The sequence below is a fragment of the Mycolicibacterium vinylchloridicum genome (assembly GCF_013404075.1).
GTDB classification, from domain to species: Bacteria; Actinomycetota; Actinomycetes; order Mycobacteriales; family Mycobacteriaceae; genus Mycobacterium; species Mycobacterium vinylchloridicum.
The window spans coordinates 57,672-115,004 of record NZ_JACBJQ010000014.1 but is presented as its reverse complement, the minus strand read 5'-3'; the positions used below and the strand labels follow the sequence as shown (position 1 = coordinate 115,004).

The window sequence follows — 57,333 nt, the reverse complement described above, 5'->3', positions numbered from 1 at the left end:
CACTGCTCGGCCGCACGGTGCCAGAAGTGCGGCTCCAGCAGGTCGGCATGGTCGTCCCAGGCCTGCGCCGGGGTGTCGGCGAACAGCGATGTCCGCATGTGGATTTGGGTCTCGACAACGCGCGTGACGTTGGCTGCGCCCAACGCGATCTGGTTCTGCACCCCCGGAGACTAGTCCAGGGGGACATCCAGCGTCGCCAGATAGCGCAATGCCAGCAGATAGCCCTGCACGCCGAGCCCGACGATCACGCCAGTGGCCACCGCGCTCAGATATGAGTGGTGCCGAAACTCTTCTCGCGCATGCACATTGGAGATGTGGACCTCGATCAGCGGAGCCTTCAGCTCGGCGCAGGCGTCCCGCAGCACGATCGAGGTGTGGGTCAGCGCTCCGGCATTGAGGATCACCGGGTCGCCGGCGTCGGCGGCGGCGTGCAGCCAGTCGATCAACTGCGCTTCACTGTTGCTCTGGCGCACCACCGCGGAGAGGCCGAGCTCGGTGGCCTGCGACTCGATCAGCATGACGAGGTCGTCATAGGTGGTGCTGCCGTACACCTCGGGCTCGCGGCGACCGAGCCGATCGAGGTTGGGGCCGTTGAGAACCAGGACGGTTGTCATTGCTTGGCCACCTCCGCGTAGGCCGCCGCCAGCAGCGCCGGGTCAGGACCTTCCAGCCGGCCGGGCTTGGCCAGCCCGTCGAGCACCACGAACCGCAGCACACCGGAGCGCGTCTTCTTGTCCCCGGCCATGATCTCGACGAGTTCGGGCAGCACGTCCGGCTCGTAGCTGACCGGCAAGCCGAGCAGTTCGAGCACGTCGCGGTGCCGCTTGGCGGTGGCATCGTCGAGCCGGCCGGCCAGCCGGCCCAGCTCCGCGGCGAACACCAGCCCCACCGAGACGGCAGCACCGTGACGCCACCGGTAGCGTTCCCGGCGCTCGATGGCGTGCGCCAACGTGTGTCCGTAGTTGAGGATCTCGCGCAGCGCCGACTCCTTCTCGTCGGCGGCCACCACCTCCGCCTTGACGGCGATCGCGCGCCGGATCAGCTCCGGCAGCACCGAACCGGCCGGGTCGACCGCGGCCTGCGGATCGGCTTCGATGAGGTCCAGGATCTTCGGGTCGGCGATGAATCCGGCCTTGACGATCTCGGCCATGCCGGCGACAAGCTCGTTGCGCGGCAACGTTTCCAGCATCGCGAGGTCGACAAGCACACCGGCCGGCTGATGGAACGCGCCGACCAGGTTCTTGCCGGCCTCGGTGTTGATCCCGGTCTTGCCACCGACGGCGGCGTCGACCATGGCCAGCAGTGTGGTCGGCACGTGCACGATGTCGACGCCGCGCAGCCAGGTCGCCGCGGCGAATCCGGCCACATCCGTCGCCGCCCCGCCACCGAGGCTGACCAACGCGTCGGTGCGGCCAATCCCGATGCGGCCCAGCACCTCCCAGATGAAGCCGAGGACGGCCAGGTCTTTGCCCGCCTCGGCGTCGGGAATCTCGATCCGGTGGGCGTCCACACCCCGCTCGGTCAGGTGCGCCCGGATGGCTTCGGCGGTCTGGGCCAGCACCGGCTGGTGCAGGATCGCCACCTTGTGCCTGCCGCCGAGGAGCTCACCGAGCTCGCCGAGCAGGCCGGTGCCCACGATCACCGGATAGGGCGGATCGACGGCGACCTCGATGGTCACCGGCGGTGTGGGCTCTGTCATTTGCGGACTCCGGCGCGTCGAGCGGCCAGCGCCGCCGGGGTGGCGGGCGTGACCGGGGTGGATTCGGACGGTTCATCCGGCGGTGGCGGACTGGACCGCTTTTCGGTCGCGGACTGCGAGCGGCGCCACGGCGGTCTGCGTCGGCGTGGCGGTTGCGGGTTCTCCAGCCGCGAAATGATATGGCGCACAACGGCACCGGGGTTACGTCGGTTTGTGTTCACCCGGATCGTGGCAACCCGCCGGTAGATCGGCACCCGCTGATTCATCAGCGCCCGGTACTTCTCGGCGTGATCGGGGCCGGCGAGCAGCGGACGGACGGTGTTGCCGCTCGTGCGGCGCACGCCCTCGGCGGCACTGATTTCCAGGAAGATCACGGTCTGCCCGGCCAGCGCGTCACGCACACCGGGGGTCGTGACCGCGCCGCCGCCCAGCGACAGCACGCCGTCGTGGGTCTTCAGCGCATCGCGGATGACCTCTTCCTCGATGCGGCGGAATTCCGCCTCACCGTCGTTCGCGAAGATGTCGGCGATGGTGCGGCCGGTCTTCTCCTCGATGGCGGCGTCGGTGTCGAGCATCCCCACCCCCATCGCCTTGGCCAGCCGCCGCCCGATGGTGGACTTCCCGGAGCCGGGCAACCCGATCAGCACGGCCTTCGGCGCCATCGCGCTACCCCGACACCCGCACTGGCGAATCGGACGGCATACGCTCGGCGACTGCCTGAAGGTAGGAGTCGACATTGCGGCGGGTCTCCGACAGCGAGTCACCACCGAATTTCTGCAGGGCGGCGCGGGCCAGCACCAGCGCGACCATCGTCTCGACGACGACGGCCGCGGCGGGCACCGCGCACACATCGGAGCGCTGGTGGATGGCGACTGCCTCGTCGCCGGTGGCCATGTCGACGGTGGCCAGTGCGCGCGGCACGGTCGAGATCGGCTTCATCGCCGCCCGCACGCGCAGCGGCAGCCCGTTGGTCATGCCGCCCTCCAGGCCGCCGGCCCGGTTGGTGGCGCGGACCACGCCGTCGGGGCCGGGGTACATCTCGTCGTGGGCCTGGCTGCCGCGCCGGCGCGCGGTTTCGAAGCCGTCGCCGATTTCGACACCCTTGATGGCCTGGATGCCCATCACCGCGGCGGCGAGCTGACTGTCGAGCCGGTTGTCACCGCTGGTGAACGAGCCCAGGCCGATCGGCAGGCCGTGGACGACGACTTCGACGACGCCGCCCAGGGTGTCGCCGTCGCGTTTGGCGGCCTCGATCTGTTCGATCATGTCGGCCTCGGCGGCCTTGTCGAAGGCACGCACCGGGCTCTCGTCGATGCGGGCCAGATCGCCGGCGGCCGGCGGCAGCCCGTCGTAGGGCGCCGATGCCCCGATGGAGATGACGTGCGAGAGCACCTCGACGCCGAGCGCCTGACGGAGGAAGGACCGGGCCACGGTGCCCGCCGCGACCCGCGCGGCGGTCTCGCGGGCGCTGGCCCGCTCCAGGACCGGGCGGGCGTCGTCGAAGCCGTATTTGAGCATCCCCGCGAAATCAGCGTGACCGGGCCGGGGCCGGGTCAGCGGCGCATTGCGGGCCACGTCGAGGTCTTCGGCGGCCACCGGGTCGGACGCCATGACGGTCTCCCATTTGGGCCACTCGGTGTTGCCGATCTCGATGGCGATCGGGCCACCCAGAGTGGAGCCGTGCCGGACCCCGGCCAGCACGGTGACCTGGTCTTGCTCGAACTTCATCCGGGCGCCGCGGCCATAGCCCAGACGCCGGCGAGCGAGCTGCTCGGCGATGTCTGAGGAGGTGACCTGCACACCGGCGACCATGCCTTCGACCACGGCTACCAGCGCGCGGCCGTGGGATTCACCGGCGGTCGTCCATCGCAACACGCGTCCCATCTTCCCACGCCGGTCACGGCAGACCCAATTTGCTTTCGCGACGGTGCCGCCTCAGAACACCGCTAGCGCCGCGGCGGCCAGGCTCGCCAGACACATCGACGGGCCGTGCGGCACCGTCGTGGTCCGATCGGACACCGCGATCACGACGGCCAGCAATGCCGTCAGCACCGGCGCACCCAGTGCCGCCAGCAGCCAGACATCGGGCCCGAAGGCACCCGTCAGCCCGCCCACCCCGAGCGCCAGCTTGACATCACCGGCACCCAATCCGGCCGGAAACACCAGGTGCACAACGAGATACAGCCCTGCCAGGCCGAGCGCTCCGGCCAGCGCGGGCATCCCGTGACCGCACCAGGCCGCGACCGCAAGGACCGCGACCGCGCCCGGCAGCGTCAGCGCATTGGGCAGCCGACGGTGGCGCACGTCGAACACGGTCAGCGTGGCCGTCCACAGCAGCACGACCCCGACCACGAACAAGCGCACCGGCGGACGTTAACCCAGCGCGGCCGCCATCTGCTCCCGCGGCGCCGGCCGGCCTGTGAATTGTTCGACCTGACTGAACGCCTGGTGCAGCAGCATCTGCACACCGCTGATCACCTCGCCACCGGCCTCGCCCACGGCGGCGGCCAGCGGGGTGGGCCACGGGTCGTAGATGGCGTCGAGCAGCACCGGGACACCGGCGAACACGTCCGCGTGAGCGGCCGCGGCCTCGGCGGGGATCGTGCTGACCAGGACATCGGCGGTGGCCACGACCTCGGGCAGACGCGGATCGCCCAGGGCGCAGAACGCGGTGGTGACGTCGATGGCCGGACCGAGATTCACCAACCGGGCCGCCTTGTCGTGGCTGCGGGCGACCACGGTGATCTCGATCGCCCCGATATCGGCCAGCGCGACGACGGCCGCGGGTGCGGTGCCCCCCGACCCCAGCACGATCGCATGGCGCAGGTGCCGCACGTGCGCCAGCGCGCCGGCGACCCCGTCGATATCGGTGTTGTCGGCGCGCCAGCCGCGCTCGGTGCGGACGAGGGTGTTGGCCGAGCCGACCAGTTCGGCGCGCTCGGTGCGCTCGTCGGCGAACTGCAGCGCGGCGAACTTGCCCGGCATGGTGACTGAGACGCCGACCCACTCCGGGCCCAATCCCCTTACCAGCGAAGGTAATTCGTCGGCAGTGCACTCGATGCGGTCATAGGTCCAGTCGGTGAGGCCCAGTGCACGGTAGGCGGCCAGGTGCAGCAGCGGCGATTTGGAATGTGCGACCGGTGAACCGAGAACGGCCGCCTTACGCGCAGCCACTAGCGTGCCGAGTCGAGCACGCCGTTGCGCTTGGCCAGTTCGATGTTCGCCAGGTGCTGCTGGTAGTCGCGGGTGAACAGGGTAGTGCCGTCTTTGTCCACGGTCACGAAGTACAACCAGTCCCCCGGTTCGGGCCGCTCGGCCGCTGCCAGTGCCTCGTCACCGGGTGAGCAGATCGGCGTCGCGGGCAACCCCTCCATTGCGTAGGTGTTCCACGGCGTCACCTGGGCCCGGTCGGCGTCGGTGGTGGCGACTTCCTGGCGATCCAGGGCGTAGTTGACCGTCGAATCGAATTCCAGCTTCTGCGGCACCGCCAGCCGGTTATAGATCACCCGTGCGACCTTTGCGAAGTCGTGCGGCTTGGCCTCGCGCTGAACCAGCGATCCGACGACCAGGATCTGGTACGGCGACATATTCATCGCTGTCGCGGTGTCCAGCAGGCCGCCGGCGACGTAGTGGTCGACGCTCTGGCCGACCAGCTTGGCCAGGATCTCCTGCGGCGTTGCCGACGGGTCGACGTTCCAGGTGCCCGGGGCGACCAGCCCTTCCAGGCGGCGATGGTTCTTGCCGAGCGAGGTCACCGGTTGCGTCGCCCATTGCGGGACGTTCAGCTGCTCGGGCGGTGCCTGCTCAGCCGCCTTGCGCAGATCCTCGGCCGCCACGCATTTCTGGCCGCCGTTCATCGGCACGCACGTGGCCTTCGAGATCAAGGCGAAGATGCCGTCGGTCACCCTGCCCGTGCCGACCTCGGCGACGTCGTCGAGCTGACGGCCCTCGGGGATGACCAGCTTGCCCACCCGGTTGTGCGGGTCGGCCAGGCGCTGCACGGCCGCCGACGCCGCCATCTCGGTGCGCACCGAGTAGAACCCCGGCTGGATGGCCGCGATCGCGGCGTTGTCCTTCGCCGCGTCGACGAATCCCTTGACGTTGGAGACGACGTTCTTGTCGCGCAGTGTCTGCCCGATCTGGGTGGTGGAGTCGCCCTCGTGGACCTGGATCACCACGTCGTCCTTGCCCTCGCCGGCATACTCTCCGGAGCTGCCACTGAACAGCTTGCCGCCCAGGTACACGGCGGCCACCACCACGATGATCAGCAGCGACACCGCAGCGGCGCCGATCATCCTGCGGCGGTTACGGTTTCGCCGCGCCCGAACCCGTTCGAGGCGACTCATCTTTCGCCTCGGCGGACCGACCGCCACCGGGCCCGAGCGGTCGTCGTAATCGTCACGCATCGCCGCTCCCGGTGCCGGCCGCAGCATTGCGGCGCTGATCGAGCCAACCTTGCAGAATCCCGACCGCGGCAGCCTGGTCGATCACTGAGCGCGCAGCCTTGGCGCGCACGCCTGCCTCGCGCAGCGACCGCTGCGCCACCACCGTCGTCAACCTTTCATCGGCCAACCGCACCGGCACCGGGGCGATCCGCCCGGCGAGCGCGTCGGCCACGTCGACCGCGTCCTGTGCCGACGTCCCGGCGCGGTCGGCGAGCGTGCGCGGCAACCCGACGATCACTTCGACGATGTCGAGCTCGGAGACCAGCGCGGTCAGCCGGCGCAGATGCTTGCCGGTGCGCTCGCGCCGCACTGTTTCCACCGGGGTCGCCAAGATTCCGTCGGGGTCGCTGACCGCCACCCCGATCCGCACAGTTCCCACGTCTATGCCGAGCCGACGGCCCCGCCCGGGATCATCTGCGCCGGGCCGGTCGGGCACACGGTTCTGTGCGGAGAGCACGGAGGCTAGCTCCGCGCGATCTCTGCGCGAACCGCCCCCAGTGCCGCATCGATTCCGGCCGCGTTCTTACCGGACCCCTGAGCCAGGTCGGCCTTGCCGCCGCCCCGCCCGTCGACGGCCGAGGCGATCTGCTTGATCAGTTCGTTGGCGCTGAAGCCGGCGTCCTGCGCGGCCGGATTGGTAGCGACCACGAACGGCACGCTGCCGTCGTCACCTTCGGAGATGAGCACCACGACTCCGGGCTCGGAACCGAGCTTGCCGCGGATGTCGCCGACCAGGGAGCGCAGATCACCGGCGGTCATCCCGGCTGACATCCGTTGCGCCACAAGACGAACCTTACCCACCTGCTCGGCGCCGGCGGCGGCGTTCGCCCCGGCCGCCTTCGCGGTGGCCAGTCGGATCCTGTCGAGTTCCTTCTCGGCGGACTTGAGCTTCTCGACGAGGGTCGCGACGCGGGCCGGCACCTCTTCGGACGGCACCTTCAGCGACGAGGCGAGCCCGGCCATCAGCGCACGTTCCTTGGCCAGGTGGCGGAACGAATCCAGACCGACGTAGGCCTCGACGCGGCGTACTCCAGAACCGACCGACGACTCACCCAGGATGGTGACCGGTCCGATCTGGGCCGAGTTGTGCACGTGCGTGCCGCCGCACAGTTCCAGCGAGAACGGGCCGCCGATCTCGACGACGCGGACCTCGTCGGGATAGGACTCGCCGAACATCGCCATGGCGCCCATGGCCTTGGCCTTCTCCAGCTTCTCGTTGAAGGTGTGCACCTCGAAGTCGGCCTGCACCGCCTCGTTGGTGACTTCCTCGACCTGAGCGCGCTGCTCGTCACTCAAGGCGCCCTGGTAGTTGAAGTCGAACCGCAGGTACCCCGGACGATTCAGCGATCCAGCCTGAACGGCATTGGGCCCCAACACTTGTCGTAGGGCTGCGTGCACCATGTGGGTGCCGGAATGGCCCTGGGTGGCGCCGTGACGCCAGTCCGGGTCGACGGCCGCGGTGACGGTGTCGCCCTCGACGAACTCGCCGGACTCGACGTTGACCCGGTGCACCCACAGCGTCTTGGCGATCTTCTGCACGTCGGTGACGGCGGCCTTGGCCGCGCCGCTGCCGCCGGTGCCGCTGATCCAGCCGGCGTCGGCAATCTGCCCGCCGGATTCGGCGTACAGCGGGGTGCGGTCGAGCACGATTTCGATGCGCTCGGCAGCCTGCTCGCGACCACCATGCGCCACCACCGGCACCCGCTTACCGTCGACGAAGATGCCGAGAATCCGCGCTTCGGAGGTGAGCTCGTCGAACCCGGTGAACTCCGTCGGCCCGGCGTCGACCAGCTCCCGGAATGCGGACAGGTCGGCATGGGCGTGCTTGCGGGCGGCGGCGTCGGCCTTGGCACGGCGGCGCTGCTCGGCCATCAGCTCACGGAAGCCGAGCTCGTCGACGCTCAGGCCGGCCTCGGCGGCCATCTCCAGGGTCAGCTCGATCGGGAAGCCGTAGGTGTCGTGCAGGGTGAAGGCCTCCGAACCGCCCAGCACGGTCTTGCCGGTGGCCTTGGTCGCGGCGGCGGCTTCCTCGAACAGCTTGGAACCCGAGGCCAGCGTCCGGTTGAACGCCGTCTCCTCGGCCACCGCGATGCGCTGGATGCGATCGAAGTCGGTGACCAGTTCCGGATACGACGGCCCCATCGCGTCGCGCACGGTGACCATCAGCTCGGCCATGATCGGCTGCTCGACACCCAGCAGCTTGGCCGCCCGGATGATGCGGCGCAGCAACCGGCGCAGCACGTAGCCGCGGCCCTCGTTGCCGGGCGTGACGCCGTCGCCGATGATGATCGCCGCGGTGCGGCTGTGGTCGGCGATGACGCGGTAGCGGACGTCGTCGGAGTGGCTGCCCTGGCCATAACCGCGTGGCGCGTGGGCCTCCACGTTGTCGATGACGGGCCGCAGCAGATCGGTCTCGTAGACGTTGTCGACGTTCTGCAGCAGGCAGGCGATGCGCTCCACACCCATGCCGGTGTCAATGTTCTTGCGCGGCAACGGGCCCAGGATCTCGAAGTCGTCCTTGCTGGTGCCTTCGCCGCGCTCGTTCTGCATGAACACGAGATTCCAGATCTCGATGTAGCGGTTCTCGTCGGCTTCCGGGCCGCCCTCCACGCCGTACTCCGGGCCGCGGTCGTAGTAGATCTCCGAGCACGGACCGCACGGCCCGGGGATGCCCATCGACCAGTAGTTGTCGGCCATCCCGCGGCGCTGGATGCGCTCGATCGGCAGTCCGGCGACCTCCTGCCACAGCTGCACGGCCTCGTCGTCGTCGTAGAAGACCGTCGCCCACAGCCGCTGCGGGTCGAAACCGTAGCCGCCGTCGTCGACCGATGTGGTCAGCAACGACCACGCCAGCTCGATGGCCCGGCGCTTGAAGTAGTCACCGAACGAGAAGTTGCCCGCCATCTGGAAGAAGGTGTTGTGGCGGGTGGTGATGCCGACCTCGTCGATGTCGGGGGTGCGGATGCATTTCTGGATGCTGGTGGCCGTCGCGTACGGCGGCGTGCGCTGCCCGAGGAAGAACGGCACGAACTGCACCATGCCGGCATTGACGAATAGCAGGTTCGGGTCGTCGAGGATCACCGAGGCACTCGGCACCTCGGTGTGACCTGCCTTCACGAAATGATCCAGGAACCGCTTCCTGATCTCGTGTGTCTGCACTGGCTTTCCTCGCGTTCGGGTCTGACGCTTCGACCGCACCACATTACCGGTCGTCTACCTCGGGCTACCCGCGCACGAAGCTCAGCCGAACCGATCGGCGCGGGTTGTCCCGATTCAGGTCCACCAGCACCACGCTCTGCCAGGTGCCCAGCAGTGGACTGCCGTCGCCGACCGGCAGCGTCACCGACGGCGAGACGATGGCCGGTAGCACGTGATCGGCTCCGTGGCCGGGCGAGCCGTGCGAGTGCCGGTACCCGTCGTCACGCGGCAACAGCCGCTCGAGGGTGTCGACCAAATCGTCGTCGGAACCGGCCCCGGTCTCGATGATCGCGACGCCGGCGGTGGCATGTGGGACGAACACGTTGCACAGCCCGTCACCGCGACCGCGGCAGAACGACCGCACCTCGCCGGTGAGGTCGACGATCCGACGCCGTGAGCTGTCGACGTCGAGCACAGCGGTGTCCACAATTCCCAGCCTACGGGCCATGAATCGAAGTGGTCACCGAAGTGGAATCGCTACGCTGCGCCGATGGACCAGTTTCGCAACGGCGAGCTCGTGTTCGACGTCATCGACGCAGGACCCACTGACGGACCGGTCGTCGTGTTGCTCCATGGGTTTCCGGAGCAGAACACGATGTGGCAGTCGATCATCCCCGCGTTGACCGCGAAGGGTTACCGCTGCCTGGCCCCGCGGCAACGCGGGTATTCGCCCGGTGCCCGCCCGCGGCGTCGTCGGGACTATCGCGGCGACCTCCTCGCCGGTGATGTGCGGGCACTCATCGACGCCGCCGGTGCGCAGCGGGTGCATTTGGTGGGCCATGACTGGGGCGCCAACGTAGCGTGGCGGATGGCTCAGCGGTTCCCTGACCGTCTGCTAAGCGTGACGCCGATGTCGGTGCCTCACCCGTGGGCGTTCCTCAAATCGATGCTCACCAGCCGCCAGGGACTGGCGTCCTGGTACATCTATTTCTTCCAGCTGCCCTGGCTACCGGAGTGGTACCTGCGGCGGGGACGGGGAGAATTCACGCTGTCGGGATTCCTCTCGTCGCGATCACAGCACGCGCCACAGCTGGTGGAAGCCGAGGCAGCGGCGATGACGGAACCGGGTGCGTTGACTGCGGCGCTCAACTGGTACCGGGCAATACCGCTGGCCCGCATGGGCGACAACCGGATCAAAGTCACCGTGCCGACGATGTTCCTGTGGAGTGACGGCGACGTCGCATTGCTCGAAAAGGGCGCGAGGAACTGCGGCAACTACGTTGCCGCCGAGTACCGCTTCGAGGTCTTCGAGGGTGTCTCGCACTGGATCCTCGACGAGGCGCCGGATCGAGTGGCCGAGCTCTTGCTCGACTGGTTCGCCGCGCATGCCGTGGGGCCGGCCCGTTAGACCAGTGGGCCGCACCGAACGTCAAACCGGTCGCGCACGGTGTCAAGAGTGTGGCGTAGGTGCTCACGCCCGCGTCGGTGCGTCAGCGCGAACTGGGCAGTCCCCGCGAGTTGCCGCGGCGCCGGAAACCAGCGATTGAAGTCGAGCCCGCAGTCGGAGAACACCTTGAGCGGCACCGCGTCCAAGATGAGGCTGAGGTTGTACTGGGCGAGCGAGAACACGGTATAGGCAAACGCGGCATTCGATTTGTGCCGTAGGTCCATCGCGTCGAGTTCGTACAGGGGAACGCCCCTGATCTTGTCCAGCATCAGCAGATGGGTCATGAAGTAGCCCATGAACGACATCAACTGGAGGGTCATCGACCGCGGTTCGATCGACAGCACCGACCCGCCGCGCGACACGTAGGGCACGTAAGGGCGGTCGACTGCCTTGGTGAAATATCCCGTGCAATTGACGATCCAGCTGCCCGGCTCGATCGCCTTGGTGGAGCCGCTGCGGAATACCAAATCCGTTGCCCCGTTGCGGTCCACGACATCCACCAGATGATCCATGATCACATCGTTCAAGCCCGCGGCGATCGCATTGTTCTCGGAGTTGGACAACACGCCGAGAAGGAAATTGCCGGCCTGGGGTGTCACCCACGTGCCGTAGGTGGGGCGGAACCAATCCGCGACGGCCGATTCGTTGGTGCCGTCGAACCGGCGGGTCACTTCCGTGGCGAGAGCCGTGAAAGACTTGCCCTGCCACCAGCGCCGGACCCCGGTCGGGAAGAACCGGTCCCGGTTGATGAAGTACGTTCCGGAGCCCGCCACAAGGTTCACCTCCCGACCGGGATATTCGGTGATCAACGTGTGAGCGGTGTCCATCGCGGTCTTACCGCCTCCGATGATCCACACCGGGGCTCCGCTACTCCTCATCTCATCGCTGCGCATATCGCAGAAGTCGGGAGACACCGACAAGATCCGGTGGCTCGAGACCTCGAGTGGCTCGTTGGGCTTGACTTGGAAGCCGATCGCATTGATCAGCTGGTCGGCCTCGATGACCATGCGCTGGCCGCCCGAAGAGTGACAGTCGATCCGCACCGTCCCGTCGATTTCATCGTGCGATTCGACCTCCCAGCCGAAGAACTCCTCGACGCGGATGCGCTGCCGGATCACGTCGAGGCAGTACTGGAAGTGATCGAGCACCTCGGTCTTCGTCGCCAGGTAGGAGGGATCCTGACCGAGCGTCCATCCGATGTTCCCCGCGGTGAACATCGGATGCGGCTGGTGCAGGCGCACATATGGATAGGTGTCGATCCACATGCCGCCGACACGTTCCCGCCGGTCCACCAGGATGACTCGCTCACCGCGAGACAGGTAGCGGCTGGCGACGAAAAGTGCGTTGAGTCCGGTGAGGCCCGCGCCGACGATGCAGACTTCACAGTGCTCCGTCCTGGCTTCGCGCGGGGTGCTAGCAGATGAACTGACGACAGACATCGATCTCTCCTCCCGGCACGCCGCGATCCACCCCGCGCGGTGCATGTCAGCCAAGTCTGCGGCGCTGCTACGGGCCGCAGTAGCGTAGTGGTCTACTCAACTTCTTTCCGGCCGGACACCGAGCGCTGCGGGCCGCCCAAGCCGCGGGTCGCAGCATTGAAATATCTGCTCGACGATTGCCCCGGCGGCGCTGGCGGAGGAAGGTGAGGAGTGCCGGTGGCGCCACCGGGGCGCTGCCCCGAGTCGAAGGGGGTGGACCGTGCACGCACGCTCTACCACGTTTGTCGCGCGCCCCGAGTGCATCGACGCCGGGATTGCCATGTTCCGTGACGAGGTGATGCCGACGCTGCAGGGCATGACCGGATGCGTCGGCATGTCACTTCTGGCGGACCGCGAGTCGGGCCGCTGCATCGCCACCACGGCCTGGGAGGACATGGCGGCCATGCAATCCAGCGCGGACCAGGTGCGCCCACTGCGCGCCCGCGCGGCAAAGGCGTTCAGCGCCACCACATCGGTGGACGAATGGCAGATCGCGGCGCTGCACCGCGATCACCGATCGTCGGACGGTGCCTGCGTACGGGCCACCTGGCTCAAGGTCAGGCCCGACCAGTTCGACCGGGCACTCGAGTTCTACAAGACGACGGTGCTGCCGGAGATCGAGCAGCTCGACGGGTTCTGCAGTAGCAGCCTGATGAGCGATCGGGGCACCGGCCGGGCGGTGGTCTCGACGACCTACGACAGCCAGGACGCGATGGAGCGCAGCCGCGATGCGGCCCGGTCATTGCGGACCGCGCTGCTCCGCGATCTGGGCGCCGATCAGCTCGACGTCGGTGAATTCGAATTGACGCTCGCACACCTGCGGGTGCCCGAAATGGCTTGAGACACAAGGACAAGGACCAAAGTCTCTCCCCCGTGGCCGGCACCGGGACTACGGTCTCGGGCATGGGCAAGCAGAGGCCGGCACTGGCCGCCGGGATGGCGGCGGCGGGAATCGCCGGGGTGTATCGGTGGGGTGTGCGACCGAAGCTGTACACCTGGGGTGCCACCGCCGAGGAGATCGCCGCCGAACTGCCCGGCGACGCGTTGGTGGAACCGGGCGCGCCGCGCACCACCCGCGGAATCACCATCGACGCCCCGGTCGAGCAGGTATGGCCGTGGCTGGCTCAGATCGGCGAGGACCGCGGCGGTTTCTACAGTTACGACTTCCTCGAGCGGATGGTCGGTGCACGGATGCACAACGCCGATGTCATTCACCCGGAATGGCAGGAGCTCCAGGCCGGCGACACCGTCTGGCTGGCCCGCCGCTACGGTCAGCGGGCCCGGCAGCTCGTCGCCGAGGTGGTGCCCAAGTCGCATCTGGTGCTGATGTCCGACCACGACTACGAGCGGGTGCAGCGCGGCGAGAAGGCCTTTGGATCGTGGGCCTTCTATCTGCGGCCGCAGCAGGGCCGGACTCGGCTGCTGGCCCGCGGCACCGGCGGCGCGGTCGGGATCACCAGCTTCGACATCGTGCACTTCGTGATGGAACGCGGGATGCTGCGCGGTCTGCGCACCCGGGCGCAAGCCAGCCCTACGCCGGTACCGCTTCCACGACACTGATCGGGGCCGCGGTCTGCACCACGCCGGTCATCCGGAAGCCGGCCTTGGCCAGCAGCGCCCGGTATTGCTCGGCGGTGCGTTCCCGGCCGCCGGCGACCACCAGCATCTCGAGGTCGACCCATTTGCCGACGAAGTCGCCGTCGTGATCCGGGATGACGAACTCGAGCAGCAGCAACGTGGCGCCAGGTTTGATCGCCGCCCGCACATTGCGCAGGATCGAAAGCGCCTGCTCCTCAGCCCAATCGTGGATGATGTTCTTCATCACGTAGGCGTCGCCGCCGCCGGGCACGTTCTCGAAGAACGAGCCGCCCTGCACGGTTACCCGCTCGCTGAGCCCGAACTCCGCGAGCAGCTTCGGCGCATCGGCGACGACATCCGGCATGTCGTAGAGAACCCCGCGCGCCGTAGGCGCGGAATCCAGTATCGCCGCCAGCAGCCGGCCGTGGCCGCCACCCACGTCGACGATCGTCGGGTAGCGGCTGAAGTCGTACCCGGCCACCACGGGCTGCATCGCCATCTCCGAGATACTCGTCATCGCGTCGTTGAACAACCCCGCGAACTCCGGGTCGTCACCCAGGTATTCGAAGAACTCTTTCCCGCGCAACGACTCGACGACCGGCTTGCCGGTCTTGACCGCGTCGAGCAGGTGAGTCCAGTGCTCACGCTGCTGGCGGGATCCGTAGAACAATCCCGCCGCGCGCATCGATGTCTCCGAGTCCGAGCGCAGCGTGTCGGCAAGCGCGTTCAGCCCATAGCGGCCGTCGCGGTGCCGCCGGAACACGCCACGGCTGACCAGTGCCCGCATCAGCCGGTCCACCGCGTCGGAATTCGCATCGACACGCTTGGCGAGCTCGGTTGCCGGTAGCGGCCCCTCGGCCAGGGCGTCGGCGATGCCCAGGGCGGCCGCGGCCTGGATAGCCTGTGACACCCACGTTCCCAGCATCAGTTCCAGCATTTCGGCCGGTGGCGGAACCATCCGTCGACTCAGTCGCGACAGTTCGGACCGGACCCGCTCGACGACCCGCACGACTCGTGCCGGTGGGACCTTGGGCTTCGTTGGCATGGGTCAGTTTCCCCTCGAGGTGATGTCAGCGCTTGCGCCGGATGATCGCCCGCAGCTTGTCCAGCCGGCTTGCGATCTCCCGCTCGGCGCCATGGTTCGTCGGCTGATAGTAGTCGACGCCTGTGACCTCATCGGGTGGATACTGTTGCGGCACAACACCGTCGGGGTCGTCGTGCGGATACCGGTAGCCGACGGCGTTGCCCAGTTTGGCCGCACCCGCGTAGTGCCCGTCGCGCAGATGGGCCGGGACCAAACCGGCCTTGCCCGCCCGGATGTCGTTCATCGCGGCACCGAGCGCGGTCGTCACGGCATTGGATTTCGGCGCGGTGGCCAGGTGGACGGTCGCGTGCGCAAGCGTCAGCTGCGCCTCGGGCATGCCGATCAGCTGCACAGTCTGGGCGGCGGCGACCGCGGTCAGCAGCGCAGTCGGGTCGGCCATCCCGATGTCCTCGCTGGCCAGGATCATCAGCCGGCGGGCCACGAAGCGGGGATCCTCCCCCGCGGTCAGCATCCGGGCCAGATAGTGCAGTGCGGCGTCGACGTCCGACCCGCGGATCGACTTGATGAACGCGCTGATGACGTCGTAGTGCTGATCGCCGTCGCGGTCGTAGCGCACGGCCGCCTTGTCCAGCGACTGCTCGACGGTGTCGACGGTGATGGATTGCCCGGCTGCCGCCGCTGTTTCAGACGCGACCTCCAACGCGGTCAGCGCGCGGCGGGCGTCACCTGCGGACAGCTGTACCACCAGGTCGACGGCGTCGTCGTCGACGGTCACGGCACCGCCAAGCCCGCGCGGGTCCTCGATCGCACGTAGCACGACGGTGCGGATGTTGTCGGCGGTCAGCGGCTGCAGCTGCAGGATCAGCGAACGGGACAGCAGCGGCGCGACCACCGAGAACGACGGGTTCTCGGTGGTGGCGGCCACCAGCAGCACGATGCGGTTCTCCACCGCGGCCAACAGCGCGTCCTGCTGGGTCTTGGAGAACCGGTGCACCTCGTCGATGAACAACACGGTCTGCTCGCCGTAGGCCGCCGCACGCCGGGCGTTGTCGATGACCGCGCGCACTTCCTTGACGCCGGCACTCAGCGCCGAGAGCGCCTCGAACCGGCGGCCGGTGGCCTGGGACACCAGCGATGCGAGCGTCGTCTTGCCGGTACCGGGCGGCCCGTAGAGGATGACCGATGCCGCACCCGAGCCCTCGACGAGCCTGCGCAGCGGCGAGCCCTGCCGCAGCAGGTTCTCCTGGCCGACGACTTCGTCCAGGCTGGCCGGGCGCATCCGGACCGCTAGCGGGGCCGACGCCGGCGCAGCCGAACCGGCCCGGCCGTCGTCGCCACCGGGCACGTCGAACAGGCTGTCGGACACGCCCTCAGACTTACCACGTTCGTAATGTGGTCGTCGTGACTGCGCGCGGCTGGATCCTGTTCGCCGCGATGAGTGTCATCTGGGGCATCCCGTATCTGTTGATCAAGGTGGCGGTCGACGAGGTGTCGGTGCCGGTGCTGGTGTTCACCCGCTCGGCGGTCGGCGCGCTGCTGCTGCTGCCGCTGGCGTTGTCGCGCGAGGCCCGCATGCTGCTGCGCCGGCACTGGAAAGCGGTGGCGGGTTTCGCGTTCTTCGAGATGATCGCCGCCTGGCTGCTGCTCTCCGACGCCGAGCGGCATCTGACGAGCTCGCTGACCGGGCTGCTGATCGCCGCCGCACCGATCATCGCCGCGGTGCTCGACCGGTTGACCGGCGGTGAGCGGCTCGGCCCGCTGCGGATGTCCGGTCTCGGCGTCGGGCTGGCCGGGGTCGCGGTGCTGGCCGGGCCGGGTCTGTCCGCCGGTGGGGCCTGGCCGGTGATCGAGGTGCTGCTGACGGCGACGTGTTATGCCATCGCACCGCTGATCGCCGCGCGCTATCTGGCCGATGTGCCCGGCCCGGCGTTGACGTCGGCCTGCCTGGGGCTGGCGGCGCTGGTGTATCTCGCTCCCGCTGCCATCACCTGGCCGCGCCAGGCGCTGACCCCGCACGCGTACGCCGCCATCGCGGCGCTGGCGGGGATTTGTACGGCGCTGGCGTTCGTGGTGTTCTTCGCCTTGATCCGTGAGGTCGGGGCCACGCGCGCACTGCTGTTCACCTACGTCAATCCGGCGGTTGCACTGATCGCCGGCGTGGCGCTGTTGAGCGAGCCGCTGACCTGGTTCCACATCGCCGGGCTGGTGCTGATCCTGACCGGATCGGTGCTGGCGAGCCGGGTCGGTCCAGGCGGGGTCGAATCAGAACACGTCGCCGACGAGTAATCGGCAGGCGACGTCGACGTCGGCCAGTGCGTCCTCGGGGCGCAGCGCGCCGCCGACCGTCCACGTCAGGATGCCGAAGGCGGCCTGCTGCACCAGCCGGGATCGGCGCAGTTGTTCGTCGGTCGGGTTGTCGACACCGGCGATCTTCAGGATCAGCTCGCGCAGAGTGGGGTCGTCGGGCGCATCGGCCTGCGCGCGGACGATTTGGGTGGACGTGATCATCGCGTGGGCAAGATGCTTGTGACGCAACAAGTTTCGACAGGCGGCGACCATCAGGTTGGCAATGTCGTCGGCCGCGTCACCGCTCGGCGGCGGCGGCCGGAACCGGGACACCTGCTCGTCGAGCACCGCGGCGAACACATGGTGTTTGGAGGGGTAATAGCGGTAGAGAGTGCGCAGCGCGACCCCGGCGTCGGCGGCGATCTCCTGCGCCTGGATCCGGTCGATCTCCTTGGCCGAGCCGAGGCGCGCGGCGGCGGACAGGATGGCGCCACGGCGATTCTCCTGGTCATCGGTCGCCGGGCGGGCCGGCGCCCTGGGCTCTGAAATCCGCGGCACGCCTCTCAGTATCGGGTATGGGCCTACTCGCCGCGCAGCAGTACCGATCAGCGAGACCCCCGCCGCCGCCTGGTCCGGCACGGGTGACGATCTACGGGTGTCGTATGCGAAGTACGGTCCGTGGGCGCTGATCGCCGGTGGATCCGAAGGCGTGGGTGCTGAATTCGCGCGGTTGTTGGCCCAGTCGGGCGTCAATCTCGTTCTGGTGGCCCGAAAGCCGGAACCGCTCGAGGTCACGGCCTCGGCGTGCCGGCAGCTCGGAGTCGAAGTACGCACTGTGGCAACCGATCTCGTCTCACCTGCCGCGGTCGCTGAAGTGACCGCGACGACCGACGGGCTCGAGGTCGGATTGTTCATCTACAACGCCGGCGCGAACACGTGCAGCGCGGAGTTCCTGGACGCCGAGCTTACCGACTTCCAGCGGGTGATCGACCTCAACATCACGACGATGATGGCGCTCACCCAGCATTACGGCCGGCTGATGCGCGAACGAAAGCGCGGCGGCATCCTGCTGGTCGGGTCGATGTCGGGGTATCTGGGATCGGTGCGTCACACGGTCTACGGCGGGGTGAAAGCCTATGGCCGCATCTTCGCCGAGGGACTGTGGCTGGAGTTGCGCGACCACGGCGTCGATGTGCTGGAGCTGGTGCTCGGGGTGACGCGCACGCCGTCGATGGAGCGGGTGGGCCTGAACTTCGACGTTCCCGGGATGCGGGTGGCCGACCCGGCGGACGTCGCGCGCGAGGGACTGGATCAGCTGCCCAACGGGCCGGTATTCATCGCCGGCGGGAACGCCGAAGATGTTGCGCGACGCAATGATCCGGATCGGACGAAAGTGGTCGCCGGGGCGCACCGGATGATGCAGAAGCTGATGGGGTTGAGCTAGACACCGAAGCCCCTGGGGTCAGCCAGCCGGTGAGCCCGATGACCTCGTCTGCGATGTCGGGAACAGCACGACCGTCGGTGGCGATGCGTTGTGTCCCGCTCGCGACACCGGCTTCGAGTCGGACACCCATCGCGACACTTGATGCGAGGTGTTGATCAAGAGTCGAACCGATCTCCCACCGCGTGAGACGTTCTCGCGCCGTGGCGTCGGTGCACGTGAGCATGACCGGCACAACCCTCGGGGTATCACCCATCGCAGCGGCCATCCGGTCAATCACGTCGGGGAGCACGCTCACAGTGTTGACATAGATCATTCGGCGATAGCCAGGCCATATCGGGAAAATCGCCATCGATAAGGCAATGCATCACCGCCGCGGCACTCAACCTGGCATGCACCTCGTACCCAACAGTGGTCTTGGCAGCGCCAGATCGGCCGCCAATGAACATCGCTTCACTGACCATTCGTGAAAATCTGAACGCTTCCCTGCCGTCGTGGCGAAGACTTTTCGTCCACAAAATCCTCGCCATCCAACGAATGGTTGTGAGAGCGGTTTTTGTCGGTCGGTCGCACTAGTGTTCGAAGCATGAGTTCGATCGAGGTGATGCGGGAGGCGCTCGGTCGATACCTGGAATCCTTGGCCGCCATCGATCTCGATGAGCTATCCCCAGCTGACCGATTTGTGGTGCTCGATGAGTGGGAAACCGCGCGGCGCCATCAGATCGCGGCCTCTTATGCGCTGATCGCTCGGCTGGAGCAGGTCGAGGGCTGCCCACCAGTGCCGATCACGCTGGGTGATGTCCTGCGGATCAGCCCACGCGAGGCCAAGCGACGGATCGGTGACGCCGAACAACTCGCACCCCGCCGAGCGTTGACCGGAGAGCCGCTGCCGCCGCAGCTGCCGGAAACGTCGAAGGCCTGGAACACAGGACAACTCGATGCCGAACACCTGCGGGTGATCCAGAAGTTCTTCCGCGACTTACCTGACCACGTCGCGCCGGCCGAGCTGGAGAAGGCCGAGCGCACTCTGGCTGAGCATGCGGTCAAACTGCGGCCCGACCAGCTGGAGAAGATCGCACACCAGCTGTGCCTGTACCTCAACCCCGACGGGAGGTTCTCCGACGAAGACCGGGCTCGCAAGCGCGGGTTCGTCTGGTGCGGCGGCCAACAGGTCGACGGCATGAGTGTGGGCCGACTGATCGCCGACCCCGAACTACGGTCGGAGCTAGACGCCTGGTTCGCCAAATTCGCTGCCCCGGGCATGTGCAACCCCGCCGACCAAAGCCCCACCACGACACCCACAGACGAGATCGCCGACCGCGACCTCCGCAGCCACGGCCAGCGTCAGCACGACGCACTCAAAGCCCTGGTCCGCGGACAACTCGGCGATCCGAAACTCGGCCAGCACAACGGCTTACCGGTCACCGTCATCGTGTCCGCGACTCTCCAGGACATCCAGAACAAGACCGGCCACGCCGTGACCGCCAGCGGTACGCTGCTGCCCATCCCGGACGTCATCCGGATGGCCACCCACGCCTACCACTACCTCGCCCTCTTCGACGGAGTCGACGGGCAGCCATTGTGGCTGGGCCGCACCAAACGCATCGCGTCGCCAGACCAGCGAATCATGCTGCACAGTAAGGAACGTGGCTGCACACGCCCAGGGTGCGACAAACCGGGATACCTGACCGAGGTCCACCACGTCGACGAATGGGCAGACGGCGGCCTGACCAACATCAACAAGCTCACCCTGGCGTGTCGACCCGATCACCGGTTACTCGAACAAGGCTGGAAAACCCGAAAACTCGCCAACGGCGACACCGAATGGATCCCACCGCCGCAACTGCCACTGGTCGCCGGTACCAACGACTTCCACCACCCCGAGCGACTGCTGGGCAACAAGGACGGCGTGGCTTAGTTGTTCGCGCCCGCCAGCGCCCGGGCGATCCGGGCCGCCGACGCGGAGACCAGCGGCTGACAGCGCTGTGCCAGCACCCGGTCTGAGGTGACGATGCCGATCGCCGCACGCGATCCGATCGTCGCCGCCACCGACACCATCGGACCGGTGTAGTCCCCGTGACGCACCACCACGCGCCGGCGCATCTTGTGCAACTCGCCCCACCACGCCGCGTCGGGCTCCCAGCCCCGCACATGGTTCAGCTCGGCCACCACATCCTCCGGCGACAGCCCCGCCAGCGCCGCGACGCCGAGCGCCACCCGGTGCGCCGGGATGCGCACGCCGACCGACGTCGGCACCTGGCGTGCCGACGGCCCGCCCAGCTTGTCCAGGTGAACGATCTCGCCGCGATCCAGCAAGCCCAGGTGCACCACCGCACCGGTCCGCAGCTGAATCTCATGCAGCACCGGCGCCGCCACCGACCGCAACCGCACGTCGGCGCTGTCCCCCGCGCCCCACGCCGAGGTGCGCGCGCCCAGCCGGTAACCCCGGCCCGAGTGAGTCAGCCATTGCAGGCGCACCAGCTGGTCGAGGATGCGGTGCGTCGTCGAGCGCGGCAGGTGTGCCCGCGCGGCGATCTGGTCCAGCGTGAGGCCCGCCGACGTGTCCTCAAAGGCATCAATGATCGCCGTGAACCGGTCCAGCATCGATGCGGGAGCCGTGTCACTCAAAGCCGCGGTCATCAGCACTCCTGTCCGCTTGAGGAGAATTCGTTCTACCGCACCGTAGCGGTCCCGATCACCGGGACGCAAGCATTTGGCCCCCCGCGCGCCGGTTAGAACATCTCTGTGCGGATCGGACTGTCGACGCCGATGGTGATGCAGCTACCCGGGGTGTCCGGCGAGTGGGAGCGCAACGCCGGCGTCGCCGACCTGGCCCGCATTGCCCATACCGCCGACGAGCTGGGCTTCGATCACCTCACGTGCGCCGAGCACATCGCGGTTCCGGTCGACGAAAGCGGTCGGCGCGGCCTGACCTACTGGGATCCGTTGTCCACGCTGGGGTTCCTGGCCGCGCACACCAGCCGGATCTCGTTGACCACGTCGGTGGTCGTGCTCGGCTACCACCACCCGCTCGAGATCGCGAAGCGGTTCGGCACACTCGACCGGCTCAGCGACGGCCGGCTGGTGCTCGGCGTTGGCGTCGGCTCGCTGGCCGAGGAGTTCGAGCTGCTCGGCGCAGACTTCGATGGCCGCGGTGAACGCGCCGACGACGCCATCCGAGCGCTGCGGGCGTCACTGTCCACCACCCGGCCCGTCTACCACGGCAGCCATTACCGATACGACGGGTGGGCCGTGGAGCCCTGCGCCGTACAACCGAAGGTGCCGATCTGGGTCGGCGGGCACACCCTGCGCTCGCTGCGTCGCGCGGCGCGCCTGGCCGACGGCTGGATTCCGTTCGGGCTGACCGCCACCGAGATCAAAGCAATGCTGAGCGGGATCGACACGCCGCCCGGCTTCGAGGTGGTCCTGTCCACCGGTCACTCGATCGACCCGCTCGCCGATGCCGATCGAACGTCTCTGCGTCTCAGCGCTTTACACGACGCCGGCGCCACCGCCATCACCTGCTCGGTGACCGCCGAGTCCGTCGACCACTACTGCGAGCAGCTCGCCGCGCTGCGCGAACTGGCCACCGAACTGTAGAGAGGACAGCGCCCATGAGCGACACCTTGGAGAGCCTCGAAAGACGCTTGCGGACACTGGAAGACGAGCGGGACATCGCTCGGCTCATCGCCTCCTACGGTCCGCTGGTCGACGCCGGCAACCCCGACGCCGTCGCCGCACTGTGGGCCGTCGACGGCGGCTACGACACCGGCGACTGGAAGATGTCCAGCCGCGCCGACGTCGCCGCCATGGTGCGCTCGGAGGAACACCGCGGACTGATCGACCGGGGCTGCTGCCATTTCTTCGGCCCGCCAGCTGTCACCGTCGACGGTGACGAGGCCGTCGTGATCTGCCAGTCCATGCTGCTGGTGCGCCGAGAGTCGCACGGCTTCAACGTCGCCCGCGCCGGTGTGCATCTCATCCGCCTGCAGCGCGGCGAAAGCGGCTGGGAGATCGCCAGCCGCACCGCCCGTCAGCTCGACGGCAGCGGTCAGGCCACCGAGTTGATCGCCACCGGACTCGGGGGCACCCGATGAGCGGCGCACTGGACGGCAAGGTCGCCCTGGTCACCGGTGCCGGTGCGGGAATCGGTGCCGGCATCGCGCACAGGTTCGCCGACGAGGGCGCTCGGGTGGTGGTGGCCGAATTCGACCCCACCAACGGGGCCGCCGTGGCCGACGAGATCGGCGGACTGTTCGTGGCGACCGATGTGTCGAACCGCGACCAGGTCGAAAATGCCGTCGCTGCAGCAGTTTCCGAATATGGCTCGATCGATGTCCTGGTGAACAACGCCTGGGGCGGCGGAGCGATCGGGCGGGTGGAGAACAAGACCGACGACGAACTGGCGCATGGTTTCGCGGTGGGGTTCTACGGTCCGCTCTGGGCGATGCGCGCGGCGTACGGCCACATGAAGGAGCGCGGCTGGGGCCGCGTGATCAACATGTGCAGCCTCAACGGCGTCAACGCCCACATCGGATCACTGGAGTACAACTCGGCCAAGGAGGCGCTGCGCACGCTCACCCGCACCGCGGCCCGGGAGTGGGCACCCACCGGGGTGACCGTCAACGCCATCTGTCCGGCAGCCAAAAGTCAAGCGTTCCTGGCGGTCACGGCTCAGCATCCCGAGATCGAGGCGATCGCCGATGCCGCCAACCCGATGGGCCGGATGGGCGACCCCTATGAGGACATCGCCCCGGTCGCGGTCTTCCTGGCCGGCGAGGGTTCGCGGTACCTCACCGGCAACACGCTCTTCGTCGACGGCGGCAGCCACATCAATGGTGTGGCGTGGGCACCCGACCTCGACTGACTAACGCAGCGGCAAGCCGGTGAGCCGCCGGGCGATCACCAGCCGCTGAATCTCGCTGGTGCCCTCGAAGATCGTGAAGATCTTGGCATCGCGGTGCATCCGCTCGACCGGGTAGTCGCGCGTGTAGCCGTTGCCGCCGAGGATCTGGATCGCCTCGTCGGTGACGTACACCGCCGTCTCGCTGGCGTGCAGCTTGGCCATCGAGCCCTCGGCCGAGGTGAACGGCTTGTTGTTGCGCTGCATCCAGCCGGCCCGCCAGATCAGCAGACGGGAGGCGTCGATGCGGCTTTTCATGTCAGCCAGCTTGAAACCGATGGCCTGGAAGTCACCGATCTTGCGGCCGAATTGCTCACGCTCACAGGCATATTCGAGGGCGTACTCGTACGCGGCCCGGGCGACGCCCAGCGCCATCGCGCCGACCGCCGGGCGGGTGCGTTCGAAGGTCGCCATCGCCGCCTGAGCGGACGTGCGCGTGCCTTCGCGGGCCTTCGCCATCCGCTGCTCGAAGCGCTCCATCCCACCCAGGATCAGATTGCCCGGCAGACGTACGTCCTCCAGCACGACCTCGGCGGTGTGCGACGCGCGGATGCCGTGCTTCTTGAATTTCTGGCCCTGGGAGAAGCCGGGCGTGTTCGGCGGAATGATGAACGTGGCCTGGCCGCGCGTGCCGAGTTCGGGATCGACTGAGGCGACCACGATGTGGACGTTGGCGATACCGCCGTTGGTCGCCCAGGTCTTGGTGCCGTTCAGCACCCATTCGTCGCTGGCCGCGTCGTAGCGGGCACGGGTACGCACCGAGCCGACGTCGGAACCGGCGCCGGGCTCGGAGGAACAGAACGCCGCGAGATGGGGATCGCCGGGCGTCCCGAACATCTCAGGCAGCCAGTGCCCGATCTGCTCGGGGGTACCGCCCCCGGCCAGTGCCGCCGCGGCCAGCCCGGTGCCCAGGATCGACAGCCCGATACCGGCGTCGCCCCAGAACATCTCTTCGAACACGGTGAGCATGCCGATCCCCGACGGCTCGGCGGACATCTCGGCGAAGAGCTCTGGGGTGTAGAGACCGACCTTGGCGGCCTCCTGGATCAGCGGCCAGGGGGTTTCCTCGCGCTCGTCCCACTCGGCAGCCGCGGGTCGCACGACGTCGGCGGCGAACTGGTGCACCCAGTCCCGGACGGTCGCGACTTCTTCGGGCACTTCGAGGGAGAAACTCATGACGGTGTAGCTCCGGATCAAGTCGTACCGCGTCGGCCGGCATCGGATGACGACGACCAGACTGCAGTCGGCGGTAAGCATCGTACGGTGAACGACTGTACACCGAAAAGCTGCGAATACCGCCTGCGACATGCGTCACACGCGCAAGTCCAGATCAGGCGGGCTGCGTGACGAAATCGATGAGCTCCTCGACGCGCCCGATCAGCGCCGGCTCCAGGTCGGTCCAGTCCCGAACCGACGAGCGGATGCGCTGCCAGGCCCGCGCGATATCCGCCTGATCGCGGTGCGGCCACCCCAGGGCAGCGCAAATCCCGTGCTTCCATTCGACAGTGCGCGGCACCGACGGCCACGCCTTCAGACCCACCCGCTCGGGTTTGACCGACTGCCAGATGTCGACGTACGGATGGCCGACCACCAGCGTGTGCTCTCCGCCCGGCCCGCGGCGGACCGCCTCGGCGATCCGGGCCTCCTTGGACCCGGCCACCAGGTGATCGACCAGCACCCCGAGGCGTCGCCCAGGGGCGGGCCGGAACGATTCGACGATGCCGGCCAGATCGTCGACGCCGCCGAGGTATTCCACGACCACACCCTCGACCCGAAGGTCGTCGCCCCACACCTGTTCGACGAGTTCGGCGTCGTGGCGTCCCTCGACGTAGATGCGGCTGGCCAGCGCAACCTTCGCACGCGCGTCGGCCACCTTCACCGAACCCGATTTGGTGCGTTGCACGGCGGCGCGATCGGACCGGCGCGGCGCGGTCAGGATCACCGGCTTGCCCTCGAACCAGAATCCGGGGCCGAGCGGGAACACCCGCCGGCCTCCCTTGCGGTCCTCCAGCTCCACCCGGGAACCCTCGACCCGCACGACCGCGCCGACGAAGCCCGACTGCGGGTCTTCGACGACCATGCCCGCTTCGGCGGCCAGTTCCGTCGATCGGGGCTTGTGCGAATTGTGCGGGTTGTCGGCCAGTACATCGGCGCCATAGCGATCAGCCACCCGGCGATCGTAGGGGCCGCCGCACCGAATGCGGCCCTGCCGCGCGGCGCGTCGACATATCCTTCCGGCAACAGGACGGGGTCTTCATGGTGCTGAAAGTCGCAGTGCCGCCGGACATGATGGGCGGCGACGTCGACGAGGGGTACGGAAAGGTCGCCGACGTGTTCCGGGCGAACCTGGCCTCCGGCGCGGAGATCGGTGCCGCCGTGGCCGTCTACCGGGACGGTGTGAAGGTCGTGGATCTGTGGGGCGGCTACCGCAACGGACTGAGCAAAGCGCCGTGGCAGGCCGACACCATGGTCAACATGTTCTCCACGACGAAGGGCATCACTGCGCTGACGTTCGCCGTGGCGGTGTCGAAGGGCCTGCTGTCCTACGACGCCAAGGTCGCTGATTACTGGCCAGAGTTCGCCCAGGCCGGTAAAGGAGACGTCACCGTCCGCCAACTCCTGGCCCACCAGGCCGGGCTGTCCGCGCTCACCCCGGCGCCGGCCTTGGCCGACGTCGCTGATCCAGATCGGTTGGCGCCGATTCTGGCTCGTCAGGCGCCGGCGTGGCCGCCGGGCACCCGGCACGGCTATCACGCAATCACGTTGGGCTGGTATCAATCCGAGCTGCTTCGCCGCACTGACCCGGCCGGCCGCACGGTGGGCCGCTTCTTGGCCGACGAGATCGCCGCGCCACTGGGTCTGGATCTGCACATCGGGTTGCCCGACCATGTCAGCCGCGCGAGGATCGCGCATCTGCACAGCTGGAAACGCGCCGAGACACTGCTTCACCTCAAGGAGATGCCGGCTGGATTTCTGGCTGCGGCGCTCAATCCCGTTGGGCTGGCGGCACGAAGCACCACGATCCCGAAGGGCGTCGACCCGTTCGCCGGGGACTACAACCGCGACGCGGTGCGGGTCGTCGAGATGCCGTCGAGCAACGGCATCGGCACCGCGCGGGCCGTCGCCCGGCTTTACGGCAGTGCCGCCTCCGGCGGTGCCGAGATCGGGCTCACCGCCTCGACCCTGGCCGCGCTCGCCGCGCCGCCGATCCCACCCGGCAAGGGTCTGCGCGACAAGGTGCTCAACGTCGATACCGTGTTTTCCCTGGGTTTTGCCAAACCGTTGCCGCAACTGCATTTCGGGTCCACCGACAAGGCCTTCGGGACACCAGGTTTCGGCGGCTCGTTCGGGTTCGCCGATCCCGACACCGGGGTGGGCTTCGCCTACGTCATGAACCGACTCGGCTTCCACCTGTACAGCGACCCGCGCGAGCTGGCGCTGCGCCAGGCGGTGTTCCGCGACGTGCTTGGGGTGCGACCGCAGTCTTAGAAACCACCTGCGCAGTGCGCAAGGGGCGAGTTCGCATCAGTGCATCATGATGCATTGATGCTAGACTGTGGAATGCGTACGACCATCGACTTGCCCGATGAGCTGCACAAACAGGCCCAGGCGATCGCACGAGACACGCATCGCACGTTGAGTGAGACCGTCGCCGACCTCATGAGACGGGGGCTCGGCGCCCACCGCCCGACGACCCCCATAGCGACGGACGCACTCACCGGACTGCCGGCCGTCAGCGTCGGCAGGGTCGTGACGTCCGAGGACGTGCGGTCGCTGGACGACGAAGAATGAGCGTGCTGCTCGACTCCAATGTGTTGATCGCTTTGGTGGTCGTCGAGCACGTGCATCACGGGCCCGCCGTTAAGTGGTTCTCATCGACTGATAGCAGCTTCGCGACGTGTCCGATAACCCAAGGGAGCCTCATGCGCTTCCTCGTGCGCGCCGGTCACGCTGCAGATGCTGCACGCGATGTCGTCAACGCTCTCGAGGATGCCGACCGTCACGATTTCTGGCCTGACAGTGTGTCTTTCACGGATGTACGGCTGACCGGGGTGATCGGCCATCGACAGGTCACCGATGCTTACCTGGCTCAACTGGCTCGCAGCCGTCACAGCCAACTCGCCACCTTCGACACGGGCCTGGCGCACCTACATCATGATGTGTCGCTGCTGATCGAACCGGCGTAGTCAGCTCTGCGACGAAGACGTGACGTCGTCGATGACGCTGTGGATGAAGCGCATCTTCTCCAGGACCGGAACCGGCAGCACGAACGGGTAGAGGTCATCCTTGCCCATCGACCGGTTCACCATGTTGAGCGACCAGGCCAGTGGCATCCACATCTCGAGAATATTGTCGAAACCACTGGGGCCCAGCACTCTTCGCTCGTAGGTGGCGTTGGCCGGCGCCAGCCCGAAGGCTGCGGAAGTGTCAAGGGTGTCCCGGATGTGCAGGTAGTGCGCGAACGTCTCGGCCCAGTCCTCGGCGGGATGCATGGTGGCATAGGAGGAGACGTAGTTCTTTTCCCAGCCGGCCGGCGGGCCCTCGTTGTAGTGGCGGTCCAGTGCGGCCTGGTAGTCGGCGTCGGGATCGCCGAACAGTTCGGTGAACCGCGGCAGATACGCCGACGAGGTACCGACCAGCCGATAGAAGTAGTAGTGGCCGATCTCATGGCGAAAATGGCCGAGCAGCGTGCGATACGGCTCGTCCATCGAGGTGCGCAACTGCTCACGATGGACGTCATCACCCTCGGCGAGATCCAGTGTGATCACGCCGTTGTCGTGGCCGGTGAACACTTTCTCCTTGGCGCTGGACAACAGGTCGAAGGCCAGCCCGTACTGCGGATCCACGTCCCGCCCGACGATCGGCAGCTTGAGCTCGTACAACTCGGCGATCAGGCGTCGCTTGGCCTTCTCCGCCAGCGCGAACGCCGCCAGCGCCTCGGTCTCGGCATCGTCAGGTCGGGTCCGGGTGAGTCGGCACGAGGTGCACAGCTGACGGATCGGTTCCACCTTGACCAGCCAATTACATTCGGCCAGATAGAGATTGGCGCACAGCTGATACTCAGCGGCGTCCACCGCGCCACCGTGCTCGCTACCCTCGCCGGAGGCGATCACCAGAAAGGCCATGTCGTCCAGGGAGAATCCCAGCCTGCTGCCGCACGACAGGCAGACCGAGTTCTCGAAGGCCAGATGCTGGCCGCAGTTGGGGCAGATGAAGTCACGCATGCAGAGCACCCTCTTCGTATGGCGCCACGTCCACCGAGACATCGATGACGCTCTGTTCTGAGTCCGTGTAGATGATGCCGCGCAGCGGCGGGATGTCCGCGTAGTCGCGACCCCAGCCAACGGTGATGTAGCGCTCGTCGACCAGTTGGTCATTGGTGGGATCCAGCCCGAGCCAATCGTTTTGCGGCGTCCATACCGCGGCCCAGGCGTGGGTGGCGTCCACGCCGTACATCCGTTCCTTTCCCGGCGGCGGGTCGGTGGCGAGGTATCCCGACACATAACTCGCCGCCAATCCGTTGGCGCGCAGGCAGGCGATCGCCAGCCGAGCGAAGTCTTGACATACCCCTTCCCGGGCTCGCAAAACCTCGCTCACCTGTGTGGACACCGTCGTGGACCCGGATTTGTAGGTGAAGTCGGAGAAGATCCGCGTGCTGAGGTCGCGCAGAACCTCGACGAGCGGGCGGCCCGGAGGGAAGCTCGGAGCCGCGTATGCGCGGACCGCATCGGTGATTTCGGGCGGGCGCAGGTCCAGGGTGAACTCGGACGCCAGCGCTCCGTTGTGGCCGACCGGCCGGACGGCCTCCCAGGGCGCCAGCGCCCAGCCCGCCTCGTACAGCTCGGCGGGCGGCGGGTCGACCTCGACGACGGAGCGGCTGGTGACGGTCAGGGCGTTGTGCCGTTCTGTTACATGGAAATACGAGCTGATGTTGCCGTACACGTCGCGGCTGGTGGACCGGTCGGCGGGCACGGGATCGATCTCGAGTTCGTACGACAGGCAGCGTTGCCCGGTGGTATCGCGCGGCGTGAGGTGGCCGCGGCCGTAGGAACTGGTCACCACATCGGAGTAGCTGTACTCCGTGCGATGGGTGATGCGATACGCCCGTGTCGATCCCCCGGTCGCTACGCTCCTGCCCGCCGCCGTCATGGCATCACCCGTCGCTGATCGGGTCCCCACAGCGGCTGCATGTCGCCGGGCAGCGACAGCTGCGCGCGAGTGATGAGGTCGGAGAGGTCCCGCAGTGCGTTGTGAATCCAGCCCAGCAGTGCATCGAGTTCGGCCCGGTGCCCCTCGTCGTCGACGGCTTCGAGGTCAGCCGGGTCCAGCCGGCGCAGCCGCGTACCGATGTCGTCGACCAGGCGTTCCGGTCGCGACGAGCCCGACGCACCCGGCAGCGCGCGCAAGTTCGATCGCAGCCGTTCCAGCTGGTAGACCAACGATCTGGGGTTCTCCCCGTCGAACAGCACGAGGTCGGCCACCGCCGCCACACTGACCTTGCCCAGGTTGCGCCTGCGGTAGATGACCGACGACTCGCACACCACCAAGGCTGACTCGGTAATGGTCTGTTCGGCGCCCGCGCTGCGCTCGGTGGTCAGCGTCGCCCGCAGCAGCGCGGACAACGCGAGCCCACGCTCGATGCGTTTGCCGATGTCCATCATCGTCCAGCCTGCGTCGCGCACCATCGATTCGGCGGCCACCCCCGACAGCGCCAGCATGCCGGCCAGCGCCTGCTGCTGGGCGGTGGCCAGCGCGGTGTCGTCGGCGACCCGGCTTCCGCGTTGCGGGCTGGGCGGTGCCCCGGCCTGCTCGGCCAGTGCCCGCTCGACAGCGCCGAGCACCATCCAGGTGTCGTTGGACATCTGGTCGCGCACCGACCGGGCGGCCAGTCCCAGTCGTTCGACGGATTGGGCCAGCGATCCCGCGCGCACCCGGTCGACCGTCAGCGACCAGAGCGTGCGCTGGGCGCCGGCGACCGCGTCGGCATAGCTGCCAGCTGCCTCGGTGTCGGTCCCGGTGAGCGCACCGAGTGCGCCCAGCAGCACCGGCACGCATTCGCTGCCCTCCATGTCCTGGCGGTAGCGGTACTCGTGATAGCGCTCGCGGGTGACGATCAGCAGGCGGGCCAGGTTCTCGGTCCGCTCGCCGTAACGGCCCATCCAGAACAGGTCGGACAGCACACGCGGCGAGCTGATGAAGCGGGTGCCGCTTGGCAGTTCGACGGGCGGGACGGTCAGCGCGTCGGCCTTCATCCTGGTCGGCGGCCGCACCCAGACATCCTTGGCAGCAACGGTTTTCAGCTTGTACGCGGCATTGCCGGGCGCCAGCACATAACCGAGCCCGCCGATCATCGGCGCGTACCCGCCGCGCTGCGACACGGTGAACATCCGCAGGCCGACGCTGGCCGCCGACAACCCACCCGGGTAATAGTCGGTGGGGGCCGACGAGAACTGCGGCAGTTCCTGGCCGACCCATTCCCAGGGCTGTGCCTCGATGCGGGCGGCGACCTCGTCGCGCTGCGCCGTCGACAGCGCCGGACCCACGATGGTCTCGCCGCCCACAGTCGACTTGATCAGCAGGGTGCCCAGCCGGGCCAGCAGATGCGAGCGTTCCCGCTCGAATCCGCCCCAGTACAGCTGCGGAGTGTCCAGCAGCGGCTTCTCCCCCAGCATCCGCTCCGCCAGCTGAGGCAGAAAGCGTTGCAGCCCAGGACTTTCCAGGATCCCGGCACCGAGGGTGTTGACCACCGTCACCGCACCGCGCCGTTGCATCTCGACCAGGCCGACGACACCCAGCCGTGAGTCGGGCCGCAGATCCAGTGGGTCGGCGTATTCGGCGTCGACGCGGCGCAGCACCACGTCGACCCGCTTCAACGTGCCAAGCGACCGCATACACAGCTTGCCGTCGCGCACCACCAGATCGGCGCTCTCCACCAGCGGGAAACCCAGCACCGACGCCAGATAGGCCTGATCGAATGCTGTTTCGGAGTGAATACCGGGGCTGAGCACCACGACCACCGGGTCCTCGGCGGCCTCGGGCGCGGCCTCGATGAGCGCCAGCCGCAGCGCTTGGGCGAAGGGCGACGCGGGCCGCGGGCCGATGCGCTCGTAGACGTCGGGCACCGCATGCGCGACGACCCGGCGGTCGGCCAGCGCATAGCCGGCTCCCGACGGCGCCTGCGCCCAGTCGGCGTTGACCACGAACCGCGCGTCGGCGGCCCGGCTCACATCGCAGCCGAGCATGAACAGCTGGTGCCGACCCGGGTTCTCGATGCCGCGGGCGGCCCGGATGTAACCAGGGTGGCCGAACAGCAGCTGCGGCGGCAGGATCCCGCTGGTGATCGCGCGGCGCTCGCCGTACAGATCGGTCAGGACGCCGTCGAGGATGCGGGACCGCTGCACCACACCGGCTTCCAGCGTCTCCCAGTCCTCGGCGGACAGCAGCAGCGGTATCCCGTCCAGATGCCACGGGCCGGGCATCGCGATGCCCTGGCCGTTGGTGACGGCTTCACCGTCGTGGTCTACCTCGATGTAGGTGATGCCGTCGTTGTCGACGAGGCCGCGGACCACAACGCGCAGCCGTTCCAGCCCGGCACGGCCACGCTCGCCGATGAGATCGCCGAGCTCCTGCCATGACGGGCGCACGGTACCGGTGGCGTCGACGAATTCGTCGTACCCGGTGCCGCCATAGGCGCCACCGCCGCCACGCAGGTCGAACAGCGTGTCCTGGGCGGAGGCGGCCCCGTAGCCGGCCAGAAGGCGGTCGGGGTCATGGCTGGGCCGGGTCAAGCCAGAACCGGCGGCCGACAGCGACAACGGCCCACCTCCTGACTGAAGAACTTGAAGCAAACTTACGAGGATCGCCCGCCCCGACCACATTCGGGTCGGGGTGAACCCATCAGTTCTGCAGCACGGTGCGCACCCGGCGCAGGTCGAGGATGCCGGCGGCGCCGACGTCGGTCGATTGCCGGGCCTGCTTCTCCCGGATGTCGGCGACGTCGACCTTGCCGGGAGTGAACCCGGTCGCCTCGAACCGGCGGCCGCGGCGCGACTCGGCCTCCACGGCGTTGACCGGTGGGCTGTCATAGGACCGGCCGCCGGGATGAGACACGTGGTAGGTGCATCCGCCGCGGGAGGTCCCGGTGGCGATGTCCACCAACTCGAAGCGCAGCGGGCCGTCGACGGTGATCGTCGGGTGCAGCGCACTCGGCGGCTGCCACGCGCGGTACCGCACACCGCCCACCTGGACGTCGGGATTGTCGGTGGCCAGCATCGGGATCGGGTAGCCGTTGCAGGTCAGCACGTGGCGCTGCCGATCCGCGCCGATCGTGCGGACCTGGATCCGCTCCACCGAGGAGTCGACGTAGCGCGCGGTGCCGGTGCCGGTGGATTCCTCACCGAGGGTGTTCCACGGTTCGATGGCTCCGCGCAGCTCGATCTCCACGTGGTCGAACACCGCGGTGCCCACCCGCGGGAACCGGAACTCGGTGAACGGATCCAGCCAGCTGGTGTCGAAGTTGATGCCGTGCGCGCGCAGATCCGCACACACGTCGGCGATATCGTGAATGATGTAGTGCGGCAACAGGTATCGGCCGTGCAGATTGAGCCCGTGCCGGATCAACGGGGCCCTCAGCGGCTGCTCCCAGAACCGGGCCACCAGCGCACGCACCAGCAGCGACTGCACCATCGCCATCTGGTAGTGGGGCGGCATCTCGAAGCCGCGGAGCTCCAGCAGGCCCAGCCGGCCGCGGGCGCTGTCGGGGCTGTAGAGCTTGTCGATGCAGAACTCGGCCCGGTGGGTGTTGCCGGTGATGTCGGTGAGCAGGTGCCGCAGGGCGCGGTCGGTCACCCACGGTTTGGATGCGCCCGACTGCGTCAGCCGGGCGATCTCGGCGAACGCGATCTCGAGTTCGTACAGCGCTTCGGACCGGCCCTCGTCGACCCGGGGCGCCTGCGACGTGGTGCCGATGAACCGGCCGGCGAACAGATACGACAGCGCCGGGTGCCGCTGCCAGTAGGTCAACAGCGACACCAGCAGATCCGGCCGCCGCAGCAACGGAGAATCGGCCGGGGTGATGCCACCCAGCGTGATGTGGTTGCCGCCGCCGGTGCCGCTGTGGGTGCCGTCGACGTCGAACGATTCGGTCGACAGACGGGCCTGACGGGCCTCCGCGTACAGCGTCCGCAGTTGATCGCGTTGCTCGGCGAAGCTCTTGCTGGGCGCCACGTTGACCTCGATGACACCGGGGTCGGGCGTCACCGACATCGATTCCAGCCGCGCGTCGGACGGCGGGCCGTAGCCCTCGATCACCACCGCGCAGCCGACCTTCGCCGCGGCCGCCTCCACGCGGGCGATCACGTCGATGAAGTGCTCCAGCTCCTCGGTGGGCGGAATGAAGACATACAGCAGGCCATCGCGTACCTCGGCCACCATCGCGGTGGTGGGCGAGGTGTCGGCGTCCTCCACCGCCGCGGCGGAGTCCTCCCGGTCGGCGGGCAGCGCGCGAATTCCGCTCGCGATCGGGTCGGCGTGCCGTGCCGGCCGCGGCGGATGCCAGCTGATCGAGCCGAGCGGCAGCCGCAGCCCGGCCGGCGAGTCGCCCTCCAGCAGCACGACGCGGCCCCGGCGCAGCCGCCAGTCCGCACTGGCCCAGCCGGCGTCGTCCTCGCGGCGGTGCAGCGGCAGCAGGTACGCGGCCGGCTCGACGACCGACTCCTCGAGGCGGGCCAGCAGATCTGCTCGGGCTTGGGGGCTGTCGGTTTCCAGATCCTCGTCGGGGTCGACCGGGTCGCCGGAGGGCATCCGGACCTGGTGTGCGAGCCGGCTCAGCGGGTCCTCGTAGGCCGGGCGCACCTGGGTGGCCGGCAATCCCAGATCGTCGGCGATGACCGACAGCAGCTGTTGGGCGCTCTCGGGTTTGACCTCGACGTACTCGCTACCCCACGGGTCGGCCAACAGCGCGGGATCGCTCCACAACGGCTTCCCGTCGCGACGCCAATGGATTCCGATCTGCCAGCGCGGCAACGGTTCTCCGGGGTACCACTTGCCCTGGTTACGTTGCACCAGACCGCCCGGCGCCCACACCGCCTTCAATCGCGCGGCCAGCACCGAGGCTCGCTCCCGCTTGTGCGGGCCGTCGGCGGCGGTGATCCACTCCTCGTCGACCTGGTTGTCCACCGAAACGAACGTCGGCTCTCCGCCGACGGTGAGCCGCACGTCGGCATCGGCCAGCCGTTGGTCGATGCGGGCACCGAGCGCGTCGATGGCCGCCCATGCCGCATCGGTGTAGGGCAGCGTGACGCGCGGGTCCTCGTGGACGCGGGTGACGATGTTGGCGAAATCCAGTGTCGCTTCGGCCACCCCGGTGGCGCCGGTGATCGGGGCTGCCGACGACGGGTGCGGGGTGGCGGCCAGTGGGATGTGTCCCTCCCCGGCGAACAGTCCCGAGGTGGGGTCCAGCCCGATCCAGCCGGCGCCGGGGATGTACACCTCGGTCCAGGCGTGCAGGTCGGTGAAGTCGGCGGCCGGTCCGGACGGGCCGTCGAGCGCCTCGATGTCCGACGACAGCTGGACCAGATAGCCGGACACGAACCGGGCGGCCAGGCCGAGCTCACGCAGGATCGACACCAGCAGCCAGGCCGAGTCGCGGCAGGAGCCGATGCCGGTCCGCAGGGTGAAGTCCGGGGCCTGCACGCCGGGTTCCATCCGCAGGCTGTAGCCGACGTCGCCGTTCACCGCGCGGTTGAGCGCGACGAGGAAGTCGATGGTCCGCGTCCCGGGCTTGACGACGAAGTTGCGCACCCAGTCGCTCACCAGCTCTCCCGGGCCCGAGCCTTCCTCGGCCTCGTCGACGGGCCGCAGATAGGGCTCGAGATCGTCCTTGAGCGCCTTGGGGTACGCGAACGGGAAGGTCTCGGCGTAGTCCTCGATGAAGAAGTCGAACGGGTTGATCACTTTCAAGTCGGCGATCAATCCGACCTTGATGGTCAGCTGGCGGGTCCTGGTCGGGAAAACCAGCCGGGCGAGGAAGTTTCCGAACGCGTCCTGCTGCCAGTTGACGAAATGGTCGGCGGGCTCGACCTCGAGTGAATACGCCTCGATGGGCGTGCGGGAGTGCGGCGCCGGCCGCAGCCGGACGATATGCGGATGCACCTCGACCAACCGGTCGAAGGTGTAACTGGTGCGGTGCTCCAGCGCCACTTTGATACCCATAGGCCGCTAATCCCATCACACGAAAAAGGGCTGCGCAGGCCGGCAGCCCTCAGCAGACATTCTTGCTAACTACGCCGCCCGCCGTTGGGAAGCACGGTAGAGGGCGCACGCGACGGCCGGATCGGGAACGCGGGCTGCGTGGTGGGACTTGTCGTCGCCGTCGAACTGGTCGTCTCGGTCGGAGTCGCGGTCTGTGTGGCGGTCGCCGTCTGAGTCGGAGTGGCAGTGGGAATCGCCGTGTAGGTGGGGGCCGGGGTCGGTATGGGCCGGACCGTCTGGCTGGGCGCCGGGGCCGGCGCGGGACTCGGCGGCGGAGCCGCGGTGACCGAGAGCGGCGTTGCCGTGACGGGCCCGGGGGCGGGCGAGGGAACGACCCAGGGGGCCGTGCTCGGCGTCGGCTCGGGCGAGATGGCTGCCTGGTCGGGAACACTCGGCTGGTAGGACAGTGTCGCGATCGCGAGACCGGCGACCACGAGGGTGAGGATTGTCATCACGATCCCGCGAAGCGATATCTGGTCCTTCAACTTCGCGAAATCCGGTGTCCAGCCCACAGTGGCTAGACACTAGTCGGTTGTCCGTGGAGCCGCTGTCAGCCGTTGGGGCGGCGAGTCTCGTGTCGGCGCCGGACCGCCAGGACCGCGACGCCGGCCAGCGTGATCCCCGCCAGGTTGATCGCCAACTGCGCCGCCGATTCGGCTGCGACGTCCCACTCCCCGACCGAGGCCGCGACGACGGCGAAGCCGGCGGCGGGCACCGTCGTCACGGAGATGAACACACCAACCAGCGCAGCGGATTTCGCCGACACCAGTGACAGCATGCCCGCGGCGCCGGCCAGCAGCGCGACGACGAACGACAACGGGCCGACTTGGAAGATGAAGTCGACGTCGGTGAGCTGGCGGGTGCTCGCGAGTTGAATCCAGCCCAGCGCCTCCCCGCCGAGCACGAACGCGGCCGTGGACACCATGGCGACCGGAAAGCCAACCAGCAGTGCGATCGAGGCACGGCGGGCGAGGTCAAGGCGGCGGCGAACCAGGGCCACGGCCAGTGCCGCCAGCGGACCGAATTCCGGGCCGACGACCATTGCGCCGACGACGGTCACCGGCGAATCAGTCACCACACCGACCGCCGCGATCATGCACGCCAGGCACAAGAAGAGCAGGAACGTGACGTTGAGCGTCGACTCCTCCCTGGTACGGGCAGACAACTCCTCCCACACGATCGCATCGCCGGGATCGCCGTCGGCCTCCTTCTCGGCGTGATAGGCCGCGGTGGAGACGACGGTGTCGACGACGTCGAGCGTGATCGCGCCGCGGCGTTGCAGATCAAGCGCTTTGAGGTCGTCGACTACATGGTTGGCGCTTTCCCTGGCGATGTCGGCGGTGATTTCATCACCGGCCGGGACCAGCGCGGCCTCCGGATGCACCACAAGGTGAGTCACCCCGGCGTGCCGGCCGAGCACGTCGATCACCTTGTCCCGAAGTTCGACCGGCGCGATCACCCGCAGATGCAGCACAACCGTGAGACTACTTCGGCTCGGGTGCGACAATCTCCGGTGTGGATCAGCCCAAGCCGCGCTGGATACCTGCTCCGCTGCGGCCCTGGCTGACCAAGCGCTGGGTCAAGGCAATCCTGGTGATCGCGGTGTTCGCGCTCATCGGCGTGATCCTGATGCTGACCACGGACCGAAAGGACGCCGCCTTCTGGGCGGGCTACACAGACGGGCAGCGCTGGGTCGACTCAGGCGGCTACCAGGCCCACGAGGAGTCGATTTCCCAGTACTGCGCCGCCCAGGCCGCAGGCAAGACCCCCAGCTACCAACGCGGCTGCGTCGACGGCGCACACAATGCCATGGATGACGTGAAAACGATTCGCTAGGACTGGGATTCGACCCGGATCGGTTCGGTGCTCTCCGCCGCCGGCTTCGGCCACGGACTCGGCACCGGCCGCGGTCGGACCCGCTGCGGCCACCAGAACCAGCGACCCATCAGCGCCGCGATCGAGGGCGTCATGAACGACCGGATAACCAGGGTGTCCACCAACAGACCCATACCGATGGTCGTACCGACCTGCGCCAGGATCGTCAGCTCGCTGAACGCCATGGCCGCCATCGTCACCGCGAACACCAGGCCCGCCGACGTGACCACCGAGCCACTGCCGCCCATTGCGCGGATGATGCCGGTCTTCAGGCCGGCGGGTATCTCCTCTTTGAGGCGGGCGACCAGCAGCAGGTTGTAGTCCGAACCGACCGCCAGCAGGATGATGACTGCCATGATCAGCACCATCCAGTGCAACGGCCGGCCGATGAGGTCCTGCCAGATCAGCACCGACAGACCGAACGACGTGCCCAGCGACAGCACCACCGTGCCCACGATGACCGCGGCCGCCACCACGGCCCGCGTGATGATCAGCATGATGATGAAGATCAGGCAGAGGGCCGCCACGCCGGCGATCAGGATGTCGTAGTCGGCGCTGTCCTGCATGTCTTTGTAGCTGGCCGCGGTGCCGGCGAGGAAGATCTTGGAACCCTCCAGCGGAGTGCCCTTGATCGCCTCGAACGCCGCGTTCTTGATCGGGTCGACGTGGGTGAGGCCTTCCGGCGACATCGGATCACCCTCGTGAGAGATGATGAACCGCACCGCTTTTCCGTCCGGCGACAAGAACATCTTCATGCCGCGCTTGAAGTCCGGATTGTCGAACGCCTCGGGCGGGAGGTAGAACGAGTCGTCGTTCTTGGCCTCGTCGAACGCCTTGCCCATCGCAGACTGGTTGTCCTGCATGGCCGCGATCTGGTCCTGCTGGCCGGACTGCGTGCTCTGCAGGGTCAGCTGCATGGTCCGCATCGATCGCATCGTGTCGATCATCGGCGGCATCAACATGCGCATCTGGGCCGTCAGCAGGTCCAGCTTGTGCAGATCAGGCACGAGGGTCTGGAAGTCGTCGGTCATCGTGTCGATGCCGTCGAGGGTGTCGAACACCGACCGGATCGACCAGCACATCGGGATGTCGTAGCAGTGCGGTTCCCAGTACAGGTAGTTGCGGATCGGCCGGAAGAAGTCGTCGAAGTTGGCGATGTTGTCGCGCAGGCTCTGGATGTCGGCCAGCGTCAGGTCCATCTTGCCGACCATGCTGTGCGTGACCGCGTTGAGCTCACCCATCAGGTTGTACATCTGCGTCATCGTGTTGATGGAGACGTTCATGTCGTCGCCCATCTTGAGCATGTCGCGCATCCGGTCCTGCATGTAGGACTGGTTCAGCGTCTGCGTGGTGCCCTGCATGCCCAGCAGGAACGGAATCGAGCTGTGCTCGATCGGGCTGCCCAGGGGCCGGGTGATGGTCTGCACCCGGCCGATACCCGGGGTGTGGAAGATGGCCTTGGCCACCCGGTCGATCACCAGGAAGTCCGCGGAGTTACGCAGGTCGTGATCGCTCTGCAGCATCAGCAGTTCGGGGCTCAGCCGCGCCTCCGGGAAGTGCCGCTCGGCGGCGGCGAAACCTTCGCTGGCCGGGATGTCCGGCGGCAGGTAGTGCCGGTCGTTGTAGTCGGTGCGATAGCCGGGCAGTGCGAGCAGCCCGATCAGACAGACGAAGGTCGTCGCAACCAGGATCGGTCCGGGCCAGCGAACGACGGCCGTGCCGATGCGCCGCCAAAAGCGTTCCCGCGACGCACGTTTGGGCTCCAGAAGGCCGAAGCGGCTGGCCGCGGTGACGACGGCTGGCCCGAGTGTCATCGCGGCGGCCACCACCACCACCATGCCGACGAACAGCGGGATGCCCATGGAGCTGAACATCGGGCTGCGGGTGAAGTGCAGGCAGAACAGCGCACCGGCGATGGTCATGCCGGACCCGACGATCACGTGGCCGGTGCCGTGATACATGTCGTAGTACGCCGCCTCTTTGTCGGCGCCCTTACTTCGGGCTTCCTGATAGCGGCCGAACAGGAAGATCACGTAGTCGGTGCCGGCGGCGATCGCCACCATCGTGAGCAGGTTGACGGCGAACGTCGACAGGCCGATCAGGTGGTGGTAGCCCAGGAAAGCCACCACGCCGCGGGCGGCTGCCAGTTCGAGGAACACCATGAACAGGGCCAGCAGCACCGTCACGATCGAGCGGTAGACGAACAGCAGCATCACCGTGATCACGCCGAACGTCAGCCCGGTGATCAGCTGCAGGCTCCGGTCGCCGGCGATGTGGGTGTCGTTGATCAGCGCGGACGGGCCGGTGACGTAGGCCTTGACGCCGGGCGGCGAGGGCACGCTCTCGACGATGTGCTTGACAGCTTCGACCGACTCGTTGGCCAAGCCCTCGCCCATGTTGCCGGCCAGATACGCCTGCACGTACGCCGCCTTGCCATCGGCGCTCTGCGAGCCCGCCGCGGTCAGCGGATCACTCCAGAAGTCCTGGATGTGCTCGACGTGCGTCTTGTCGGCTTCGAGCTTCTTGATGACCTCGTCGTAGTACTTGTGCGCGGGGTCGCCCAAGGGCTGGTCGCTTTCCAGCACGATCATTACCGAGGTGTTCGACTTGAACTCCTGGAACGTCGCGCCGATCGTGCTCATCGCGATGGATGAGGGCGCATCCATGGCCGACATCGGCACCGATTGCTGCTGGCCGACCACCTCGACCTGCGGCACCACGATGTTGGTGATAACGGTCAGGGCCAGCCAGCCCAGGATGATCGGGACCGACAGCCAGCGAATCCAGTGCGCGATATGCGGCCGCTTACCCGGTTCGGCCTGCGGCTTCTCGTCTTTGTTGAGGAGGATCATGCGGACTTGACCAGGCAGAAGGTCTGGGCGTTCACCCCGGTGTTGGTCTTCTCGTCCTTGAGTTCGCCGTTGACCGTGATCCGGCAGCCAATGGTGTCGCTGTCGCCCTGGGCGACGATGTTGGCCGAGGCTGCCGGCGCGGTGGTCGTCAAGGTGATGGACCACGGAAGGGTGACGTCCCGCGCGATCTGCGGCTGGGCGTCCAGGTCGAGATAGTTGATGGTCGCGACGGTCCCGGGCGGGCCGTAGATCTCGTACACGACGGTCTTGGGGTTGAACGGCTTGGTGTCATTGGCCAGGCCACTACCGGGCCGGGTGGTCTCGGTCTTGCCGAACACGCCGTGCAGACGGAACACACCGAACGCCGCGACGGCCACCACGATCAGGATCACGATGGGCAGCCACACCTTGCGCAGCAGCGTCAGCGGTCCACCGCGCCGGCGGGTGCGGTGAGCTGCGGGCTGGGCCTGCTGCCGGTCCGGGCCGGCCTGGGCGTCGTCGTCGGCCGAAGCACCCGAGGAGGTGTAGGTCTGGCTTTCCAGCGTCACGACCGGTCCCCCTTCTGGCCTTGCAGTTCAGCCTGTCGATTCACCGCGGCTGCATTTAGCACCGCTACATAGTAGGACTAACGGATCTTGTCAGCATAACCCGTGTGATGAGCCTCATGGGTCACGAAAATTGTCGGCCGCCGTCACAAACCCGTTCAGCGCTCCGCCTACTCGACGGTCGCGGTGAGCCCAAATTCATCGAGCACCTGCCCGAACGTGGCCTTCAACTCGTCTCTGCTGTTCGGCCCGCCGGGCCGCCACGCCGACAATGTGAGCGCGACTTTTCCGTTGACCTGTCCCGATGCCAGAAACAGCGTCCCGCCCTGCCGGTCGAGGGTCTCAGCGGTGGTCCTGGACTCGATCTGCCGCACGAGGAGATATTCGGCGTCGGTGCCATCCGGCCGGTTCACCGCGGGGGCCAGCTTCCCGAGGTTGGAACAGCCGACCGGGGCACCCGCGCCCAGCGCCATCCCCTCGAGCCGGCGCGCCAGGCCCGGCGGGACGAGTGGCGCCAGCGCCACCGGGCCCAGCAGCTCGAAGCGCGCCTCGGACAGCGCCGCCAGATTTCGCTTCAGCTCGGCGCGCACGTCGCGAAGGCTCGTCGTGACGTCGGCCGGATCGATCATCAGGGTCATGCCGGTGAGCGCGTTGGCCCTGGTGTCCCCCGGCGTGCGTTCACTGACCGGGAATTGCAGCCGCACCAGCCCGTTGCCCTCGACCCGGCCGAAGACCTGTCCGAGCTTTGCGCCGATACCGGCGAACAGCGAATTACTGGTTCCGCCAAGGCTTTCCATGCGACTCTGCCACAGGGCCTCGTCGACGTAGGCCGCCACGGCCGGGACGGTGACCGGCATGGCATCCACGAGCTCGGTGGGCGACGGGCCCGCCCGCCCGGCCGACGACGCGATATCCCTGGCATTGTTGCGCGCCAGTTTGATTGCGGCGATGACCGCCTTGAGGATGTCCGGAATCGCGCGCAGGACCTGCGCGGTGTCCTCGCGCAGTGCCTGACCGCGGGTGCGTGAACCGGGTTCGGGGTAGCCGAGCTCCCAGGTCTGCCCGCTGGCCGCCTGGTCGATCGCCTGGGTGAGCGCGAGGCCGTCGCAGACCGTGTGCGACGCGATCAGCGTGATGACCGCCCCGCCTTCGATCAGCGGCAACAGCGCGACCCGCCACGACGGCCCGGCCTCCGGGTCGATCGGGATGCGGAGTTGTTCGTCCAGCCAGTCCATCGCCTCGCCGCGTGGGCGCGCGGCGGCGGCGAGGTCGATGTCGTCGGGCCCTCGCCAGGTAACCCAGCGGTCCCGGGCGAACGGCAGGGGCGACCGCTCGATGCGGCGACCCAGCAGACCATGGCCCAGGTTGTGGTGGAACCGCCGCACCGCGTCGAGGTCGACCGGATGCTCGTAGATCCAGCCGTATTGGGCCAGTGGTCCTCGACCGAGCGCCCTCAGGCCCAGGAACGATCCCTGATCGATGTACGCCAACGTGGAGTCCACACGCGCATGTTACTCAGGCCTTCCCATCACCCGGACGTAAGCGTGGGACTCCCCTTCCGCCGGAGTTCGACACCCAGCTCGTCCGGCGGCACGAGATGCCCTTGCGTACAACGGATTTCGACAGTCGCGTCAGCGCCACAGCCCAGATGCGTCAGCCGGAGCCGGGTGTCGTCGCGCAGGTGCCTGCGACCCCATTCGAACATCGACCACACCACCGGCATCAGGTCGGTCCCAGCCTCGGTGAGCACGTATTCGTCGCGGACCCGCTGCCCCGGCTCGCGGTAGGGCCGCCTGGTCAGCAGGCCGGCGTCGACCAGTTCGGCCAGCCGCGCCGAGGTGGCCGCCTTGGTGATGCCCACCCGGCGGGCGAAGTCGTCGAACCGGGTGGTGCCGTAGAAGGCCTCCCGCAGGATCAGCATCGCCGACTTGGTTCCGATGACCGCCATGGTCTTCTCGATCGGGCATTTGCCGACCGCGGACCAGGAGTCGCGATCGGCCAAGGGGCCCTGCAGCACTGTCACGGATGTCACTTTCTTTCTGAGTTGTTTTCACTATACCTAGGTGTTATAGCTGAGTATAGAAAGCAATACTCAGAGACGAGTTCAGGAGGACACAATGGCCGGTTACGCAGGACGTGACGCCGTCATCGTCGGAGCGGTGCGTACCCCGATCGGCAAGGGCAAGCCCGGCGGCGCTCTGCATTCGGTGCTGCCCGCCGATCTTCTGGCCCACAGCCTGTCCGAGCTGGTGGCACGCACCGGCGTGGACCCCGCTGAGGTCGACGACGTCATCGCCGGCGCGGTGACCCAAGTCGGTGACCAGGCGGTCAACATCGCCCGCAACGCGCTTCTGGGCGCGGGTTTCCCCGAGTCGGTTCCCGGCACCACGGTCGATCGCCAGTGCGGTTCTAGCCAGCAGGCGATCTCGTTCGCCGCCCAGGGTGTCATCGCCGGCGCCTACGACGTGGTGATCGCCGGTGGTGTCGAGTCGATGAGCCGGGTGCCGATGGGTTCGTCGGTGCTGCCGGGCAGCGACCCGTTCGGCACCCGCTTCGCCGAGCGCTACTCCGAGGGCCTGGTACCGCAGGGGATCAGCGCCGAGCTGATCGCCGCACGCTGGGGACTCTCGCGCACCGAGCTCGACGAGTTCTCCGCAGGTAGCCACGAGAAGGCGGCACAGGCCACCAAGGATGGGCTGTTCGACAACGAGCTGGCGCCAATAGCGGGCCTGCAGTACGACGAGATCATCCGCCCCGGCACCACCGTGGAGACGCTGGCCGGCCTGCGGCCCGCGTTCTACAACGAGGCCTACGCGCAACGCTTCCCGCAGATCCGGTGGGAGATCACCCCGGGCAACTCCTCCCCGCTGTCCGACGGCAGCGCCGCGGTGCTGATCACCACCTCCGAGGTGGCGCGCAAGCACGGCTGGAAGCCGCTGGCGCGCATCCACACCACCACCGTGGTGGGCTCCGATCCGCTGTACATGCTGACCGGTGTCATCCCCGCGACCGAGAAGGTGCTGGCCCGGGCCGGTCTGACGGTGGCCGATATCGATCTGTTCGAGGTGAACGAGGCGTTCGCGCCCGTGGTGTTGAGCTGGGCCAAGGACACCGGGGCCGACTTGACGAGGACGAACGTCAACGGCGGGGCGATCGCGATCGGCCATCCGCTCGGTGCCAGCGGTGCCCGGATCATGACGACGTTGGTGAACGCTTTGGAACAGCGTGGCGGACGCTTTGGCCTACAGACGATGTGTGAGGGCGGCGGCATGGCCAATGCCACGATCATCGAGCGGCTGTAGATCATGGCGACCGAGACCCGGTTCGATGGGATCCGGATGCGCTACGACAGCACCAAGAGCTACGACGAACTGGTTGCCGCGCTGCTCACCGATATCGGCGAGCAGCCGGTGCCGATCAACGACATTGCCGCGGCGGGCGGTGACTGGGATTCCTATCAGGCCGCCGTCGAAAAGTACGTCGGACCAAGCGGATTCATGTTGTTCGGGGCGTTCGACCACGGCGCCTGGATCGCCAAGGCGGGCATCGAGCGTCGGGTCTTGCGGGTGGTGCTCGGCAATCCGCTGATCGCGATCACCATGATTCGTCATGACGTGACGGCGGGCCTGTTCGCCCCGGTCGAGGTGTTGGTTCTCGACGAGGGCGGCGGCAGCAGCCTGACCTACGTCAAGCCGTCATCGCTGATGGTCGTGGAACCGAATCCGGAGCTGTTGTCGGCGGCCGAAGCGCTCGACGCCAAGTTGGCGGCGCTGGCCGCGAAGGTGGCCTAGAGAGCGATCAGCGAGACCGTGTAACCCGGATTCGAGCCGCCGACCACCAAGCCCTCGACGTAGGCAAAGCGACCGTCGGCGGTAACCGCGAATGTCGATGGGAAACCGTTGTAGGGAATGGTTCTCAGCACGGAGTTGCTTGTCGCGTCGACCACGGACAGCCGGCCGAAGACGCCCCCTCCGATCAGCCCGCTGTTGAGTACATACACCAGGCTGCCGTCGGCACTGATCTGGACCTGCGATGCCGGGTCGTCCCAGTACGGGCGGTTGTCGAGCGAGATGCGCGCAACGACGTTGTTGGTGGCGGTGTCGAACACCATCAGCGGGTTGGGCACGGAATTGGTGGCCGACGGGATGTAGAGCCGGCTTCCATCGGGACTGACCGCCAGCTGGCCGGGGCCGAAATGACCACTGGACCCGTAGTCGATCGTTTTCGAGATGTAGGTGCTGGCTGCCAGGTTGATCGAGTAGATCGTGCCGGTATACGCATTGGCCACATAGAGATGTTCACCATCGGCGCTGATAGCGACCGACGTCAATGGTGTGTATCCGTCGCTGGGCACGAGCGAAAAGGTGATCTTCGCGGTGGTCCCGGTTGCGGTGTTGAATTCCGTTATGACGCCATCGGTTTGGCTGGCATCACCGACCGTGTAGACGTATTTCCCGTCCTTGGTGATGACGCTGCCTGCATTGGATGCGGCCACCGACACCGTGTTGATGACTGTGTTGTCGGCCGCGTTGACCACGACGAGTTGGCCGCCGCGGGCGGCGTAGATGCGATTGCCGTCGGGGCTGAACGTCAGACAGGTGGGGTTCGACGCGGCGATACGCGAATCAAGGGGTCCCGTGACCGCATTGGTGGCCGTGTTCACGACGTACAGGCCGCTGCCTGAGATTTCGACATAGAGCCGGCTGCCGTTCGGGTTGAGCCAGACGTTCGTGGGATTCAGGCCCGTCAGGCCCGCAATCGTCCCGATGACGGTGCCCGGTGCCGGACTGATGGGACTCACTGGCACACTGACAGATTCATCCGTGGACGCGTCGCCGTTGCTGGCGGTCACGGTGAACGAATCGATGACGGCAGTGGCGCTGAGACCGGCGGTTTGGCGAGCCTCAGAAGTCGGCGTGTAGACGAAGTCCCCCGTTGAACTCACGTCGACTGAACCAAGGTTGGGATCGATTGTGACGGCGTAGCTCAACTGTTTTCCGGCGGGGTCGGTGAAATTGAGTTTCCCGGTCACTGCACCAGTGGCGGCGTCGGGCTTGCCGACGGTCGGGATACCGGCCACCGGCTTGTCGAGCGGTAGCACTGGCACCGTGATGGATTGGACGGTGGCGGCGGCACCGGTGCTGGCGGTGATGGTGAACGTGTCGGTGGTAGTGGGGGTGGCCGACACCCGGGCGGCCTCGGTCGGCGTATAGGAGAACGTCCCGTCGGTATAGACGTGCACCACGCCACTGGCTGCCTGGGTGAATGTGTACGTCATGGGCAGCCCAGCCGGCACCGTGAACGACCATGTACCGGTGACCGTGCCTTTAATGGGCTCGGGTGGGTCGGCGGTCGGGGTGCCGGCCACCGGGACGAAGCCCAACGTCCTGTTCACGCCCCGCAACACGCCCCACAGCAGTCCGCCGATCGGGTTCGGTGGCGGCGTTGACGTATTGACCCTGAAGAGATGCACCAGCGACGACATCAACCCCGACATCAGACCCGTGAGCGGGTTCGCCGGAGACTTCAGTGGCGCCGCAACCATCCCCGAGGCGACACGGGCCGGGCTGACAGTGCGGACAGCGACGGTTGAACTTACCCGTCGACTGCCGGCGACCACCTGCGCCCGCGGTTTGGCGTTCTTCGTCGCACTGGACGATGTGGCGGCCGGGCTCGGGTGGCGGCGCGCGCTTGTGCCAGTGGCGTGATTCGACGTCGACGTGGCCGATCCCGCGCTGTCGGCGTGGGCGACACCGGTTGCGCCGACGAGGGCGGCACCGACGCCGAGGGTGATCGCTCCCGCTCCCAACCAGGAGTACGGTGCCAGGCGACGACGAGGCCGCGGGCCATTCCGAGCCGCCATCGTGTGCACCCCCGAACCGACTGTCGCGGCGCGGGCTCATTGCCCGTCAGCGAACTCTCAGGACAAGATTTTGCTACTGGACGCGCTCCAACGCCAGATACAGCGCTGATTCGAGTAGTCGACTACCTGCGTCTACTGATGCTTAGCGTTTGCTGTCAGCGAAGGCTTTTCGACTTCCACCCGGCCGATCGCGAACTAGGGGCAACCTTTGACCGAGGAATAGTCATCTCCTGGCCCCACCGTGCTTCCACGACACAGGGTTAGCCCGCGGCGCTGCTCGCCCCAGTCGCCCATCAATTGGTGCGAAATCCGGGGCTCAGACCCGGGTCAGTTCGAACAGCGGGATGACCCGGCTGGTCTTGGATTGGTACTCGCCGAACCCGGGCGCCTCGGCCACCACCTTCGGGTAGGCCTCGTCACGTTCCTCGCGGGAGAACTCGCGGGCCACCACGTCATAGGCATCCGTACCGATCTCGATGTGCGCCTGTGGATTGGCCCGCAGGTTGTGCACCCAGTCCGGGTTGGTGTCGGCGCCGGCCTTCGAGCCGATGATGATCAGCTTGCCGTCGACGTCGAAATAGGCCAGCGGGGCCAGCCGCGGCTGACCGGACTTCGCGCCGGTGGTGTGCAGCAGCAACAGCGGGCGGCCTTCGAACGGCCCGCCCACAACGCCGGCGTTGGCCCGGAACTCCTCGACGATGTTCCTGTTGAACTCGTTCATGTAGGCGGCATCAGGGGTATCTGTCATGGCTTGTCCAGCTTCTCGGGTGTGAAATCTATTCCGGATTCCTTGCGCTGCTGCGCGGTGATCGGGGCGGGCGCATCGGTCAGCGGGTCGATGCCGCCGCCGGACTTGGGGAACGCGATCACCTCGCGAATCGAGTCGACCCCGGCCAGCAGCGCGACGATGCGGTCCCAGCCGAACGCGATACCGCCGTGCGGGGGCGCGCCAAAGGTGAAGGCGTCCAACAGGAATCCAAACTTGTCCCGGGCTTCATCTTCGCCGATGCCCATCATCGCGAACACCCGCTCCTGCACGTCGCGGCGGTGAATACGGATCGACCCGCCGCCGATCTCGTTGCCGTTGCAGACGATGTCGTAGGCGTTGGCCAGCGCCGACCCCGGATCGGTGTCGAAGGTGGCCTCCGACTCCGGCATCGGCGAGGTGAACGCGTGATGCACCGCGGTCCAGTTGCCCGAACCCACCGCAACGTCGCCGGCTGCCGTCGCCTCGTCGGCCGGTTCGAACAGCGGCCATTTCACGATCCAGGTGAAGGCCCACGCGTCCGGATCGATGAGGTCCAGCCGCTTGGCGATCTCGATGCGCGTCGCCCCGAGCAGGGCACGGGCCCCCTTGGGGGTACCGGCCGCGAAGAACACGCAGTCCCCGGGCGCGGCGCCGACGTGGGCGGCCAACCCCGCGCGTTCGGTATCGGAGAGGTTCTTGGCGACCGGACCGCTCAGCTCGCCGTCCTCGCCGACGAGCACATACGCGAGGCCCTTGTGCCCGCGCTGTTTGGCGAACTCCTGCCAGCCGTCCAGCGTCCGGCGCGGCTGCGACGCACCGCCGGCCATCACCACGGCACCCACATAGGGCGCCTGGAACACCCGGAACGGCGTGTCCTTGAAGTACTCGGTGCACTCGACGAGTTCGACGGCGAACCGCAGATCGGGCTTGTCCGTACCGAATCGGCCCATCGCCTCGTCGTAACACATCCGCGGGATCGGGGTCGGCAGGTCGTAGCCGATCGTGGACCACACCGCCCGCAGCACTTCTTCGGAGACCGCGATGACGTCGTCGGCCTCGACGAAGCTCATCTCCATGTCCAGCTGGGTGAACTCCGGCTGGCGGTCGGCACGGAAATCCTCGTCGCGGTAGCAGCGCGCGATCTGGTAGTAGCGCTCCATACCCGCCACCATCAGCAGCTGCTTGAACAGCTGCGGGCTCTGCGGCAGCGCGTAGAACGAGCCGGGCTGCAGCCGGGCCGGAACCAGGAAGTCGCGCGCGCCCTCCGGCGTCGACCGGGTCAGCGTCGGGGTTTCGATCTCGACGAAGTCGTGCCCGGCCAGCACCGAGCGCGCGGCCGCATTGACCTTGGAGCGCAACCGGATTGCGTCACCCGGGCCACCCGGACGACGCAGATCGAGATAGCGGTGCTTGAGCCGGGCCTCCTCGCCGGCCTGCTCGTCGAGCTGGAACGGCAGCGGGGCGCTCTCCCCCAGCACCGTCAGCGACGTCGCGTTGACTTCGATCTCGCCGGTCGGGATCTCGGCGTTGGCGTTGCCCTCGGGGCGGATGCCGACCACGCCTTCGACGGCCACGCAGAACTCGGCGCGCAGCCGGTGTGCCTGGGCCAGCACGTCGGCATCATGGAACACCACCTGAGCAACGCCGGACGAGTCGCGCAGATCGATGAAGATGACGCCGCCGTGGTCCCGCCGGGTCGATACCCAGCCGGCCAGGGTGACCGTCCGTCCGGCGTCGGAGGCCCGCAACGAACCGGCGGCGTGACTGCGCAGCACTGGAAACTCCCTGAAATCGAAAAACGGATGCAATGAAATCGAGGGATCAGTCTATGAGGTAGACCCGACGAGACATTCGCCACGTCGGTGTATGGTCCCCCACGGAGGTAGCCCCGATGACCACGATGTATCCCTGCGAGCGCGTCGACCTGAACTGGATCGCCAGCGCGCCGTTCCGGTTCTCCAACAGCGTGGACCTGGCCATCACGCCCGAGCAGCTGTTCGACGTCCTCGCCGACGCCGGGTCCTGGCCGCAGTGGGCGAAGGTCATCACCAAGGTCACCTGGACCAGCCCCAAACCCTACGGCGTCGGCACCACCCGCACCGTCGACATGCTCGGCGGGCTGGTCGGCGACGAGGAATTCCTGGCCTGGGAGCCGTTCACCTACATGGCGTTTCGATTCAACACCTGCTCGAACAAGGTAGTGGCCGCATTCGCCGAGGAGTACACCGTGGTGGAGACGCCCGGCGGCTGCCGGCTGACGTGGACGCTGGCGCAGAAGGCCACCGGGCCGGCCCGATGGGGACTGGTTCTCGGCGGACCGGTGATGAACCTGTCGTTCAAATGGTTCCTGGCCAACCTGAAGCGCTACACCGACAAGCACTACACCTGACTAATACAGCCCGGCCCACGCCTGGCGGCGCTGCTCGTCGGGGTCGTCGATCGAGACGTCGCGGGCCGACCGGATGACGCGGGTGGGCCGGCGCGCGGAGTCGTAGCGCGGCCAGTTGTCGAGTGCGCCGTGAGTGGCGAAATCCAGCCAGGTGCGCTGCATCCGGCGGCCCACCGCGGGCTGCACGCGACGGCCCAGCGGGTGCAGCTTGCGGCCCAGATAGGAGCCGTAGCTGTGCTGGATGTGCACGATCTCGCTGCCGTGGGTGGCGCCGAGCCCGAGCATCCGCAGGGTCCAGGTGGTGTGGTCGAACCGGTAGACGTGGGTGGTCGCGTGCGCGCTGTAGGCGTCGGCGAACGCCCACGTGGGCGCCCCGAACATCACATCGGAGCCCACGGCGATCTGCGCTCGCCGGCGCGGGTAGTCGGGGTAACCGGCGAGCACCCGGTCCCGGGCATCGGGCGCCACCCGGTCGAAGTAGGCGTCGATGCTTTCGCGCGTGGTCGGCAGCATCGGCGGTTTGGACCAGGCGAACATCGACGCCTCGTGGCTGTTCGTGCCGACGATCAGCGGGACGGGGTTGACCTCACCGGCCCGGGCCGCCTCGATCGGGTGCCGCGGCAACAGGTCCACCCCGTAGGTGAGCCCGTAGGCCAGCGTCGGACTGGTCGCGACGCTGCGGCGCTGGATCTCGCCTGCCGCGCGGCGCAGCACCCGCTGCGGCAGGACCGGAAAGGCCGCGGGATCGGAGCCGACGACATCGACGAATTCGTGTGCGCGCCGGGCCCGGGTGGCGCGGTCGGCGATCAGCGGCAGCGCCGGGCTCTGCGCGATCGCGCGGGCGAACAATCCCTCACCGGCCGGGCTGGCCAGCAGCGCCAGCACCGACGTGGCCCCGGCCGATTCCCCGAAGATGGTGACGCGCTGCGGGTCTCCGCCGAACGCGGCGATGTTGTCCTGCACCCAGCGCAATGCGGCGATCTGGTCACGCAGGCATAGGTTGTTGTCGAATCCGGCGCCGAGATCACCGAGCTCGAATCCGCCGAACACCCCGAGGCGGTAGGTGACGTTGACGACCACGACGTGGCCGTTGGCGGCCAGCCGCGAGCCGTTGTAGAGCTGCAACTGCCCGGCGCCGTAGACGAAGGCGCCGCCGGGGATCCAGACCATGACCGGCAACGGCGTCGTTGTGGCCGGCGGGCAGGAGCGCAGCGACTCGGGATTAGGGCTGGGGGCCCACACCGTCAGCGTCAGACAGGCTTCGTCGCGGATCTTCGGGTCGTCACGTCCGCCACCGACGAACGAGCGGCCCTGCGGCGGCACCGGTCCGTACTCGATGGCGTCCCGCACGCCCGACCACGGCCGCGCCGGGGTGGGCGCCAGGAACCGGCGCTCCCCGATGGGTTGTTCGGCGTAGGGAATGCCGCGCCAGACCCGCACACCGTGCTCGGTGGCACCGCGCACGGCGCCACTGGATGTGTACACCACGGTCGACGGATCCGCGACGACGGTCACGGCTAAATCGTAGTGTGGCAAAGTGAACGGGGCGGGACGTCTGCCTGGGGTGTCGATCTCGAGGAGCCATGATGACCTTCAACGAGGGTATGCAGATCGACACGAGTACCACCTCTACCGGTGGCGGCGGCCGCGGTCGCGGCATCGCGATCGGCGGTGGTCTTGGCGGTCTGGTTGTGGTGCTGCTGGCGGTGTTCCTCGGTGTCGACCCGGGCCAGGTGATCAGCCAGCAGCCTGCCCTTCCGCCCGGTGCCGAGCAGTCCGGCTATGACCTGAGCAAGTGCCGGACCGGCGCCGACGCCAACGAGTACGTCGAGTGCCGGGTGGTGGCCACCGGCAACTCCGTCGACGGCGTGTGGGAGAACCTACTCAGGGGCTACACCCGCCCGAAGATGATGCTGTTCAAGAACAACGTCAACACCGGCTGCGGGGCCGCGTCCAGCGACATGGGGCCGTTCTACTGCCCGGCAGACCAGACCGCCTACTTCGACACCGACTTCTTCCAGGTGCTCAAGGACCAATTCGGTTCCAGCGGTGGACCATTGGCGCAGGAGTACGTGGTGGCCCACGAGTACGGCCATCACGTGCAGGACCTGCTCGGCGTGCTCGGCCGAGCGCAGGGCGCAGGCGCGCAGGGCGCCGGCGGGGGTGGTGTCCGCACCGAATTGCAGGCCGACTGTTACGCCGGGGTGTGGGCGCACTACGCCGCGATCACCAAGCAGCCCGGCACCGACGTCACTTATCTGAAGCCGCTGACCGATAAGGACATTGCCGATGCGCTTTCGGCGGCGGCCTCGGTGGGCGACGACCGGATCCAGAAGCAGGCGACGGGACGGGTGAATCCCGAAGTATGGACCCACGGGTCAGCGGCCGAGCGCCAGAAATGGTTCACCACCGGCTACCAGACCGGTGACCCCAAGCAGTGCGACACGTTCAAGGCCCGCGATCTGGGCTAGCCGGGAAGCTCGGCGCTCATTTCGCAGCGATCGGCGTCGAAGCTGAAATAGCCCTTGATGGGCTGGGTTTCGGGCAACGGGTGGTCGTAGCTCCACGCCACGTCCTCGACATCACCGGCGGCCCAGTAGGTGGCGTACCCCTTGTAATTGCAGTAGCTCGCCGTGTCCGTCCGGCGCAGCAGATCAGTACGGACGTGCGTGTGCGCGACGTAAAGCCTTGGCGCCAAGGCGGTCTCGAACACGATGACGGTGTCGTCGGTGTCCACCACCACCTCTCCCGCCACCGCGACCCGCAGTCGTCGCCGGGTCGGCCGGCAGTCGACGCGGTGGTAGGGGTTGGGCGGATAGTGCACGAGCGTGCGCCCCTCCTCCACCCAGGCGTCGACGGCATCCCACGGCACCCGCACATACCCGGGCGCGGCTTCTTCGGGTTCGGTTGGCAGATCGGCTGTTTCACCCGCCGGGAAGACATAGCTCAGCGGCGCGCCGGCCCGGTGAACCATCAGCGCGTTCTCGGTGTCGATGACCGGCCGGCCGTCGCGCACCGCCTGCACCCGGCGCGGATGCGGCTCGACGTAGACGATCGGGCCGGCCACCGGCGGACAGAACCAGCCGGCCCGATCCGGACCGAGTGGGCCGCGGCCGGCGACCAAGCTCATCGCGCTAGATCCGGGCTTCGGCGGCGATCGCGTTGTCGGTGACGCGCAGCGGGCGGATCAACGCATCCTGGGTGAACGACGCGATCAACTCGCCTTCCTCGGTGTGGATCGCCCCGCGGATGTAGGACATGCCCGCACCGACCTGGGTGCTCTCGTGGGTGTAGAGCAGCCACCCGCTCCACGCGACCGGTTCGTGGAAGCTCACCGTGACCGTCATCGGCGCGGTGGACACGGTGAGGTGCGACTGTGCGGTGCCGATGCCTGCGTGTGCGCGCATGGTCGTCGAGATCCCCAGATGCCCGGTGAAGTAGGCGATCAGAGCCTTGGCCAGGTCGTCGCGGGCGGGGATGGGCTCGTAGTGCAGCCAGGCGTAGACCTCGGGCGGACCGACCTCGTCGGGGCTGTTGATGTCGACGACGTCGACGAGCTTGACCTGCCGTCCCGTCATGGGCATTTCGCAGACATTGGCCTGGTCCGGCCCGGCCACCTCCGGGCGCGGCAGATGGTGGCGGATCACGTCGGGAGTAGGCACGTCGGCGAGCACCGTGAACGTCATGCAGCGCTTGCCGTTCTGCGAGGCGGTGATGACCGCCGACGCGGTGGAGCGCCCTTCGGCGACGACGTCGATCTCGAGAACCACCGGCGGGCCGACCAGCACCGCCCGGGCGAACACACTGTGGACCGAGCGAATCGACTTACCCTCGAAGCGCTTTGCCGCCGCGACGATCACCTGGGCGAGCACCTGGGTGCCCTCGACGACTTGCCGTTCGTCGGCGTCGGCGATACCGGTCGGGGCGATGAAGCGGTCCTGCCCCTCGGCCTGGACGTCGAACAGATCGAGCAGGCGCGGCACCGTCCAGTGGTTCTCGGCGGCGTCCCCGGAATTCGAAGCCATGTGTTCCCTCACCTCGTCGTGTTCCAAGACGGTAACGTCATTCTCGTCACTGTAACCCGACCGATAAGCTGACCCGATGGCCAAGGCCAACCAACGATCGCCCGAGGCGCCGAGCGCCGATCCGGACTCCCGGGAGAGCCGCTTCATGCGGTCAGCCCTGTCGATCCTGGCCGAGACCGGCCGCACCGACTTCACCGTGCTGGAAGTCGTCGAACGCTCGAAGACCTCGCTGCGGTCCTTCTACCAGCACTTCACCACCAAAGACGAGCTGCTGCTGGCGCTGATCGACAAGATCATGGCCGAATCCACCAAGCAATGGCGGAAGGAAACCGACGGCCTGCCCGCGGCCGAGGCGATGCGCCTGCTGATCGAGCGGATCTGCACGCCCGCCGAAACCACCAAGCAGGACAGCATCAACCGCGGTCTGACCTATTACAACGACCACCTCGCCGAGACCCTGCCCACGGAGTACTCCCGGGTGCTCTCGCCGCTGCATCAGTTGATCGGCGAGATCCTCGAACGCGGCAAAGACGAGGGCACCTTCCGGCCCGACCTGCAGTCCCAGACCACCGCCGCGCTCATCATGCAGGCGGTCCTCGGCGCGATGCGGCTACGCAGCCTGGGCGCCGAACTCAACGGTATCCCGATCGACGCGAAGCACATTTACGACTTCTGCGTCCGCGGCCTGCTGCCCTGACCCGTTTCCGCAGCTAAATCCGTCTTTTGTCGCCGATGTGTGTACCACGCCGGCTACGTGGTAACGTCATTACCGTTAGCCCATTAATTCAGACTCTCTGGAGGCGACCATGCCCTCGCGCGAGCTTCCCTATCCGGTATTCGACGCCGACAACCACTTCTACGAGCCCCAGGAAGCGCTGACGCAATTCCTGCCGGACAACCGGAAGGGCGTCATCGACTACATCGACGTCAAGGGCCGCACCAAGATCGTGGTGCGCAACCACATCAGCGACTACATCCCGAACCCCACCTTCGAGGTCGTCGCCCGCCCCGGCGCCCAGGAGGAATACTTCCGGCACGGCAGCGGCGGCAAGAGCTACCGCGAGGTGATGGGTAAGCCGATGAAGGCCATTCCCGCCTTCCGCAACCCCGAGGCACGCCTCGAGGTACTCGACGGTCTCGGCCTTGACTACACGATCATGTTCCCGACGCTGGCCAGCCTGGTCGAGGAGCGGCTGAAGGACGATCCCGAGCTGATCTTGGACATCGTCCACGCGCTCAACCAGTGGATGTACGAGACCTGGCAGTTCAATTACGAGGGCCGGATCTTCTCCACGCCGGTGATCAACCTCAGCATCGTCGACCGCGCGCTCGAGGAGCTCGAATGGTGCCTGGAGCGCGGCGCCAAGACCGTGCTGGTGCGGCCGGCGCCGGTTGCCGGCTTCCGCGGCTCCCGCTCCATGGGCCTGCCCGAGTTCGACCCGTTCTGGGATGCGTGTGTGAAGGCCGGTATCCCGGTCTGTATGCACGCCTCGGACAGCGGCTACGCCGAGTACCTCAACGACTGGGAGCCCGCCGACGAGTTTCTGCCGTTCAAGCCCACGTCGTTCCGGATGGTCGCGATGGGCAAGCGGCCCATCGAGGACACCATGGCCGCCCTGGTGTGCCACGGCGCGCTGACCCGCAACCCGGATCTGCGCATCCTGTCCATCGAGAACGGCGCGTCCTGGGTGCCCTACCTCTTCTACCAGTTCAAAGACGTGTACTCGAAGATGCCGCAGGAATTCCCGGAGGATCCCATCGAGGCGTTCCGCCGGGGTGTCTACGTGGCGCCGTTCTGGGAGGACGACTTCAAGAAGATGGCCGAGCTGTGTGGCATCGACCGCATCATCTTCGGTTCGGACTGGCCGCACCCCGAGGGGCTGGCCAACCCGATCAACCTGGTCGACGATCTCGTCGCCCAGGGCCTGGACGAAGAAGGTCAGCGAAAGGTGATGGGCGGCAACCTGGTCGACCTGTTCAAGGTGCCCAACGTGTCGGTCCACAAGCCCGACGTGCCCGCGCTCGTCATCGCATGAGCGATGTCTCCTCCCCCGAACAGCTGTTGTTCGTGTCGACGACCCAGGCGTTTCTGGAGAAGGAAGCGTCGCTGAGCACGGTGCGCGAGCTGCACGCAGCGGATACGTCGTTCGACACCGCGTGGTGGCAGCGCGCGGCCGAGCTCGGCTGGGCCAGCTTGCTGGTCCCCGAAGAGCTTGGCGGCGGCAGTGTCTCGGGCAATGGCTTGGCCGACCTCGCGCTGGTGGCCGAACAGATCGGGCACAGCGTGGCACCGGGTCCGCTGCATCCGGTCAGCGTCGTGCTCGCGGGTCTGGTCGAGGCGCCCGACGGTCATGAGGACACCATCGAGGCGCTGGTGTCCGGCGAGCTGGTGGCATCGTGGGCGGTCTACGAGCCGCGCCGGCCGCTGTCCCCGCTGCAGCCGACGGCGACGGCCACGCGTACCGATTCCGGCTACCGCATCGACGGGGTGAAGGACCGTGTCGAGGCGGGCGCCGAGGCGGGTGTCTTCCTCGTGGTCGCCGATCTCGAGGGCAGTCCTCGCCAGTTCCTGGTCCCCGCCGACCTCGCAGAAGTCACCGAACAGCGCTCGGTCGACATGGTGAAGCGTTATGCCCGAGTGGAATTCAACGGCGCCCAGGTCGACGAGGCTGCCGCGGTCGGCGACGCCGCGCAAACACCGGCGATCATCGAGCGGCAGCGCCAGGTCGCGTTGGTGCTGCAGTGCGCCGAAATCGTCGGAATTCTGGAGACCGTGCTGGCCATGACGACGCAGTGGATGTTCGACCGCCACAGTTTCGGCAGGCCGCTGGCGTCCTATCAGGCGCTCAAGCATCGGCTCGCCGATATGAAGATGTGGTTCGAGGCGTGCCGGGCGACCACCGCGGGCGCGGTGGCCGCGGTGTCCGACCGTTCGGATGACGCCGCCAAACTGGTCAGCGTCGCCAAAGCTTATGTGGCCGAACGGGCGCCGGTGATGCTGCAGGATTGCGTGCAACTGCACGGCGGGATCGGCGTCACGTGGGAGCACGATCTGCACTTGTTCCTGCGCCGCACCGAGCTCTACCGCGCGCTCTACGGTTCACCCGAGGACCACCACCGCGCGGTGTACGCGTTGAGCGCCAAGACTGCACGACAGGAGGCTTCGGCATGACCGAGACTGTCATCTCCACGTCCACCGAATCGGTCGCCGAGTTCGCCGCCAGGGCCCGTACCTGGCTGGCGGCGAATATGCCGCCCATCGACCCCGACCACCCGCCGTTCTCGGTGCGCGCCGAACAACCCTCGTGGGACCGCGCACAGGAA

At 67.5% G+C, this 57,333-nt stretch carries 55 protein-coding genes (2 of these 55 running past the window's edge); 21 read left to right on the top strand and 34 right to left on the bottom strand.

The window, feature by feature from the left end; genetic code table 11:
• The 11 genes from HPC46_RS14280 to HPC46_RS14230 all read right to left on the bottom strand — a co-directional run.
• On the bottom strand, window positions 1-161 hold the start of the coding sequence (locus tag HPC46_RS14280; RefSeq protein ID WP_179470855.1) for an MBL fold metallo-hydrolase. The gene continues 718 nt to the left of window position 1, outside the view; only the first 161 of its 879 coding nucleotides appear in the window; its start codon is at window positions 159-161; the stop codon falls past the left edge of the window.
• Window positions 162-170: 9 nt separating this feature from the next.
• On the bottom strand, window positions 171-614 hold the full coding sequence (gene aroQ, locus HPC46_RS14275) for a type II 3-dehydroquinate dehydratase (protein ID WP_179470853.1): 444 nt from the start codon (window positions 612-614) through the stop codon (window positions 171-173).
• Window positions 611-1,699: a 3-dehydroquinate synthase gene (gene aroB, locus HPC46_RS14270; RefSeq protein WP_179470851.1), complete on the bottom strand. Its 1,089-nt coding sequence runs from the start codon at window positions 1,697-1,699 to the stop codon at window positions 611-613. The genes aroQ and aroB overlap by 4 nt, the downstream gene beginning before the upstream one ends.
• On the bottom strand, window positions 1,696-2,361 hold the full coding sequence (locus HPC46_RS14265; RefSeq protein WP_179470849.1) for a shikimate kinase: 666 nt from the start codon (window positions 2,359-2,361) through the stop codon (window positions 1,696-1,698). The genes aroB and HPC46_RS14265 overlap by 4 nt, the downstream gene beginning before the upstream one ends.
• Before the next feature lie 4 nt (window positions 2,362-2,365).
• Window positions 2,366-3,574 (bottom strand): chorismate synthase, encoded by a 1,209-nt coding sequence (aroC, locus tag HPC46_RS14260; protein ID WP_179470847.1) that lies wholly within the window; start codon window positions 3,572-3,574, stop codon window positions 2,366-2,368.
• A 60-nt stretch (window positions 3,575-3,634) separates the two neighbouring features.
• Window positions 3,635-4,063: a prepilin peptidase gene (locus tag HPC46_RS14255; RefSeq protein ID WP_179470845.1), complete on the bottom strand. Its 429-nt coding sequence runs from the start codon at window positions 4,061-4,063 to the stop codon at window positions 3,635-3,637.
• Window positions 4,064-4,072: 9 nt separating this feature from the next.
• Window positions 4,073-4,873 carry a shikimate dehydrogenase gene (locus HPC46_RS14250; RefSeq protein ID WP_179470843.1) on the bottom strand — a complete coding sequence of 267 codons (801 nt, stop codon included), beginning with the start codon at window positions 4,871-4,873 and terminating at the stop codon, window positions 4,073-4,075.
• Window positions 4,873-6,105 (bottom strand): endolytic transglycosylase MltG, encoded by a 1,233-nt coding sequence (locus HPC46_RS34980; RefSeq protein ID WP_179470841.1) that lies wholly within the window; start codon window positions 6,103-6,105, stop codon window positions 4,873-4,875. Before HPC46_RS34980 ends, HPC46_RS14250 begins: the two co-directional genes overlap by 1 nt.
• Complete coding sequence (ruvX, locus tag HPC46_RS14240) at window positions 6,098-6,601, bottom strand: Holliday junction resolvase RuvX (RefSeq protein ID WP_179470839.1); 504 nt, start codon at window positions 6,599-6,601, stop codon at window positions 6,098-6,100. Before ruvX ends, HPC46_RS34980 begins: the two co-directional genes overlap by 8 nt.
• A 5-nt stretch (window positions 6,602-6,606) precedes the next feature.
• A complete protein-coding gene (alaS, locus tag HPC46_RS14235) occupies window positions 6,607-9,303 on the bottom strand; it encodes an alanine--tRNA ligase (protein WP_179470837.1) in 2,697 nt (898 codons plus the stop codon).
• A 64-nt stretch (window positions 9,304-9,367) separates the two neighbouring features.
• Window positions 9,368-9,769, bottom strand: coding sequence for a secondary thiamine-phosphate synthase enzyme YjbQ (locus tag HPC46_RS14230; protein WP_179470835.1), 402 nt, complete (start codon window positions 9,767-9,769; stop codon window positions 9,368-9,370).
• Window positions 9,770-9,832: 63 nt separating this feature from the next.
• Here HPC46_RS14230 and HPC46_RS14225 point away from each other — a divergent pair, with 63 nt between their 5' ends.
• A complete protein-coding gene (locus HPC46_RS14225; RefSeq protein WP_179470833.1) occupies window positions 9,833-10,690 on the top strand; it encodes an alpha/beta fold hydrolase in 858 nt (285 codons plus the stop codon).
• Here HPC46_RS14225 and HPC46_RS14220 read toward each other — a convergent pair.
• Window positions 10,687-12,168, bottom strand: a complete 1,482-nt coding sequence (locus HPC46_RS14220) for an FAD-dependent oxidoreductase (protein ID WP_179470831.1) — start codon at window positions 12,166-12,168, stop codon at window positions 10,687-10,689. The two genes, HPC46_RS14225 and HPC46_RS14220, sit on opposite strands and share 4 nt — an antisense overlap.
• A 259-nt stretch (window positions 12,169-12,427) precedes the next feature.
• Between HPC46_RS14220 and HPC46_RS14215 the strand changes: the two genes are divergently transcribed.
• A complete protein-coding gene (locus HPC46_RS14215) occupies window positions 12,428-13,048 on the top strand; it encodes an antibiotic biosynthesis monooxygenase (RefSeq protein WP_179470829.1) in 621 nt (206 codons plus the stop codon).
• A 62-nt stretch (window positions 13,049-13,110) separates the two neighbouring features.
• Window positions 13,111-13,767, top strand: coding sequence for a hypothetical protein (locus HPC46_RS14210; RefSeq protein WP_179470827.1), 657 nt, complete (start codon window positions 13,111-13,113; stop codon window positions 13,765-13,767).
• Here the strand turns inward: HPC46_RS14210 and HPC46_RS14205 are convergent.
• Together HPC46_RS14205 and HPC46_RS14200 are read right to left on the bottom strand one after the other, a co-directional pair.
• Entirely contained in the window at window positions 13,739-14,830 is a 1,092-nt protein-coding gene (locus HPC46_RS14205; protein ID WP_179470825.1) for a methyltransferase, read from the bottom strand. The genes HPC46_RS14210 and HPC46_RS14205 overlap by 29 nt on opposite strands.
• A 25-nt stretch (window positions 14,831-14,855) precedes the next feature.
• Window positions 14,856-16,196, bottom strand: coding sequence for a replication-associated recombination protein A (locus HPC46_RS14200; protein WP_179470823.1), 1,341 nt, complete (start codon window positions 16,194-16,196; stop codon window positions 14,856-14,858).
• Window positions 16,197-16,231: 35 nt separating this feature from the next.
• Between HPC46_RS14200 and HPC46_RS14195 the strand changes: the two genes are divergently transcribed.
• On the top strand, window positions 16,232-17,116 hold the full coding sequence (locus HPC46_RS14195) for a DMT family transporter (protein WP_179470821.1): 885 nt from the start codon (window positions 16,232-16,234) through the stop codon (window positions 17,114-17,116).
• Here HPC46_RS14195 and HPC46_RS14190 read toward each other — a convergent pair.
• Window positions 17,093-17,674: a TetR/AcrR family transcriptional regulator gene (locus HPC46_RS14190; RefSeq protein WP_325096665.1), complete on the bottom strand. Its 582-nt coding sequence runs from the start codon at window positions 17,672-17,674 to the stop codon at window positions 17,093-17,095. The two genes, HPC46_RS14195 and HPC46_RS14190, sit on opposite strands and share 24 nt — an antisense overlap.
• A 97-nt stretch (window positions 17,675-17,771) precedes the next feature.
• Here HPC46_RS14190 and HPC46_RS14185 point away from each other — a divergent pair, with 97 nt between their 5' ends.
• Together HPC46_RS14185 and HPC46_RS14180 are read left to right on the top strand one after the other, a co-directional pair.
• On the top strand, window positions 17,772-18,560 hold the full coding sequence (locus HPC46_RS14185) for an SDR family NAD(P)-dependent oxidoreductase (RefSeq protein ID WP_179470819.1): 789 nt from the start codon (window positions 17,772-17,774) through the stop codon (window positions 18,558-18,560).
• A gap of 583 nt (window positions 18,561-19,143) precedes the next feature.
• A complete protein-coding gene (locus tag HPC46_RS14180; RefSeq protein ID WP_179470817.1) occupies window positions 19,144-20,475 on the top strand; it encodes an HNH endonuclease signature motif containing protein in 1,332 nt (443 codons plus the stop codon).
• Here HPC46_RS14180 and HPC46_RS14175 read toward each other — a convergent pair.
• Window positions 20,472-21,197, bottom strand: a complete 726-nt coding sequence (locus HPC46_RS14175; RefSeq protein ID WP_179470815.1) for an IclR family transcriptional regulator — start codon at window positions 21,195-21,197, stop codon at window positions 20,472-20,474. The two genes, HPC46_RS14180 and HPC46_RS14175, sit on opposite strands and share 4 nt — an antisense overlap.
• Before the next feature lie 105 nt (window positions 21,198-21,302).
• Between HPC46_RS14175 and HPC46_RS14170 the strand changes: the two genes are divergently transcribed.
• From HPC46_RS14170 to HPC46_RS14160, 3 genes are read left to right on the top strand one after another with little or no spacing between them, the layout of a single operon-like run.
• The gene (locus tag HPC46_RS14170; protein WP_179470813.1) at window positions 21,303-22,157 is read left to right on the top strand and encodes an LLM class F420-dependent oxidoreductase; all 855 of its coding nucleotides are present in this window, start codon (window positions 21,303-21,305) and stop codon (window positions 22,155-22,157) included.
• Between the two features lie 14 nt (window positions 22,158-22,171).
• Entirely contained in the window at window positions 22,172-22,654 is a 483-nt protein-coding gene (locus tag HPC46_RS14165) for a nuclear transport factor 2 family protein (RefSeq protein WP_179470811.1), read from the top strand.
• Entirely contained in the window at window positions 22,651-23,424 is a 774-nt protein-coding gene (locus HPC46_RS14160) for an SDR family NAD(P)-dependent oxidoreductase (protein WP_179470809.1), read from the top strand. Before HPC46_RS14165 ends, HPC46_RS14160 begins: the two co-directional genes overlap by 4 nt.
• On the opposite strand, the gene HPC46_RS14155 is transcribed toward HPC46_RS14160, so the two are convergent.
• The gene (locus tag HPC46_RS14155; protein WP_179470807.1) at window positions 23,425-24,636 is read right to left on the bottom strand and encodes an acyl-CoA dehydrogenase family protein; all 1,212 of its coding nucleotides are present in this window, start codon (window positions 24,634-24,636) and stop codon (window positions 23,425-23,427) included. It abuts the gene before it with no gap.
• Window positions 24,637-24,790: 154 nt separating this feature from the next.
• Window positions 24,791-25,630: a DUF3097 domain-containing protein gene (locus HPC46_RS14150; protein WP_179470805.1), complete on the bottom strand. Its 840-nt coding sequence runs from the start codon at window positions 25,628-25,630 to the stop codon at window positions 24,791-24,793.
• An 86-nt stretch (window positions 25,631-25,716) separates the two neighbouring features.
• Here HPC46_RS14150 and HPC46_RS14145 point away from each other — a divergent pair, with 86 nt between their 5' ends.
• From HPC46_RS14145 to HPC46_RS14135, 3 genes are all read left to right on the top strand, one after another.
• Complete coding sequence (locus HPC46_RS14145; protein WP_179470804.1) at window positions 25,717-26,949, top strand: serine hydrolase domain-containing protein; 1,233 nt, start codon at window positions 25,717-25,719, stop codon at window positions 26,947-26,949.
• A gap of 72 nt (window positions 26,950-27,021) precedes the next feature.
• A complete protein-coding gene (locus HPC46_RS14140; protein WP_179470802.1) occupies window positions 27,022-27,252 on the top strand; it encodes an antitoxin in 231 nt (76 codons plus the stop codon).
• Window positions 27,249-27,647 carry a TA system VapC family ribonuclease toxin gene (locus tag HPC46_RS14135; protein WP_179470800.1) on the top strand — a complete coding sequence of 133 codons (399 nt, stop codon included), beginning with the start codon at window positions 27,249-27,251 and terminating at the stop codon, window positions 27,645-27,647. The genes HPC46_RS14140 and HPC46_RS14135 overlap by 4 nt, the downstream gene beginning before the upstream one ends.
• Here the strand turns inward: HPC46_RS14135 and HPC46_RS14130 are convergent, their stop codons facing one another.
• The 6 genes from HPC46_RS14130 to HPC46_RS14105 form a co-directional block, all read right to left on the bottom strand.
• Window positions 27,648-28,685: a zinc-binding metallopeptidase family protein gene (locus HPC46_RS14130; RefSeq protein ID WP_179470792.1), complete on the bottom strand. Its 1,038-nt coding sequence runs from the start codon at window positions 28,683-28,685 to the stop codon at window positions 27,648-27,650.
• Window positions 28,678-29,610: a transglutaminase family protein gene (locus HPC46_RS14125; RefSeq protein WP_179470790.1), complete on the bottom strand. Its 933-nt coding sequence runs from the start codon at window positions 29,608-29,610 to the stop codon at window positions 28,678-28,680. Before HPC46_RS14125 ends, HPC46_RS14130 begins: the two co-directional genes overlap by 8 nt.
• Window positions 29,607-32,276 (bottom strand): circularly permuted type 2 ATP-grasp protein, encoded by a 2,670-nt coding sequence (locus HPC46_RS14120; RefSeq protein ID WP_179470789.1) that lies wholly within the window; start codon window positions 32,274-32,276, stop codon window positions 29,607-29,609. Before HPC46_RS14120 ends, HPC46_RS14125 begins: the two co-directional genes overlap by 4 nt.
• Window positions 32,277-32,358: 82 nt before the next feature.
• Window positions 32,359-35,673 (bottom strand): transglutaminase family protein, encoded by a 3,315-nt coding sequence (locus HPC46_RS14115; RefSeq protein ID WP_179470787.1) that lies wholly within the window; start codon window positions 35,671-35,673, stop codon window positions 32,359-32,361.
• A 65-nt stretch (window positions 35,674-35,738) separates the two neighbouring features.
• Window positions 35,739-36,164, bottom strand: coding sequence for a hypothetical protein (locus HPC46_RS14110; protein WP_179470785.1), 426 nt, complete (start codon window positions 36,162-36,164; stop codon window positions 35,739-35,741).
• Window positions 36,165-36,262: 98 nt separating this feature from the next.
• Window positions 36,263-37,186: a DUF389 domain-containing protein gene (locus HPC46_RS14105; RefSeq protein ID WP_179470783.1), complete on the bottom strand. Its 924-nt coding sequence runs from the start codon at window positions 37,184-37,186 to the stop codon at window positions 36,263-36,265.
• A gap of 41 nt (window positions 37,187-37,227) precedes the next feature.
• On the opposite strand from HPC46_RS14105, the gene HPC46_RS14100 reads away from it, so the two are divergent.
• Window positions 37,228-37,548: a hypothetical protein gene (locus HPC46_RS14100; RefSeq protein ID WP_179470781.1), complete on the top strand. Its 321-nt coding sequence runs from the start codon at window positions 37,228-37,230 to the stop codon at window positions 37,546-37,548.
• On the opposite strand, the gene HPC46_RS14095 is transcribed toward HPC46_RS14100, so the two are convergent.
• From HPC46_RS14095 to HPC46_RS14080, 4 genes are all read right to left on the bottom strand, one after another.
• Complete coding sequence (locus tag HPC46_RS14095) at window positions 37,545-40,439, bottom strand: MMPL/RND family transporter (RefSeq protein ID WP_179470779.1); 2,895 nt, start codon at window positions 40,437-40,439, stop codon at window positions 37,545-37,547. The two genes, HPC46_RS14100 and HPC46_RS14095, sit on opposite strands and share 4 nt — an antisense overlap.
• Window positions 40,436-40,864, bottom strand: coding sequence for an MmpS family transport accessory protein (locus HPC46_RS14090; protein WP_036423800.1), 429 nt, complete (start codon window positions 40,862-40,864; stop codon window positions 40,436-40,438). The genes HPC46_RS14095 and HPC46_RS14090 overlap by 4 nt, the downstream gene beginning before the upstream one ends.
• Before the next feature lie 290 nt (window positions 40,865-41,154).
• The gene (locus HPC46_RS14085; RefSeq protein WP_179470777.1) at window positions 41,155-42,486 is read right to left on the bottom strand and encodes a condensation domain-containing protein; all 1,332 of its coding nucleotides are present in this window, start codon (window positions 42,484-42,486) and stop codon (window positions 41,155-41,157) included.
• A 26-nt stretch (window positions 42,487-42,512) separates the two neighbouring features.
• Window positions 42,513-43,007 (bottom strand): winged helix-turn-helix transcriptional regulator, encoded by a 495-nt coding sequence (locus HPC46_RS14080; protein ID WP_179470775.1) that lies wholly within the window; start codon window positions 43,005-43,007, stop codon window positions 42,513-42,515.
• A 94-nt stretch (window positions 43,008-43,101) separates the two neighbouring features.
• Between HPC46_RS14080 and HPC46_RS14075 the strand changes: the two genes are divergently transcribed.
• Together HPC46_RS14075 and HPC46_RS14070 are read left to right on the top strand one after the other, a co-directional pair.
• Complete coding sequence (locus HPC46_RS14075; protein WP_179470773.1) at window positions 43,102-44,286, top strand: thiolase family protein; 1,185 nt, start codon at window positions 43,102-43,104, stop codon at window positions 44,284-44,286.
• A gap of 3 nt (window positions 44,287-44,289) precedes the next feature.
• Window positions 44,290-44,775, top strand: a complete 486-nt coding sequence (locus tag HPC46_RS14070; RefSeq protein WP_179470771.1) for a DUF302 domain-containing protein — start codon at window positions 44,290-44,292, stop codon at window positions 44,773-44,775.
• Here HPC46_RS14070 and HPC46_RS14065 read toward each other — a convergent pair.
• The 3 genes from HPC46_RS14065 to aspS all read right to left on the bottom strand — a co-directional run bounded on the left by HPC46_RS14065 (window position 44,772) and on the right by aspS (window position 49,370).
• Entirely contained in the window at window positions 44,772-46,847 is a 2,076-nt protein-coding gene (locus HPC46_RS14065; protein WP_179470769.1) for a YncE family protein, read from the bottom strand. The two genes, HPC46_RS14070 and HPC46_RS14065, sit on opposite strands and share 4 nt — an antisense overlap.
• Before the next feature lie 316 nt (window positions 46,848-47,163).
• Window positions 47,164-47,595: a nitroreductase family deazaflavin-dependent oxidoreductase gene (locus HPC46_RS14060; RefSeq protein WP_179470767.1), complete on the bottom strand. Its 432-nt coding sequence runs from the start codon at window positions 47,593-47,595 to the stop codon at window positions 47,164-47,166.
• Window positions 47,592-49,370: an aspartate--tRNA ligase gene (aspS, locus tag HPC46_RS14055; RefSeq protein WP_179470765.1), complete on the bottom strand. Its 1,779-nt coding sequence runs from the start codon at window positions 49,368-49,370 to the stop codon at window positions 47,592-47,594. Before aspS ends, HPC46_RS14060 begins: the two co-directional genes overlap by 4 nt.
• 125 nt (window positions 49,371-49,495) lie before the next feature.
• Here aspS and HPC46_RS14050 point away from each other — a divergent pair, with 125 nt between their 5' ends.
• Window positions 49,496-49,984: an SRPBCC family protein gene (locus HPC46_RS14050; RefSeq protein WP_179470924.1), complete on the top strand. Its 489-nt coding sequence runs from the start codon at window positions 49,496-49,498 to the stop codon at window positions 49,982-49,984.
• On the opposite strand, the gene HPC46_RS14045 is transcribed toward HPC46_RS14050, so the two are convergent.
• A complete protein-coding gene (locus HPC46_RS14045) occupies window positions 49,985-51,499 on the bottom strand; it encodes a carboxylesterase/lipase family protein (RefSeq protein WP_179470758.1) in 1,515 nt (504 codons plus the stop codon). It lies immediately after the preceding gene.
• A 71-nt stretch (window positions 51,500-51,570) separates the two neighbouring features.
• Between HPC46_RS14045 and ypfJ the strand changes: the two genes are divergently transcribed.
• Window positions 51,571-52,455, top strand: a complete 885-nt coding sequence (gene ypfJ / locus HPC46_RS14040) for a KPN_02809 family neutral zinc metallopeptidase (protein WP_179470756.1) — start codon at window positions 51,571-51,573, stop codon at window positions 52,453-52,455.
• Here ypfJ and HPC46_RS14035 read toward each other — a convergent pair.
• Window positions 52,452-53,114 carry a DUF427 domain-containing protein gene (locus tag HPC46_RS14035; protein WP_179470755.1) on the bottom strand — a complete coding sequence of 221 codons (663 nt, stop codon included), beginning with the start codon at window positions 53,112-53,114 and terminating at the stop codon, window positions 52,452-52,454. The genes ypfJ and HPC46_RS14035 overlap by 4 nt on opposite strands.
• A 4-nt stretch (window positions 53,115-53,118) precedes the next feature.
• Window positions 53,119-54,009 (bottom strand): acyl-CoA thioesterase, encoded by an 891-nt coding sequence (locus HPC46_RS14030; RefSeq protein WP_179470753.1) that lies wholly within the window; start codon window positions 54,007-54,009, stop codon window positions 53,119-53,121.
• Window positions 54,010-54,085: 76 nt separating this feature from the next.
• Between HPC46_RS14030 and HPC46_RS14025 the strand changes: the two genes are divergently transcribed.
• The 4 genes from HPC46_RS14025 to HPC46_RS14010 all read left to right on the top strand — a co-directional run.
• A complete protein-coding gene (locus tag HPC46_RS14025) occupies window positions 54,086-54,706 on the top strand; it encodes a TetR/AcrR family transcriptional regulator (RefSeq protein WP_179470751.1) in 621 nt (206 codons plus the stop codon).
• A 109-nt stretch (window positions 54,707-54,815) separates the two neighbouring features.
• Window positions 54,816-56,045, top strand: coding sequence for an amidohydrolase family protein (locus tag HPC46_RS14020; protein WP_179470749.1), 1,230 nt, complete (start codon window positions 54,816-54,818; stop codon window positions 56,043-56,045).
• A complete protein-coding gene (locus HPC46_RS14015; protein WP_179470747.1) occupies window positions 56,042-57,181 on the top strand; it encodes an acyl-CoA dehydrogenase family protein in 1,140 nt (379 codons plus the stop codon). Before HPC46_RS14020 ends, HPC46_RS14015 begins: the two co-directional genes overlap by 4 nt.
• On the top strand, window positions 57,178-57,333 hold the 5' end (the start) of the coding sequence (locus HPC46_RS14010; RefSeq protein ID WP_179470745.1) for an acyl-CoA dehydrogenase family protein. 1,104 nt of this gene lie beyond the right edge of the window; only the first 156 of its 1,260 coding nucleotides appear in the window; the start codon lies at window positions 57,178-57,180; its stop codon lies off the right edge, out of view. The genes HPC46_RS14015 and HPC46_RS14010 overlap by 4 nt, the downstream gene beginning before the upstream one ends.

Coding starts and splice junctions, on each gene's coding strand:
- HPC46_RS14015 (WP_179470747.1), top strand. CDS start 56,042: ATGAGCGATGTCTCCTCCCCCGAACAGCTGTTGTTCGTGTCGACGACC.
- HPC46_RS14130 (WP_179470792.1), bottom strand. CDS start 28,685: ATGCGTGACTTCATCTGCCCCAACTGCGGCCAGCATCTGGCCTTCGAG.
- HPC46_RS14155 (WP_179470807.1), bottom strand. CDS start 24,636: ATGAGTTTCTCCCTCGAAGTGCCCGAAGAAGTCGCGACCGTCCGGGAC.
- HPC46_RS14125 (WP_179470790.1), bottom strand. CDS start 29,610: ATGACGGCGGCGGGCAGGAGCGTAGCGACCGGGGGATCGACACGGGCG.
- HPC46_RS14020 (WP_179470749.1), top strand. CDS start 54,816: ATGCCCTCGCGCGAGCTTCCCTATCCGGTATTCGACGCCGACAACCAC.
- HPC46_RS14175 (WP_179470815.1), bottom strand. CDS start 21,197: ATGACCGCGGCTTTGAGTGACACGGCTCCCGCATCGATGCTGGACCGG.
- HPC46_RS14025 (WP_179470751.1), top strand. CDS start 54,086: ATGGCCAAGGCCAACCAACGATCGCCCGAGGCGCCGAGCGCCGATCCG.
- HPC46_RS14030 (WP_179470753.1), bottom strand. CDS start 54,009: ATGGCTTCGAATTCCGGGGACGCCGCCGAGAACCACTGGACGGTGCCG.
- HPC46_RS14095 (WP_179470779.1), bottom strand. CDS start 40,439: ATGATCCTCCTCAACAAAGACGAGAAGCCGCAGGCCGAACCGGGTAAG.
- HPC46_RS14265 (WP_179470849.1), bottom strand. CDS start 2,361: ATGGCGCCGAAGGCCGTGCTGATCGGGTTGCCCGGCTCCGGGAAGTCC.
- HPC46_RS14140 (WP_179470802.1), top strand. CDS start 27,022: ATGCGTACGACCATCGACTTGCCCGATGAGCTGCACAAACAGGCCCAG.
- HPC46_RS14070 (WP_179470771.1), top strand. CDS start 44,290: ATGGCGACCGAGACCCGGTTCGATGGGATCCGGATGCGCTACGACAGC.
- HPC46_RS14205 (WP_179470825.1), bottom strand. CDS start 14,830: ATGCCAACGAAGCCCAAGGTCCCACCGGCACGAGTCGTGCGGGTCGTC.
- HPC46_RS14075 (WP_179470773.1), top strand. CDS start 43,102: ATGGCCGGTTACGCAGGACGTGACGCCGTCATCGTCGGAGCGGTGCGT.
- HPC46_RS14065 (WP_179470769.1), bottom strand. CDS start 46,847: ATGGCGGCTCGGAATGGCCCGCGGCCTCGTCGTCGCCTGGCACCGTAC.
- aroB (WP_179470851.1), bottom strand. CDS start 1,699: ATGACAGAGCCCACACCGCCGGTGACCATCGAGGTCGCCGTCGATCCG.
- HPC46_RS14115 (WP_179470787.1), bottom strand. CDS start 35,673: ATGGGTATCAAAGTGGCGCTGGAGCACCGCACCAGTTACACCTTCGAC.
- HPC46_RS14220 (WP_179470831.1), bottom strand. CDS start 12,168: ATGTCTGTCGTCAGTTCATCTGCTAGCACCCCGCGCGAAGCCAGGACG.
- HPC46_RS14180 (WP_179470817.1), top strand. CDS start 19,144: ATGAGTTCGATCGAGGTGATGCGGGAGGCGCTCGGTCGATACCTGGAA.
- ypfJ (WP_179470756.1), top strand. CDS start 51,571: ATGACCTTCAACGAGGGTATGCAGATCGACACGAGTACCACCTCTACC.
- HPC46_RS14035 (WP_179470755.1), bottom strand. CDS start 53,114: ATGAGCTTGGTCGCCGGCCGCGGCCCACTCGGTCCGGATCGGGCCGGC.
- HPC46_RS14160 (WP_179470809.1), top strand. CDS start 22,651: ATGAGCGGCGCACTGGACGGCAAGGTCGCCCTGGTCACCGGTGCCGGT.
- HPC46_RS14110 (WP_179470785.1), bottom strand. CDS start 36,164: ATGACAATCCTCACCCTCGTGGTCGCCGGTCTCGCGATCGCGACACTG.
- HPC46_RS14060 (WP_179470767.1), bottom strand. CDS start 47,595: ATGACAGATACCCCTGATGCCGCCTACATGAACGAGTTCAACAGGAAC.
- HPC46_RS14135 (WP_179470800.1), top strand. CDS start 27,249: ATGAGCGTGCTGCTCGACTCCAATGTGTTGATCGCTTTGGTGGTCGTC.
- HPC46_RS34980 (WP_179470841.1), bottom strand. CDS start 6,105: ATGCGTGACGATTACGACGACCGCTCGGGCCCGGTGGCGGTCGGTCCG.
- HPC46_RS14225 (WP_179470833.1), top strand. CDS start 9,833: ATGGACCAGTTTCGCAACGGCGAGCTCGTGTTCGACGTCATCGACGCA.
- aroQ (WP_179470853.1), bottom strand. CDS start 614: ATGACAACCGTCCTGGTTCTCAACGGCCCCAACCTCGATCGGCTCGGT.
- HPC46_RS14145 (WP_179470804.1), top strand. CDS start 25,717: ATGGTGCTGAAAGTCGCAGTGCCGCCGGACATGATGGGCGGCGACGTC.
- HPC46_RS14210 (WP_179470827.1), top strand. CDS start 13,111: ATGGGCAAGCAGAGGCCGGCACTGGCCGCCGGGATGGCGGCGGCGGGA.
- HPC46_RS14050 (WP_179470924.1), top strand. CDS start 49,496: ATGTATCCCTGCGAGCGCGTCGACCTGAACTGGATCGCCAGCGCGCCG.
- HPC46_RS14165 (WP_179470811.1), top strand. CDS start 22,172: ATGAGCGACACCTTGGAGAGCCTCGAAAGACGCTTGCGGACACTGGAA.